This is a genomic window from Sorangium sp. So ce1014, assembly GCF_051521505.1.
Lineage (GTDB): Bacteria > Myxococcota_A > Polyangia > Polyangiales > Polyangiaceae > Sorangium.
In genome coordinates this window covers 9090306-9147976 of record NZ_CP150356.1, presented here as the reverse complement: position 1 = coordinate 9147976, position 57671 = coordinate 9090306, and the positions used below count along the sequence as shown (strand labels likewise).

Below are 57671 nucleotides of genomic sequence, written 5' to 3'. Positions count from 1 at the left end.
GGCCCGAGCCGCACGCCGGTGCAGCCGAGGCGCGGGCCCGCGCTGGCGCCCCGCGACGTCGGCGATCTCGGGCCGTCCAGTGTCGGCGAGCTGCCGCTCTTTCCGGTGCCCCGGCCCGAGGAGCGCGGCCCCGGCGCGGCCGGTCGCGCGGGCGACGAGGAGACCGCGCGCGCGGGCGACGAGGAGGGCGCGAGCACGCGCGACGAAAAGGGCGCGAGCACGCGCGATGAGGAGGGCGCGAGCACGCGCGACGAGGAGGGCGCGCCCCGCGAGCCGGCCGAGGCGCTGGACACCGAGTGCACCGACGCCGAGGCGCTGAAGGAGAGGGCGCGCGGCGCGTGCGAGGGCGCGTTGCGCGAGCTGGCCGAGGTCGACCTGCGCGACGCCTGCGGCGACGGGCTGTTCCGGCGCGTCGAGTACCGCTGCGTCGAGCCGGCCGAGTGCATCTCGGGGACGCTCGGCGACGGGGTGGCCTGCCAGGACCCGAACGCGCTGATCGCGCAGGGCACCCCGATCTGCGAGGAGGCCGGGCTGGTCCTGCGCGACCTCCAGTTCGACAAGGGAGATTATGAAGTGTGCGGCGGGGGCGTGCGCGAGGCGACGTACCTGTGCTGCCCGCCGTGGCCGGCGCCGCCGCCGCCGGAGGAGCCGCCGCCGCCTCCGCCGCCGTGGGACGGCCCCGGCTGCACCGCCGGCCTGGTGGGCGACGGGGTGACGTGCGAGGACCCGACCGCGCTGAAGGACGAGGCCTTCGCGATCTGCCAGGCGCTGGGGCTGCCGCTCCGCTACTTCGATGCTGCGAGCATGCCGTGCGGGGCGGGAGCGCTCCGGGCGGCCTATGCCTGCTGTCCGTAGCCGAGGTCCGCACGAAACGACGCGTGTCCAGGAAACTGGAGCTCGGCTCGCGGTTGGATCCTGGCGAATGACGACGCGGCGCCGCGCGATGCAGCGGGCCGCGCGTCACAGCCATCCTCGCGGCTCACGGCGAGGCCAGGGAGATCTCATGCGATTGGATCATCGGTCGATTGCCGTCCTCTCGGTCGCTGGCGCCGCGCTCCTCGCGGGTTGCTCGACCGGTACCCGGTCCGGCGATGGCCTCGACGCGACCACCGCCGGGCAGGGCGTTTCCCCCGACGGCAAGGACCTCGACACGAGCACCGCCGAGGCGGGCGCGACGCCCGGAGTCGAGGCGGGCGCGACGCCCGGAGTCGAGGCGGGCGCGGGCGCGACGCCCGGAGAGGAGGAGGCCTGCTCCGGCGGTCTCCTGTTCGACGGGGTGACCTGCGCGGACGACTGCACGAGCGGTGTCCTGGGCGACGGGGTGACGTGCCAGGACCCGAGCGCGCTGATCGCGCAGGGCACCCCGATCTGCGAGGAGGCCGGGCTGGTCCTGCGCGACCTCCAGTTCGACAAGGGAGATTACGAAGTGTGCGGCGGGGGCGTGCGCGAGGCGACGTACCTGTGTTGCCCGCCGTGGCCGGCGCCGCCGCCGGAGGAGCCGCCGCCGCTTCCGCCGCCGCTTCCGCCGCCGTGGGAAGGTCCCGGCTGCACCGCCGGCCTGGTGGGCGACGGGGTGACGTGCGAGGACCCGACCGCGCTGAAGGACGAGGCCTTCGCGATCTGCCAGGCGCTGGGGCTGCCGCTCCGCTACTTCGATGCTGCTGCGAGCGTGCCGTGCGGGGCGGGCTCGCTCCAGGCGGTCTATGCCTGCTGTCCGTAGCCGGACTCCCGATCTGGCTACGGCCCCGGGACGAGCTCCGTGGCGATGCGCTCCACGCTCCGCATCAGCGCCTTGATCTGATCGCCGACGACCGGATCGGCGTCCTCCACGAGCCCTTCGAGCTGCTTGAGCACGGGCGGCAACCCCTCCGCGGTGACCTCGTGGATGCGCTCGCCTCCGAGCTTCGCCTCGATACGGGCGAGCTCGTCCTTGAGCTCGCCGAGCGCCTGGGACACATGCTCCCTGTTCAGCACGTGCTCGTGGCGCGAGAGCTCATAGGCTATCGCGAGGGCGCTCCGGACATCCCGCTGAACTTCCATCCGCTCCATGCTTCTCCCCCCGTGTCGTCCCCGGCGATAGTGGATCTCGAACACGACCGGCCGCGGGCATCGCGCCGCCCCGGCCGCCGGTGGTGGCCTCATTGGCCCCGGAGTGATTCACAGGAAGGCGGGAAGGCAGGAAGTTCATTGATCTCTTCTTCCCGCCTCCCCGCCTTCCCGCCTTCATGTCCAAATCCGGCCACCACCCGGCCGCCAGCCCGTAGCAGCTTCCGTGCCCTCGCCGGCATGGGCGCCCTGCTCGGCCGAGCCCGGGCGAGTGCATTGCATGGGCGCGTGCGCTCGGCGCGGCCACGCGGACAAACCGCCTCCCTGTGAATTTTCCGAAAAATTCGAGGGGATTCCTCAGGGTTGCAACAGCTCGACGCCGCTGAACTCGATGGGAAAGGTGATGACGGTCGTCATCCCGCCTTGCGGCGGGGGGAACTCCATCTTCTCGAACGCATCGGCCACGCAGCGGTCGACCTGCTGGTTCTTCGCCGTCGACCTCACGACGTCTGCCTTGTTGACCTTGCCGCTCGGGCCGATCGTCGCCTTGACGGTCACCTTCCCGACGAACTTCGGCGAGCTCTTGACGCCGATCTTGTAGCACTCGTCGAACTGCTGGCCGTATTTCTCCACGACGTCGCGGACCTGCGCTTCCGAGAGGTTGCCCCCCAGCGTCCCGGTCGCGGTGGCCGCCCCGGGCTTCACGTTCCCGTCGCCCCTCGGGGCGGCCGGCTTCGGCGCGGCCGCCTCGACCGGCACGGCCGCCCCGGGGACCTGCGAGGCCGGCGGGGGCGTCTCGCTGCCAGCGGGCGTCGGGCCCGCCGTCGTCAGGGACGTCGTGCCGGTCGGCTCGGCGGATGTCGTGCCCGCCGGCTCCGGCGGTGCGGGCTGCGCCGGCGCCTGGGCGGGTGGCGGCGCGCAGCCCGCCGCGAGCGCGAGGACCAGAACCAGACCTGTTCGGCGAGAGCTCATGCCCGAAGGTAAAACCGGAATGCGGGGCCTTGTCCACGAGGATGGCGGCGCGTCCCCGCTCAGCGCAGTCGCAGCACCTCGACCTCCGGCGCGCCGCCGCTGTCGACGAGCCGCGGCGCGCGACCCCGGTCGCGGGCCCTCAGCGATGCCCAGAACACCTCCGTCCCCGGTCGCTTCCGGATCGGCACCGGATCGGCATAGAGGAAGCCCGCCCTCCAGCGCTGCGGCGAGATCGCCGTCGGGAGGCCGACCTCGCGGTCGACAGGGTCCGCCATCGTCGTGGACAGCGGGGCGCGCTCGACGACCCGGGAGCGCACCGTGAGCGCCACGTCGCTCGTCGCGGGCCCGCCCGCGCGCACGACGATCGTGAGCAGCGAGCGCGCGCCCTCGTGGAACGTCGTCCCGAGCAGCTCCGTGCCGTCGTCGAACCGCGCCCCGAGCGGCGCGAGCGCGGCGGTGATCTCGGTGAGGAGCGCCGCCGCGCGCGCGTCGTCGCCCGCTGCCAGCGCGATGTTGTGCGCGATCCGCTTCTGTTCCAGCGTCTCCGGCGGCCCGGCCGGCGGCTCCGCCGGCTGTCCGAAGTGCGTGCGGAGCTCCCACGTGAGGAACGGGTCCGGCACGATCTCGCGCTCGGGCTCGGTGCCCGAGACGAGGTACCAGGCGAGCAGCCCCGGCTCCCGCTCGCGGAAGGAGAACGCCTCGATGCCGCGCGCCCCCTGCGCCGGCGCGGGCGTCGGGGCGCCCGCGACGAGCGCCCAGAACGGGCCCACCGCCGTGATGTCGAAGCGCCGCGCGAGGCTCGCCTGCTCCCGGTCGAGCAGGAAGCGCGTGTCCGCGAGGTAGGCGCCGCGCGACGGCGTCTCCTTCGGCGCGGGCCGGGTCGGCTTCACGACGCGCCCGCCGAGCGCCCAGACCTGGGCCCAGGTGGCCTTCATGCCCTCGTGCATCTCGACGGGCGCGCCCTCGGGCAGCCTCGGCGCGAGCCACCGCAGGAACGCCGTCTTCGCCCCGTCGGAGTGGATGAGCTGCCCCCGCTCGTTGAAGCGCCCGCCCGTCTCGCGCGCGTACCGCAGCGCCGGGAGCCCGTCGCGCAGGACGGCGGCGAGCGGCGCGAGCCACAGCGCGAGCGCCACGAGCGCCGGCCCCGCGGGCGGCGGCGCAGCGCCGTGGGCCAGCGGCGCGGCGGCGGCGCGCTCGAGCAGCGCCGCGCCGGTCTCGACGAGGGCGGCGGCGGCGAGGGCGAAGTAGGCCCCGAAGTAGTGCGGCCAGAAGATGTGGACGTCGGCGCCCTGGCGGAAGACGACGTACTGCACCGTCGCCGTCGCGAGGTAGAGCAGCGGCAGCGCGTCGTGCTCGCGCCGGAGCAGGACGAGCCGCGCGGCGCAGACGATCGCGGCGAGCTTTCCTGCGGCGATGGCGATCGGCGTGAACGAGAGCTCGATCCAGTACCGCCGGCTCGCGAGCACCTTGGCGAGCGGCTCGGCGTTGCCCGAGGAGCGGAACCCGTAGCTCCCCAGGAGGTCGCCGAGCTTGCCGGCCTGGTGGAACAGGGCGAGGTAGAGCGCGGCGGTCAGCGCGGCGACGAAGGCGGTGAGCACCCACCACTGCGCGTAGCGCCGATCGTGGATCGGGCCGAAGAAGCGCTTCGGGAGCAGAAAGGCCCGGATCGCGCCGAACGTGAGCAGCCCGCTCGTGAGCACGAACGCGGGCCAGTCGGCGTGCATCCCGAGCGCGAGCCCGAGCGCGCTCACCGCGAGGTAGCGGCGCCGGGACGTCTGCGTCAGCCGGACGTATCCCCAGAGCCCGAGCAGCGTCCAGGCCATGACCGGGACCTCGAGCGCGTTGAGGTTCGCGAACGCCAGCGTGATCGGCAGGACGACGAACGACGCCGCCGCGGCCGCCCCCGCGGCGGGCCGGTAGACGCTCCGGCCGATGGCGTAGAGCAGGGGCGGCGTCGCGGCGCTCAGCAGGACGGCGGGCAGGCGGCAGATGACGTCGTGCCGCCCGAAGACCTCCATGAACGCGGCGGTCGTCCAGAAGATCCCCCAGGGGTGGTGGCAGTAGTACATCGCCGGCGCCGGCCGGCTCGCGGTGTACTCCCACACGGGCCCGAGGATCTCCCAGCGGAGCATGTTCTCCGCGATGATCCCGACGCCCGCCGACGACGCGTAGTGGCCGGCGAGCAGGGGCCCGAACATCTCCCACGCGGCCGCGAGCGCGAACCACGCCGTCGCGACGGCGGTGACGGCGAGCGCCGCTCGGGTCTCGAGGCGGGAGGCGGCGGGGAGGCCGCGCAGATCGGCTGGGCGGGGGGCGGGGCGCGGGGGGAGCAACTTGCGCGCAGCCTACCGTCGATGTGGCCTTCGGGAGAGGTGAGAAGCTCCCGCTGCGCCGCCCGTCGAGATCGATCCGCCCCCCTTCGGGAAGGCCGCGCCGGCAGGTCGCGACCTCTCCACCGTGGGATGCCCGCGCAGCGGGGCCGGCGGCGAGGCGCCAGCCTCCCGGGCGCCTCGTGGTAGCTTTGGATCATGCATCAGGGCGCAATCGACAATGTCCCGCCCGGCCGGCCCATGACCCTCGCCGAGTGGGAAATCATGCCGGAAGACGAGCCGGGAGAGCTTGTCGGCGGACGCCTCGTGGAGGAAGAGGTGCCTGACTTCGTGCACGAGCTGGTCGTCGGCTGGCTCATCGAGACCCTGCGACGCTGGCTCGCTCAGACCGGCGGGTTCGTGTTCGCCTCCGGGGCCAAGTTCGCGCTGCAGGGCACGCGCGGTCGCAAACCGGACCTCTCGGTGTTCCTCCCGGGCGAGCCCAGGCCTCCCCGCCGGGGTGCCGCGCGCACCCCGCCCGCCGTCATGGTCGAGGTCGTCTCTCCGGCGCCGCGGGACGTGCGGCGCGATCGCGTCGAGAAGGTGAAGGAGTACGCCTCCTTCGGCGTGCGGTTCTACTGGATCGTGGACCCGCAATTCAGGACCGTCGAGATCCTCGAGCTCGACGCGAGCGGCCGCTACACGCACGCGGCGAGCGCCGCGAGCGGGGTGCTCCGACCCGTGCCCGGGTGCGAGGGCCTGTCGCTCGATCTCGACGCGCTCTGGTCCGAGGTCGATGGCCTGCTCGGCGCGGAGGAGCCGCCCGTCTCCAGCACGGAGGACGAGGCCTCCGGCCCGGAGGGCGAAGAGGACCCCTGATCTGCAGATCCCCCCGGAGCGCGAGCGGCCGCCCCCGGGCGCATCCCGCGCGCCGCGCTCCCGGTGACGCGCGGCCGTCGCGGGCCCTGCGAGGCGAGCGGCCGAACGGAATCCCCGAGCGGTTCCGAGATGGTAGCTTCCCGCCACCTTGGGTACCCCCTCCCTCCCGGCGGAGCCTCCGGCCGCGCCCGGCCCCGCGCGTCGCGCGCGCTCCGGCCCGCTGCGCCGCGCCGCGGGCGCCGCGCGTCGCGCGCCCCTCGGCGCGGCGCTCGCGCTCGTCGTCGTCGCCGCGTCCGTCCTTGTGATCGCCGTCCCGCTCGCCGTCGTCCGCTATCCGCCGATGACCGATCTCCCGTTCCACGCGGCCCAGACGGCGGCGCTCGGGCACTACCTCGATCCGGCGTGGCACTTCCGCGAGCAGTTCACGCTCCAGCCGCTCGCGGTCCCGTACCTGTCGATGTACGCGCTTGGCGCCCTGCTCATGCTCGTCCTTCCTCCCGTGGCCGCGGTGAAGGTCGCGGCGGCGGCGATGCTCGCGCTCTTGCCTGCGGGCCTCGCCGTCCTCTTCCACGGCCTGAAGCGGAGCCCCCTGCTCGGCGTCCTCGGCCTCCTACTCGTCTGGTGCAACCTCACGCACTGGGGCTTCCTCAACCACATGGGCGCGCTCGGCCTCTTCGCGATGGTCGTCGGCCTGACGCTCCTGCTGCTCGATCGCCCCTCGCGCGGCCGCCAGATCGCGCTCGCGCTCGCGCTCGTCGCGCTGTTCTTCACCCACGTCTTCCGCTTCCCGTTCGCGATCGCCGCCGTGATCGGCACGGCGATCGTCGTGTTCCCGGCGACGCGGCGGCTCCGCCCCATCGCGCTGCCGCTCGCGCCCTCGCTGGTCCTCTTCGCCGTGTGGCTCGCGGTCCGGACCGACACCCTGCACGGCGCGCCCTTCGCGCCCGCGCTCCACTGGGAGCGGCTCGGCGAGATCCCCTCGCTCCTGTTCACGAGCTTCACCGATCCCGCCGAGGCGGCGGCGGCCCACCGGGCGGCGCGTCTCGTGCTCGCCGCGCTGCTCGTGTGCGCCGGCGGCGCCGCCGCGCAGCTCGCCGGCGCCTCCGCCGCGCCCTCGCCCGCGCTCGCCGCGGACGCGCGGCGGCGGGCCTTCGCGCGCCTCGCGGCCCTCGTCCCGGTCGCCTGCGCGGCGGTGTTCCTGGGCCTGTTCCTCAGCCTGCCGCTGCAGATCGGCCTCTGGTGGTACGTCTACCCGCGCGAGATCGTCGCGGCCCTGTTCCTCGGCCTCGGCGCCTTTCCGGACCTGCCGCGATCGCCCTGGCTCAAGGTGCCGGCCGTGCTCGCGCTGTCGGCCGCGGCGATCTCCCTCGGCGCCGTGGTGCGCGACAACTACCGCCGCTTCGACCACAGCACGCGGGACTTCGACGCCATCATCGCCCGCATCCCGCGCGCGCCCAGGCTGCTCTACCTCGTCTTCGATCACGGCGGCTCGACCCGGTCGACGACCCCGTTCATCCATCTCCCCGCCTGGGTCCAGGCCACGCGGGGCGGCTGGCTCAGCTTCCACTTCGCCGTCTGGGACGCCTCGCCGGTCGCCTACCGGCCTCGCTCGGAGCCGGGCGCCGTCGTCCCGCCGCCGACGCCGCTCCGGTGGGAGTGGACGCCGGAGAAGTTCGACGTGCGGCGCCACGGCGCCTTCTTCGACTGGTTCCTCGTCCGCCGCCGGGCGGGGGCCGATCACCTCTTCGCGAAGGACCCGAGCATCGTCCCCGTCGATCACGTCGGCGACTGGTGGCTCTACCGCCGCAGCGACGCGCCGTAGCGAGCGCCCCGGTCCGGGCTTCTGTTACGATGCCGCCCATGCGCTCCGCCTCAGCGTCCGCTCTCCTCGCCGCCGGCGTCGGCCTGCTCGCCCTGTGCGCCTGCGGCTCCGGCGACCCGCCGAGCTCGCCCGGCGCCGCCGGCGCCGGAGCAGGCCCCGGCGCCGCCGGTGCTGGAGCAGGCCCCGGCGCCGGAGCAGGCGGCGGCGCGAGCGCGGGGAGCGGCGGCACCACCACGGCGCCAGAGCCCGCGTGCTCGCAGCCGACGCCGGTGCCCTGCGAGGACGATGTCTTCCAGCAGATGAACCTCCAGTCCACCGTGGCGCCCGGGGAGCTCAGCAACGAGCAGGACGGCGAGGGGTACCGTTCCCTCGTCGACGCCACCGCGGGCGGCGCCTTCGCCGCCGAGCCCGACGCCTACGTCTATGCCCGGTTCACCGACGGCGGCCTCGAAAAGGTCGAGATCTCCGACGAGGCGTCGCTCGGATCGATGGACTGGGACGTCGCCTTCCGGCGCTACGTCGTGCGCATCAACAGCGGCCACTCCGGGCCGTCCTGCGTGATGGCGGCGCGGCTCCCGGGCACGCCGGACTACGACGCGCTCGCCGAGGCCCCCGGCGAGCTGAGGCTCCGCAGCGACGAGTACTTCACCGAGAGCTGCGAGCTCATCGCCGACGGCTCCGGGCTGGAGTCCCCGGCGACCGCGCTCTCCGGTTACTGGAAGTACCCCGGCTGCGTGGAGATGAGCGGCGTCGTCTACGTCGTCCGGCTCGCGGACGGCCGGAGGCTCAAGCTGACCGTCACGCACTTCTACAACGAAGAGGCCCAGGCGCAGTGCCAGGAGACCGGGATGGTCGAGATGGGGGACACCGGCGCCGCCAACCTCCGGCTCCGGTGGGCCTTCCTCCCGTGACCCGGCCCTCCGGCGCCGGGCGCTCCGCCTCCGCGCGGCGCCGCCGCGCCGGATGCGCCGCGGCCTCGTTGCGCCGCCGCGCCGGATGCGCCGCGGCCCGGCTCGCGCCGGCGCTCGCCGCCTTGCTGGCCCCGGCGCTCGCGGCCTGCGCCGGCGATGCGCCTGCGAGCGCGCTCGACGGGCCCGCCGCGGCGCCGCTCGAGCGGCCCGACACGCGCGGCACCGCCCTCCAGTTCCGGTTCGATCCGGACGACGTCGTCGAGACCTTCGCGTCGGCCTCCGGGAGCTTCCTTGTCCACTTCGCGCGCGAGGGGCGCTGCGCCGTGCCCGGCGAGGACGCCGACGCGACGGGCGTCCCCGACTTCGTCGAGGAGGTCGCTGCCATCTACGACGAGGTGATCGTCCACTACGGCGACGTCCTCGGCTTCCGGCCGCCGAGGAGCGACAAGGACCTCCCCGACAACGGCGGCGACGGCCGCTTCGACATCTACCTCGTCGACTTCGCCGGCGTCGGCGACGGGGCGTTCCGCGTCGACGCCTGCGACCCGGACGGCGAGGACCGCTGCGCCGGCTTCATGACCCAGGAGAACGACTACGCCGGCTACGACTATCCGTCGACGCGCACCGCGAACCGGATCCTCGGGAGCCACGAGCTCTTCCACGCCGTGCAGGCGGCCTACGATCACGGCCAGGACACGTTGATGATGGAGGGGAGCGCGGTCTGGGCGACCGAGTCGTTCGACCCCTCGCTGCAGGACTTCGAGGGCTTCGTCGGCGGCTACCTCTCGAACACGGATCGATCGCTCGACGTGCCCATCGCCGGCCCGGTCGACCCCTTCAGCTACGGGAGCGCGCTCTTCTTCCAGTTCCTCGAGGAGCGCTACGGAGACGGCACGGTCCGCGCGCTCTGGGAGCGCGTCGAGGACGACGCGTTCGGCGAGGCGGATCCCGTGTGGTTCGAGCAGCTCGACCCCTTGCTCTCCTCGAGCGCGCAGGCGACGTTCGCCGAGGCGTTCGTGGAGTTCGCCACCTGGAACCTGCTCACCGGGCTCCACGCGGATCCCGGGCGCTCCTACGCCTCCGGGGCCGGCTACAGGAGCCTCGCCCCGCAGCAGGTCGCGGCGCCCCACGCCGGCCGGCTCCGCGTCTTCCATGCGTCGGCGCAGTACTTCAGCGTCCGGCCCGACGGGCGCGCGACCATGACGGCCGCGCTCGCCGCGCCCGCGGAGGATCCGGCGCAGCGCGACGGCCTCACCCTGCTGCTCGCGGCGCGGCGCGGCCGCGCGTACGGCGAGGTCGTGCGCGCCGCCGACGTGGCCTCCGGCGCCGAGCTCGTCGACACGGCCGACGCCGACGGCCTCGCTGTGATCGTGGTGAACGACCTTCAGGACGGCGAATCGCGCAAGCCGACGCTGTGCATCGGCACGGCCGACGAGGTCGCGGCGTGCCGGGCCGCCGTGGAGGGCGGCGCCGGCGGCGGGGGTGGAGGCGGCGGCGGCGCGGGTGGCGCCGGCGCCGCCGGAGGGGAGGCGCCGGCGGAGGGCGGCGAAGGCGACGCCGACGGAGGGTGCGGCTGCCGTGTCGGGGCGCCGGCCACCGCGGCGGGGAGCTTCGCCGCGGCCGGGAGCTGGGCGCTCGGCGCTTCGCTGCTCGCGCTGGCCCTGCGCCGGCGCAGGTTCACGCCCATCCACCGGTGATCTCCGCCGGTCGCGCACCCGGCGAGGAGCGCCGTGATCGCGCGGAGGCGCCCGGCCGATCCGGCCCGTCCGCCGCGGCAGACGGGCTCCGGCGGCCGAGCGTCGACCGCGCTGACCGTCATGGAAAGCCCGTCCCGCGCGCCACGCGAGAAGCTACCATGGTCCGCATGAGCGACGCTGGTCCCGAGCACGCGAACCTCTCTCTCCGCGAGGATCCGGAGGGGTTCCTGTGCACCGTGGTCGAGGGCGACCTGTCGGATGAGATGGCGCGCGCGATCGCCGCCGAGTGCAAGCGCCTCTCGGACAGCGGCCGGGAGGTCCTCGTGCTCTGCGATACGCACCGCACTGGCACCATCTCACCGTCCGCGCGCAAGGTGATGGCGAACGAGATGCGCGCCGTGCGCTTCGACGCGATCGCGATCTTCGGCGCGAGCTTCGCCGTGCGCGTCATCTCCACGCTCGCGGCGAAGAGCGTGCAGATCCTCACGCAGCAATCCTATCCGGTGCACTTCTTCGATACGGAGGCCGAGGCGCGCGCGTGGCTCCTCGCGCAGCGGCACGCGGTCCGCGCCAGGCGGCGGCCGGTCGCATGACGTCACCCGCCGCGGCGCGCGCCTGCCGCGCGCCGCCGGCGCCCCGCCGCGGCGAGGCCGAGGAGCGCCGCGACCGCGAGGCCGCGCCGCTCGCCCGGGGGCGCGCCCGCCGCCGCGCACGCGCAGCCGGCCTGCTCGTCGTCGCCGGCGTCCTCGCCTCCTTCGTCCGGCGGCGGCGGTGGCGGCTCGTCCCCGAGCACCTCCCTGAGCGCCGCGACCGGGTCGATGATCCCGTGTCCGAAGATGGGATCGTGCCCGTTCTCGTCGGGGATGGCGTAGGGCGCCGGCCGCGCCGTGCGGATCAGGATGTCGTAGAGCTCGACCGAGGTCCGCTCGGGCGCGGCGCTGACGAGCAGCCCGGCGACGCCGGCCGCGACCGGGCACGCCGACGAGGTGCCCCCGAACAGCGACGTGTAGTCGTCCGGGCTGTCCCCCTCGCGCCCGGCGATATCGGTGCTCAGCGTCCCGGTGGGCGCGACGAGATCGAGAGAGCTCCCGCGGTTCGTGAACGACGTCTCCTCTTCCAGGTGGTTGACCGCGCCCACGTTGAGGACGCCCCGCACCGCCTGGATCTCGTCGTCGAGGATCTCCCGGTCGTCGTTGCCGGCGGCGAAGAGGACGAGCGCCCCCTTCCCGTCGCGCCCGGCGTCGAACAGGCGGTGGATCGCGTCCTCGACCACCCGGGGGACGGGCATCGGCTCGGCGTATCCCCAGCTGTTGGAGACGACGGCGGCGTTCACCTGCAGGGCGAACTCGAAGGCATCGACCGAGGTGGAGATCGGCTGCGCCTCGTCGTCGAGCAGCCGCACGCACCGCAGCCTGCATTCGGGGCAGCCGCCCGCGATGCCGACGCCGTTGTCGGTGTCGGCGGCGACGAGGCCCGCGCAGGCGGTCCCGTGGTTCACGCCCGCTGCGCCCGGCTTGTAGGTGGGGTCGTCGTCTCCATCGATGACGTCCAGGCCCGGATCCATCTTCGAGGCGAGGTCGGGGTGATCGAGGTCGCAGCCGGTGTCGATGACGACGATGGAGGTGGCCGCGTCTCCCCGCGTGCGCCCCCAGGCCTCTTCCATCCTGAGGTCGGCGAAGTACCACTGTCCTGGCAGGCGCGGGTCGTCCGGCGTGAACGGCGCGCCGCGCGCCTCGAGGCGCACGTGGAGGTCCGGGATCGCCTCGCGCAGGAACGCCGGCCGCGCCGCGCCCTGGAGGCGCTCGGCGAGATCGAGGCCGTCGCCGCCGCCGGTGTCCCTGACGAGCCATAGCCCGATCGAGGGCATCAGCGGCCTCACCACCTCGATCCCCGCGCCGGCGAGCTCGCCCTCGGCGCCCGGGTCGACCTTCACGATCGCGGTCGCGCCCACGCTCGCCTGGACCGTGCGGCCGCCGGGGTAGTGGAGCCGCACCGGCGAAAGCGCGCCGCCCGACGCGCCCAGCGCGGCCGGCCCGAGCCGCTCGACGGCGACGCGGCGCCCGCCGTCCAGGAACGAGGGAGTCCTCGCCGAGCCGCTCGCGGCCGGGCGCGGGCTGGCGAGGGCGTCGCCGGGCCCGGCGGCCCCGAGGAGGAGCGCCGCCGAGGAGAGCAGGATAGATGGCTTGCGTCGCATCGCTCTCCTGGATCTACCGGACCGCGCGACGGGAGACGAGCCTGGGCGGCGCGGTGCTACCCCTTCTTGGCGCCTCGGATCACCATCGACGCGAGCAGGTCCATCGTCCTCGAGAGGTCTTCCCGGACCGCTCCGTCGGGGAGCGCCGCGAGCCGCGTCGCGACGCGCTCCAGGAACTGCTGCCTTGCCCGCTCGAAGCCCGGCGCCAGCTGGTCGTGCAGCGCGCAGGTCACGAGCTCCTGATCGAGCTGCCGCCAGAAGAACTTGCCGTCGACGGTCGTGGCGCAGAGCCTGCCGGTGAAGCCGACCACCGTTCGCGCGCCCGCGTCGAGGAGCTGCTCAAACAGCGGGCCGCTCGCCGTCTCGCCACAGCAGAAATACAGAACGCGGCCCCGCGCCCAGAGCTCGATCTCCTGCGCCGGGCTCTCATGCGATATCAGGAGGCCATCGGGCGACTCGTCGTCCACAACGCAGCTCGTCCTGCCGTGGGACGACACGACGATCCCACGGAAGGGATTGCCCCCGCCCTCGGCCCGCGCGATCTGGCGGAGGATCCTCCTCCGCTCCGCGCTCGCGCGCCCGAAGGGTACGATGGAGAACTGCTCTCCCATGCGCCCATAGAGCTGCGTGCGTCCAGACGCGAACCAGGCGCTGTCCGGATCGAAGGACGTGTCAATCGAGAGTACAGGTCGAGGCGTCATCCTACCTCCTTCGAAGTTTCCCCGTCCGCGCCGTCCAGCGCGCGCCCGCACCGGCGAGCGCCAGCGCCGCTCGCGCGCGCTGCGCCGAGCCGCCGGCGCCTGGCATCAGGCCCTCTCCACCGGCTTCTTCGCAGCATGCATCGCACCCGCTGCCATCTCGGACCCCCTGCCGCAAGACTCGCGGCAGGGTACGATAACAACCGTACGGGAATCTCTTCTATAAAAATCGTGTGGCTCAGGCGAGGGGCGCCGCCTCGTCGGTCTGGTCCAGGACGAGCTTGCGGGGCTCCCCCTGCCGCAGCTCGCTCATCCTCGCCTGCATCGTCTGCCCTAGCTCCTCGCGCGCGCCGTCGTCGAGGAGCTTCTTGACCTTGGGAAACAGGTGCTCTTCCTCCTCCTTGTGGTGATGCTCGAGCTGCTCGGCCAGCACGTGGAGCTTGGGCCCGAACTTCTCGTCCGTCGTGTCGAGCGCCACGAGATCGGCCAGCACGCGCTTGAGGGACAGGTGCTCCTCCAGCGACTCGAGGAGGATATCCTCGGTGCGATGGGCCCGGACGGCGGGGTAGAAGTGCTGTTCCTCGATCGTGATGTGCGTGGCGAGGAGGTCGGCGGCCGCGGAAAACTGTTCAGAGGAGACGGAAGAGGCCTCCTTCAGGCCGGAGAACTGCTGTTCGAGCTCGCGGTGGTGGCGTTCGAGGAGATCGATGGCGTCCATAGGGGCTTCTATGTAGCGGCCGCCGCCCCGCGAGCAAGCTGGGCGGACGCACGGGAGCGGCGCCGGGCGATTGCAGATCTCTCCTGGCACGACGAGGGCCGTGGCCGCGATCTCCGCCAGGGCGAGCCCCGGTGAGATCTCGTGGGCCGAGGTGGCGAGCCCGGCCGTTCAGGCGAGGTCGAACAGCAGCACCTCGCCCGCGTCCTTCCCGACCAGGTGGAGCGCCCCGCCCGCGCCGATCGCGGCCGCGTCGCCGGCCTCGAGCCGCGTCCCGTTCAGCTCGACGCTCCCGCGCGCCACGTGGACCCAGGCGTTTCGCCCGGCCGCGAGCTCGTACCGCGCCTCTTCCCCCTGTCCGAAGGTGCCCGCGAACAGGCTCACGTCCTGGTGGACCGTCACCGATCCATCGCGCCCGTCCTGCGAGGCGACGAGCCGCAGCTTGCCCTGGCGCTCCTCGTCCGAGAACGCCTTCTGCTCGTAGCCCGGCGGATACCCGGGCCGGTCCGGCAGGATCCAGATCTGCAGCAGGTGCGTCACGCCCGTCTTCGAGGCGTTCATCTCGCTGTGGAACACGCCCGTGCCCGCCGACATGCGCTGGACCTCGCCAGGGCGGATGATCGACCCGTTCCCCATGCTGTCCCGGTGCGAGAGCTCCCCCTCGAGAACATAGGTGAGGATCTCCATGTTCTGGTGCGGGTGCGACCCGAACCCCCGCGCCGGCGCGACGCGATCGTCGTTGATCACCCGCAGCGCACGGAAGCCCATGTGGTCCGGGTCCTGGTAGTTGGCGAACGAGAACGTGTGGAATGACTGCAGCCACCCGTGATCGGCATAGCCGCGCTCGCCGGAACGGCGGAGTTGCATCGAAGAAGGGGTGTTTTCCATGCCCATCAGCATGCGTCCGCCGATCCATCTTGTGAATCGGCATTCCCCTCATGGATCCCATCTGGATCGCAGATGGGTCCCCGGCCGCGCCGGTGCGTCAGACGACCTCCAGGTTGGTCACCTCGGCGTCGAGCCACGGCCCGTCCCCCGGGTGCACGACGAAGGCATCGAAGCTCGCCTCCGTCGCGCGCGCGCCGGCCGGCCTGAGCTGGTCCTGGGGGACGATCGCCAGGTTGGGCGCGCTCACCACCGGCGTGGTGGCCTGCCCGGCGAAGGCCTCGGAGGCCGCGCGCAGCACCGCCGCGAGCCGGTCGGCGGTCGGCTCGGGCAGGAAGAGCGCGTCGAGCGTCGCCACGCGGTCGATCCCCCGGGCGGTCGCGATCTCGGACAGGAACACCGCCGCGGCGCCGACCGACCGGCCGGCCTCCTCGACGAGCAGCAGCCTGCGCGACCGCGGATCGCGCAGGCTGTGCTCGAGCTGCGCCGCGTTGGGCGCCGACCAGAGCACGCGCTCGTCGCCGCACGCCGCGATCGCCGCGAGCACGTCGTCCACGGCCCCCGCCGGCCTGGCCACGGCCCGCGTCGGCGCGGCGCTCGCCCGGGGGACGAAGCCGTGGTTCTGGCACGTGGCCAGCCGCTTCAGCCTGAGCTCGGCCGCCTCGACCGCCTTGAAGAGCACGCGCTGGGCGGGCGCGGATCGCGCCTCCACGAACACGACGATCGGCAAGCCGGACGCGCGGAGGCCGGCCAGGAGCTCGCTGTACAGCCGGCCGGCCAGCCCCTGCCGCTGGAACCTCGGGCGCACGCTCACGAACGAGAGGACGTACCCCGCCGACACGGCGCCGCCGAAGCGGAAGCGGCGCGGCGCGGCGCCGATGAAGCCCGCCGGCTCGCCGCCCTCGCGCGCGAGCACGGCCCGCGGCGCCGGGCCGGGAAAGCCGAGCTGCCACCGCAGGTAGTCGGCCGTGTAGTGAAGGGCCGGCGGCGGCCACGCCTCGCGCAGGACCAGGCTGGCCTCCTCCGCCGCGGCCATCGGGTCGACGTGCTCGAGCTGCATGGCAACGAGCCTCGCAGAATCACCCGGGAAACGGAACCCGAGCTCCGCGCTACAGGCCGCTCATCTCCGGGGCGCGCCGCACGACGTCGGGCCAGCCGGCCGGGTCGTTGCCGTGCTGGGCGAGGAACGCGTAGACCCACCGCTCCAGGCCGAACGCGATGCAGACGCTGTGCATCGGGCCCGCGCCCTCGACCTCGCAGCTGAACGCGCGGCCGAAGAAGTCGGTGTGGTAGTTCAGCGACCCGGCCGCCACCCGCTCGTCCTCCGGGAGCATCAGCGAGATCTCGTATTTCGTCTCGCTGCTGATCTGGAAGTAGGTCTTGGCGGCCGCGTCCGGGGCGATGAAGAACGGATCGCTCGCCGTCCGGATCTCGCCCGCGAGCCTGTGCTCGTCGAGGTAGCGCGCCACGAGCTCGTTCCCTTGCTCGCGCAGCCCGAGGACGTTCTCGCGCGACCCGAGGAAGACGATCTCGCGCATCGTGAACTCCCAGAGCCGCCGGAGGTCGACCATATTGCTCGACTCGTAGCGGAAGCAGCGGCCCACGAGGGCGTAGCGCGCGCCGCCCGCCGGCAGCACGCGGTCCCGGTTCGCCGCGTACACGTGGTAACAGACCGCCGGCGAGAGACACACCTCCGGCGGCGCCATGTCGCTCAGCGCGCGCTCGTCGAGCGTCTCCCGGTCCTGGTGCCGCGCCCGGAAATCCTCGATGCGCGGCATGTCCTCCGGCAGGTGGCACGTGAACGTGACGATGTGGGGAAACGAACGGAAATAATCGCACTTCGCCAGCGTCGCGGCCGGGATCAACGTCGGCACGAGGATCGGGCTCGGCGAGAACGGCGCGCCGAGCGCCTCCAGCGTGCGATCGAAGTAGCGGTAGAGCCGCAGCGGGATGCCCTCGAGGGCGACCTGGCCCTGTCCCATCTGCGTGACCCCGGCGGGGAGCGCGCCGCCGCGGAACTCCACCCGGTCGCACGCGGGGCTGCGGTACACGAGCTTCCGCGTGAGCGAGCGCAGGCTGCGTTGCATGGTGCGCGCGAGGCTCTCGGCCGCTCGCGCGAGATCGGCCGCGCTCTGCTCGGGGGCCTCGAACTCCAGCGCGGCGCCCTCGCGGACGAAGCGGATGTTCGAGATCTCCTTCGAGAGGAAGGCGATCTGCTTCGGGATCTCCTCCTGCGCCATCTCGGTCGCGGGCGTCGCGAGCTCGACGGTGACGGTCTTCCTCACGAGGCACGCTCCTGGATGAGATCGCTCAGCGCGCGCGGCGTGCGGGCGAGGCTGAACCGGTCGTCGGGGAGCGTCACGTTGAACGTGTCCTCCAGCTCGGTGAGCAGCTGGAGCGCGCGAATCGAGGAGAACCCCGCGTCGTAGATGTCGTCATCGGGCTTGATCGCAGCCGGCAGGCTGCCCACCGTGACGATGACATCGATCACCTTCTCCATCTCAATCGCCATGACAAGCTCCAGGGTTAAGAGGCGCGGCCTTCGAGCGAGCGTCTCCCCGCGTCGTCCGCGACGTTGCCCCTCGCACCGGCGCGGATCGCCTCGGGCTCGGCCGGCGGCGGCTCGGTCCGCAGGGATGCCACCCGCCGGGCCGGATTGCCAGCAACGACGGTGTACGGCGGGACATCGGCCATCACGATGGATCCCGCCGACACCACGCTGCCCTCGCCGATCGTGACCCCCGGGAAGATCATCGACCGGGCGCCGAGCCAGACGTTGTCCTCGATGACGACAGGCCGCACCTCGGTGTCCGCCGGAGGCAGGCCGTGCTTCCGGGCCTCCGGGTCGCTGGGGTGGCCGCTCGAGTCGAGGATGTAGACGCTCCCGGCGATCCGGCAGTGCTTGCCGATGGAGACCGACTTGCCGACGATGATCCTGCAGTCGTGACCGATGCCGGTGTTGTCGCCGATCCGCAAGGTCGGGCGGTCGGAGAACCGCGCGGCGAAGACGATGTTGATCTTGCCGTCGAGCACCACATCGTCGCCAAGGACGATGTCGCCCCGCCCCTGGATGTAGTGAATGAAGTTCCCCGTCCGGACGCCCTTGCCGTACCGGGCGCAGTGCGACTTGAAGTGGGGCTCGCAGACGAGCACACGAGCACCGAAGTAGTACACCTCGCGCGCCGCCTCGAACGCCATGCGCATCGGGACCACGATCGGCCGCGGCGCGGGCAGGGTGAAGCCGCGGACCTGCCGGCGCACGTCGCGCACGGCGCGGGCGACGCTGTGATCGGAGGAGGCAAGGAAACGATAAAGGTTCTTCATGGAGGGTCGCTCTGCGCAGCCTGGCTGGAGCAGCGATGTCCAGCGGGGCGCCCGGCAAGAAGGGCGAAAGGCACGGCGGGGAACCCGAGACTATACCTCGAAGCTGGCGCCGTCGATCGTCCTCCCGTTCTCCCAGCCGCTCTATTGGTGCTTCCCCGGGCTCCAGTCGCCCTCGGAGTACCCTCGGATTCCCATCGGATTGCAATTGAACCACAATTGGACGGCAAGCCGCGTGCCCGTCACGAGTATTCCACGAGCACTAGCAAATACCGTGACAACACCGGGGCAACAGGCCGCGTGAAGCCGCGTCAGGCCGGCTCTCGTTGCGCGCCCGTGGGGGCAGCGCCTGCTCGGGCGGCGGCGGTGGGGACCTTCGCCTCCATATGGGGCAAAACGCCCCGGAGCAGGACCAGGCCGAGCGCGGCCTCGACGAGGGTGAGCGCTACCGCCCAGGTCGTCGTGGTGGCGGCGATGGCGGCCAGGCGCTCTTCGCGCGTGACGCCGGCCGCGAAGCCCTCGAGGAGCGCGGCGGCGAGCACGTCGCGCGTGCCGAAGCCCTGCGGGGTGAGGGGGAGCGTCACCACCACCATCAGGATGGGGATGTACGTCAAGGCCGCCCCGAGGGGGATGCGCACGCCGAAGAACCAGAAGGGGAGCCAGGTGCCGGCGAACAGGACGAGGAGGTGCGGCATGCGCGCGGCGAGGGCGATAAGGTGGCCGCGCACGCCCGCCTCGAAGAGCGGGGCGAGGAGCTTCGTGCGGGCGAGCCGGGCGGGACGCAGCGCGAGGAGCGCGAGGTAGAGCACGCCCGCGCCGAGGAGCAGGGCGGACCCGGCGAGCGGCCCGCCGTTCGCGGGGACGGCCACCGCGCCGAGGAGGAGGAGGCAGCCGAGCCACGACGCATAGACGACGAGCGTCGCGCCGGCGGCGCGCGCGAGCGGCACGGCGTGCGCGCGCGCGAGGAAGACCGTGATGAACGCCTGGCCCACGTGGTGGTTGAGCAGCGACGGAAGGTAGGAGGCGCCGCGGAGCACGAAGAAGTCGCGGAAGGCGACGGGGGCGATCAGGCGGCGGTAGACGAGGACGGTCGCGAACGTGTCGGCGCCGAGGAGCGCGAGGATGAAGAGGGCGGCGAAGGCGCCGAAGAGCGGGGCGTCGACGCGCGCGAGGGCGGCGCGGAAGGCGTCGAAGTCGAGGCGGCCGAGGACGAAGGCGACGAGCGCGACCGCCAGCGCGAAGGGCAGGGCGCGGCGCGCGCGCCCCCAGAGGCCCGGCGCGCGCCGCTCAGGCAGGTCGCCGTCGCGCGGCGGCGGGGCGTCGCGCGGCGGCGGGGCGTCGCGCGGCGGCGGGGCGTCGCGCGGCGGCGGGGCGTCGCGCGGCGGCGGGGCGGCGGCGAAGGTTCCAGTGTGGGTCGAGGAGCGCAACGGCGGGACCGTAGCAGAATCCCCGCCGGGGTGGCCCAGAGGAGCGGCGCCCGGAAGCGCGCCGCCCCCGGCCTCTAGGCCACACGCCACCCCTGTCCCCCTGGGGGCGCGAACGCTGCGCGGCGACGGCGCCCCGCATGAGGCATAGTCGTCCGCCATGTCCAAGTACGATTACGATCTCTTCGTCATCGGCGCCGGCTCCGGCGGCGTGCGCGCAGCCCGCATGTCCGCTTCCTACGGCGCCCGGGTCGCCGTCGCCGAGTCGCATCACCTCGGCGGCACCTGCGTCAACCTGGGGTGCATCCCGAAGAAGCTGCTCGTCTACGCCTCGCACTACACCGAGGACTTCGAGGACGCCGCCGGCTACGGCTGGTCGGTGCCCGGCCACGGCGGGGACGGGCAGGCCGGCCCGACGTTCGATTGGCCGACGTTCCTCCGCAACAAGAACAAGGAGATCGAGCGCCTGAACGGCGTCTACGAGCGGCTCCTGAAGAACTCGGGCGCCGACATCCGCCGGGGCCAGGCCAGGGTCGTGGACCCGCACGCCGTCGAGATCGACGGCGCCAGGATCACCGCCGAGCGGATCCTCGTCGCGACAGGCAGCTATCCCTGGATCCCCGACCTGCCCGGGCGCGAGCTCGCGATCACCTCCGACGACGCGTTCCACTTCAAGACCATGCCGCGGCGGGTGGTCATCGTGGGGGGCGGCTACATCGCGGTCGAGCTCGCGGGGATCCTGCACGGGCTCGGGGCCAAGGTGTCGCTGATCCACCGCGGCATGCACCTGCTGCGCGGCTTCGACGACGACATCCGGGCGTTCCTCGCCACCGAGATCCAGAAGAAGGGCCTGGATCTCCGCCTGGGCGCGAGCGTCGAGAGCATCGAGCGGCGCGGCGACGCGCTGTGCGCGGCGCTCGCCGACGGCACCGAGCTCGCGGCCGACTGCGTGCTGTACGCGACAGGGCGCCTGCCGAAGACGAAGGGGCTCGGCCTCGAGGAGGTCGGGGTGGCGCTCGACGAGGACGGCGCGGTCGTGGTGGACGACGCATTCCAGACGGCGGTCCCGTCCATCTACGCGATCGGCGACGTGATCTCGCGCGTGCAGCTCACGCCGGTCGCCATCGCCGAGGCGATGGCGCTGGCGAAGCGGCTCTTCCGCGGCGAGAGCGCGCGCGTGGACTACGCCGGCATCCCGACCGCCGTGTTCAGCCAGCCGAACGTCGGCACCGTCGGCCTGAGCGAGGCGCAGGCGCGCGAGCACCACGACGTCGCCGTCTACCTCTCGATCTTCCGCGCGCTCAAGCACACCCTCTCCGGGCGCGAGGAGAAGACGATGATGAAGCTGGTCGTCGATCGCATGACCGACCGGGTGCTCGGCATCCACATGGTCGGGCCCGACGCCGGCGAGATCATCCAGGGGTTCGCCGTCGCGCTGAAGTGCGGCGCGACAAAGGCGCAGTTCGACGCGACGATCGGCGTCCACCCGACCGCGGCCGAGGAGTTCGTGACCATGCGCGAGCCGCTGCGGAACGCAGATCGCAGCCCGCCGATGGGGATCGCGCCGAGCTCCGCGTAGCCCGCGCGCGCGCTCGCCGGGCTGCTGGCTCCGCCCGGCGCCCGCGCGATCCTGCCCGTCTGCTTGCGACGGCATCGGTCGGCTGCAGCCGGCGTCCGTCCGCTTCCGCCGACCTTCATTCACCGCCGTCCGCTCGCTCCGGCTCGCCCGCTCGCGTTCGCGCTCGGCGCGCTCCTCTGGTATGGACCGCGCGATGTCGACACACGCCTCGACCCCCCTGAAGCCGGTCGGCCTGCTCGCCCGCACCAGCGATCGATCGTTCTACGTCTTCAATGCCGTGCTCTCCGCGGCCGCGCTGGCGTTCCTCGCCTACATCCTCATCATCCGGCGCGGCGCGGGCGGCGCGGATCTCCGCTTCATGCCCCCGCTGAACGCCGCGCTGAACGCGACGGCCGCCACGCTGCTCGTCGCGGGCTGGCTCGCGATCAAGCGCCGCGCGATCGTCGTGCACAAGTACCTGATGGTCTCGGCGTTCGTCGCCTCGTCGCTGTTCCTCGTCGGCTATCTCGCCTACCACTTCGTCCACGGGGACACGAAGTACCAGGGCACCGGGCCGCTGCGCGCCGTCTACTTCGCCGTCCTCATCTCGCACATCGTGCTCTCGGCCGGCATCGTGCCGCTCGCGCTGACGTCGTTCTACTTCGCCTACAAGGCGAACTTCGCGAAGCACGCCAGGGTCGCGCGGGTGACGCTGCCGCTCTGGCTCTACGTGTCGGTGACGGGCGTGCTCATCTATTTCATGCTGCGCGGGAGCCCGCCGGCGGTGCCGTGAGCTTCACGCCGCGCGGGAGCCCGCCGGGGCTCGGCGCGACGCCGCGCGTCTGCGCAGGGCGGCGCTCGCGATGCGCACGGCGAAGAGCAGGGCGAGCAGCGCCGCGTAGATCATCGGCTCCGTCGTGTCCTTCTTCACGCGGAGAAAGAAGTGCACGACCCCGAGGACGGCGGCGACATACGCGAGGCGGTGCAGGCGCTTCCAGCGCGCGGCGCCGAGGCGCTTCAGCATGCGCGCGGTCGACGTCGCCGCGAGCGGGGCGAGCAGAAGGAGCGCGACGAAGCCGGCGAGGATGAACGGGCGCTCGGTGATGTCCTCGATGACGGCGCGGGCGTCGAGCCCCTGATCGACGACCGCATACGTCAGGAAGTGCGCGCACGCGTAGAAGAAGGCGAGCAGCCCGAGCGCCTTGCGGATACGCAGCGGAAACGTCCAGCCCGAGACGAGCTTGAGCGGCGTCGCCGCCAGGGAGGCGACGAGCAGCACGAGCGCGAGGAGGCCGAGCTGGTTCAGCGCCTCGGCGACGGCGTTCGGGCCGAGCGCCCCGGCCCGGGCGCGCAGGCCGAGCACGGCCAGCGGGATCAGCCCGCCGGTGACGACCGCCGGCGCGAGCCAGGGCAGCTTCCGGCCAGCCGGCGAGAGGGCGCCCGGCGGCGACATCGGCCTCGCGGGGGAGCCCATCGTCAGAAGCTCTCCCGCAGGTCCATGCCGGCGTAAAGACCGGCGACCTCCTCCGCGTAGCCGTTGAACGGCAGCGTGGGGCGGCGGCGCAGCTCACCGATCCTCCGCTCGGTGGCCTGGCTCCAGCGCGGGTGAGCCACCGCGGGGTTCACGTTGGCATAGAACCCATACTCGTCCGGCGTGGCCTGGCTCCACGTCGTCCGCGGCTGACGCTCCGTGAGCTGGATGCGGACGATCGATTTGCCCCCCTTGAACCCGTATTTCCACGGGACCACCAGGCGAATCGGCGCTCCGTTCTGGCCGAGCAACGATTTGCCGTAGAGGCCCACGGCCAGCATCGTGAGCGGGTGCATCGCCTCGTCGAGCCGGAGCCCCTCGACGTAAGGCCAGTCGAGGACGTCGCTCCGCTGGCCGGGCAGCTGCTCCGGATCGAGCAGCGTGGTGAACTGGACGTACCGGGCGCGGGAGGTCGGCTCGAGGCGCCTGAGCAGCGGGGCGAGCGGGAACCCGAGCCAGGGGATCACCATCGACCACGCCTCGACGCAGCGCATGCGATAGACGCGCTCCTCCAGGGGAAACCACCTGAGCAGGGTGTCGAGGTCGATGACCTCGGGCTTCTTGAGCTCTCCCTCGCACGCGACGGCCCAGGGGCGCAGCCGGAGCCGGCCGGCGTTCCTGGCCGGCTCCGATTTGCTCAGGCCGAGCTCGTAGAAATTGTTGTACGAGACGATGGCCTCGTAGTCGGTCCGCGCCTCGTCGGTGACGAACGGGGTCCTCGCGCTCGTCCCGAGGAGCGGCGGCGCGGCGTCCGGCGGCGGGGGCGCGCTGGCGAGCGGCGCGGCCTCGCCGCCGGGGGCGCCGGGCCCGCCGGCGTCCGCCACGCCGGCCTCGCCGCCCGTGAGCCAGACGAGGCCGCCGCCGAGGGTCGACGCGGTGCCGGCGAAGAGCGCGGCGTTCTTCAGGAGCTCGCGCCGCCGCAGGTAGAGCGCTGGAGGGGTGATCTCGCTGGCGGGCGGCTCCTTGGGCAGCTTGCTCATGCCCCATTCTACGATCGGACGGGGCTCCGGTTGCGGACCGGCACGCGATCACGCGGCCCTTGACAGGAGGCGGAGCGCGACGCCGGGCGCCTGGTGGAGCGAGGGCAGCGCGAGCATCCGCCCGATGCGCGCGGAGCGCTGCTCCACGCCGCGGGCGACCGCCGCCCGCTCGACCGGGCCGTGCGCCGCGAGCAGGGCCAGCACGTCGGCCCAGACGCGCTCGCGCCAGCGCGAGAGCATCTCCATCGACACCCAGATCGCGAGCTCCGGGGCGGTGTCGCGGAAGATCGCGCTCAGGGGGCAGCCGTGCCGGGTGGCGAGGCGCTCGAGCGCCTCGGTGACCGCGCGGCGGAGGAGCGTATTGACCTCATCGTGATCGTGCTTGAGCCGCGCGAGCATCCTCGGATCGCCGCCGTGCCCGAACTCGACGATCGTCGCGTGGATCCCGAAGACCAGGTCGTAGTTGATGTGGGCGCTGAAGCCGAGCAGGGCGTTCTGCACGGGAGGCGTGAACCGCGACGCCGTGCTCGCGTACGCGATGTGCCAGGCGCCGCAGTCCTGCGCCGCGCCCCGCTCGTACCAGCGGAACGTCTCGAGGTACCGCTCGCAGAACCGGCCGGCGAGGCGGGAGATCCACGCCGGCTCGAGGAATATGCCATCGCGCCGCTCCACCTGCGCCGCGACAGCGCGCGTGACGATACCGTAGACGTCGGTGAACGCCGCCCGCCGATCGCCCGCGGCGATGAGGCGATCCGTCACGGTGTCGAGAACAACGGCAGCATCGTGGACGCTCGTTGGATGCAGATTAAGGCCGTCGATGCAGCTGCTCATGAAGTCCCCTCCTACTTCTTCGCTCGTCAAAGAGACCTGATCTGATGTTCGAACTTCCGCATCCGACCGCCTCGCTCGCGCCGGCCGCGCCGCCGGCACGCAGCACGAACGGCGCAGCAGAGGCGTCGTCCGGCGGTCCGCCCGGACCCGGTCGCGCTGGTCTGCGTCCCGATGCGCATAGTCCCCATGTCGAAAGCGGATCTCGAGACCCGCCGGGAGAAAGGTCGCCGCGGATGCTGCCCTTGCTTCTCCTACTGCCGGCCCTCCCCATGACCGGCCCCCCGCAGAAGAGCGATGACTCGATGCGATCTAGATGCGCTCGCGGCGGGATGCCCCCCCTCGCTGCGGCGCTCTAAGTTGAACCTAGTCTACGACATCGGGTGGGGTGACCACAATTGTCTTATGAGCCCTGATCCCGTTCGGGACAGCTTCGAAGTTATTCTAACTATCGAGCTCGAACAAGCGGCAGTTGACCCTGACACGTTTCTTTGTTGCGCGGGAGAGCGCCACGGCATCTTCCGGGTTGCGCTGCCACTGAAGCGGAGGCTCGTCGATCTCGGAAACCCCCCCACTCGCGTGGGCGCAAGTCGCGAGGAGATGTTCTCGAAACATGCCGAGTGTTTATCCGATGTTGGCTGTACGGCTTGCGCTGAAGATGTGAAGAATGTTTAGGAAGTCCCTGAGTCGCCGCTCAGGAAACTCCTGGTCCGCTTTCCACAGGGGAGGTGCATTCTTTGCGTTTCCCGTGAAAAATGGTGCGGAAATACCGGGTGCGGTCGCTTTTATGTCGCGGCGGTGGGGGGCGGTGTGGCCGCGCCGGCGTACACGGTGACGCCAGGGCTCGCCTGTCATGCCGCGGGGCGGTGCTCGGGTGATCCTCGCGCCGAAACCCTGCAGCCTGCGCCTCTCAGGCACCGGGGGCCCGCCGTACGGCGGCGATGACCCGGAGGGCTGCGCGCGTCACCGCCGGGAGGAGGGGGCGCAGCCGGGGCGCAGCCCCGCCTGTTGCGGGCGGGATGGCCGCGACGGAGAGCGCCGCCGTTCACGGCGCGCGCGGGGAGGGTCTTCGCTGTCGAGGAGGAGAAGGAGAGCGCCGGCCTTCGGTCCAGGCCGGCGGGGCGGCGCGGCGCGCCCGCGCCTCAGCCGGTGCCGGTCTTGGTCTGCACGTCGCGGTAGCCCAGCGTCGCGCGCAGGTAATCGCGGTTCATCTGCGCGATCACGTCGAGCGAGATCTCCTTCGGGCAGACCGCCTCGCACTCGCCGACGTTCGTGCAGTGGCCGAAGTTCTCGACGCGCATCTGGCCCACCATGTTGAGGCTCCGCTGATCGCGCTCCGGCTGGCCCTGCGGCAGGATGTTCAGGTGCGTGAGCTTCGCCGCGGTGAAGAGCGAGGCCGACGCGTTCGGACACGACGCGACACAGGCGCCGCAGCCGATGCACGCCGCCGCGTCCATGGAGCGCTCGGCGATCGGCTTCGGCACGGGGATGGCGTTCGCGTCCGGCGCGCTGCCGGTCGGCACCGAGACGTAGCCGCCCGCCGCGATGATGCGGTCGAACGCGCTGCGGTCCACCGCGAGGTCGCTCACGACGGGGAAGGCCTGGGCCCGCCACGGCTCGAGCCACAGCACATCGCCGTCCTTATAGTGACGCATGTGCAGCTGACACACGGTCGTCCCACGGAGGGGGCCGTGCGCCTGGCCGTTGATCATGAAGCCACACATGCCGCAGATGCCCTCGCGACAGTCGTGATCGAACGCGATCGGCTCCTCACCCTTGAGGATGAGCCGTTGATTGAGCACGTCGAGCATCTCGAGGAAGGACATGTGCTCGCTGACGTCAGGCACATCGTACGTGACGAACCGGCCCGCTTCGTACTTGCCCTTCTGACGCCAGACATGGAGGGTGAGGCGCATTATTTGTAACTCCGCTGCGTTAGGTGAACCTCGTTGAACTGGAGCGGCTCCTTGTGGAGCTCCTGGGCCTGACCTTCGCCTCGCCATCCCCAGGCGGCGACATAGCTGAAGGCGTCGTCGTCGCGCTTCGCCTCGCCCTCGGGGGTCTGGTGCTCCTCGCGGAAGTGCCCGCCGCACGACTCTTCACGCTGGAGGGCGTCGCGACACATGAGCTCCGCCAGCTCGAAGAAGTCGGCGACGCGCGCCGCCTTCTCGAGCTCCTGGTTCAGGCCGGTGCTCGTGCCCGAGACGCGGACGTCGCGGTGGAACTGCTCCCGGAGCTCCGGGATCCGCGCGAGCGCGCCCTTCAGCCCGGCCGCGTTGCGCGCCATCCCGCACTGCTCCCACATGATCTTGCCGAGCTCGCGGTGGAATGAGTCGGCCGTGCGCGAGCCGTTCGCGGCGAGCAGCTTGTTCAGCCGGGCGCCCGCGTCGCGCTCGGCGTCCCTCACGGCGGGGTGGAGGTCGTCGACCCGCTCGAGCTTCGTCGACGCGAGGTAGTCGCCGATGGTGTAGGGGATGACGAAGTAGCCGTCGGCCAGGCCCTGCATCAGCGCGCTCGCCCCGAGGCGGTTCGCGCCGTGGTCGGAGAAGTTCGCCTCGCCGAGCACGTACATGCCGGGGATCGTGCTCATGAGGTTGTAGTCGACCCAGAGCCCGCCCATCGTGTAGTGGATGGCCGGGTAGATGCGCATGGGGACGGCGTACGGGTCGTCGCCGGTGATGCGCTCGTACATGTCGAAGAGGTTGCCGTAGCGCTCGGCGATGGCCGGCTTGCCGAGGCGCCGGATGGCGTCCGAGAAGTCGAGGTACACGCCGAGCCGCGTCGGCCCCACGCCGCGGCCCTCGTCGCAGACCGCCTTCGCCGCGCGCGACGCGACGTCGCGCGGCACGAGGTTGCCGAAGCTCGGATAGCGGCGCTCGAGGTAGTAGTCGCGCTCGCCTTCGGGGATGAGCTCCGGCGCGCGGGTGTCGCCCGGGTTCGTGGGCACCCAGATGCGGCCGTCGTTCCGGAGCGACTCGCTCATGAGCGTCAGCTTCGACTGGTACTCGCCCGAGACGGGGATGCACGTCGGGTGGATCTGGGTGAAGCAGGGGTTGGCGAAGAGCGCGCCCCGCTTGTGCGCCCGCCAGATGGCGGTGGCGTTCGACCCCTTCGCGTTCGTCGAGAGGAAGAACACGTTGCCGTAGCCGCCCGAGGCGAGGACGACCGCGTCGCCGAGGTGCGTCTCGAGCGCCCCCGTGATCAGGTCGCGGGTGACGAGGCCGCGCGCCTTGCCGTCGACCACGATGAGGTCGAGCATCTCGGTGCGCGGGTACATCTTCACCTTGCCGAGGCCGATCTGCCGCTCGAGCGCCTGGTAGGCGCCGAGGAGGAGCTGCTGCCCCGTCTGCCCGCGCGCGTAGAACGTCCGCGACACCTGCGCGCCGCCGAAGGAGCGGTTCGCGAGCACGCCGCCGTACTCGCGCGCGAACGGCACGCCCTGCGCGGCGCACTGGTCGATGATGTTCACGCTGATCTGCGCGAGCCGGTACACGTTGGCCTCGCGCGCGCGGTAGTCGCCGCCCTTCACGGTGTCGTAGAAGAGGCGGTAGATGCTGTCGCCGTCGTTCTGGTAGTTCTTCGCGGCGTTGATGCCGCCCTGCGCGGCGATGCTGTGGGCGCGGCGCGGAGAGTCCTGGAAGCAGAAGCTCTTCACGTTGTAGCCGAGCTCGGCCAGCGTCGCGCTCGCCGCGCCGCCGGCGAGGCCGGTGCCGACGACGAGGATCGTGTACTTGCGCTTGTTCGCCGGGTTGACGAGCTTCAGGTTGAAGCGGTGCTGGTCCCACATCTTTTCGATGGGACCTTCGGGGATCTTCGCATTGAGCTGCATGGTGACGGACGCTCCGGGCTCAGCGGACGAGGCCGAACAGGACGGCCAGCGGGATGGACGAGAAGCCGACGGCGAGCAGGATCGACGACGCGGCCGCGAACTTCTTGAGCGCCGGCGTGTAGCGCGGGTGGCTGAGGCCCATCGACTGGAACATGCTCCACGCGCCGTGGTAGAGGTGCAGCGCGAGCAGGCCCATCGCCACCATGTAGGCAATCGCCACGGGCGCCGAGCTGAAGCCCTTCACGACGTTGTCGTAGGCGTCGAGCGGCACGAAGTCGGGGTGCACGGTGCCCGTCGTCAGGTGCAGCAGATGATAGAGGATGAAGGCGGCGAGGACGCCGCCGCTCAGCAGCATCGTGCGCGCGGCGAGGTTCGGGTGCCTCTGCCCCTTCACCTGATAGCGGACCGGCCGGGCGGCGCGGCTGTGCTGCGCGAGCGATACGCCCGTGTAGACGTGGACGACGAGGGCGGCGAGGAGGACCAGCCGCGTCCCCCAGAGCAGCGAGGGGGTTCCGTGGAGGAAGGCTGCATAGTCATTGAACTTCTGCCGGCCGAGGAAGACCTGCAGGTTGCCGGCCATGTGGCCGATCACGAAGCCGAAGAAGACGACGCCGCTCAGCGCCATCGCGAACTTCTTGCCGACGAGATCCCGGTAGAAGAGCGCGACGCGCTGGGCCCTGGTGGGGAGAGTCGATGGGGCAGCAGTGGGGCTCATCGCTCCCCTCCTTTAGTGGGGCGCGAACGCGTTAGCCAGAGGGAATCTCGAGCCCGCTCACCGCAGAATTTGCGGGCGTCGGCCGCAGATCTCGGCCGAGCGAAGCGCGCTGCCCGCGCCGTCGCGGCGCGGGGGGCGAGCGTCAGCGTCAGGCGGCGCGGGGGCCGGCGCGCCGTACCTTGTGCCCGTAAAACGCGAGCGCGAGCGCGATCGCGAAGATGCCGATGGCCTGCTCTTCCTGGCTGGTGAACTCCGGCAGGTGCTCGTCGCGGAGCACCACGAGGCCGCCGAACGAGCTCTCGCCCAGGCGGAGCGGCGCCACGATGGCGGCGCCGAAGCGATCGCCCTCCGCGGTGCAGAGCAGATCGGGCGCGTCGTCCGCGGACAGGCGGACGGGGGCGAGCGCGCCCTCGATCTGGCCAACGAGCCGCGCGATGAACGCTGCAGGGACCTCGGCGCCGGACGCCGCCTGGTAGAGCGCGGCCCCGTGATCGAGCGCGAGGGAGAGCGCGGCGCCGGTCGTATAGACCACCTTCGCCGCTAGATCCACGGCGCGCTCGGGGAAGTCGTCGCGCGAGAGGGAGGCGACAAGGGCGGCGCTCGCCTGGTGGACGGCCGCCACGGCGTCGAGGTGGGTGCGCAGCATCGCCGCCCCGAGCAGCCGCTTCATGTCCTCGATGTCGTACGGCTTCTCGAGGATGTCGTACGCGCCGCTCTTCATGCACTCCACGGCGGCCTGCGCGCTCGAGCACGGGGCGCCGACGATGATCTCGAGGTCCGGGCTGATCGCCTTGAGCGCGGCGATGGTCCCGGCGCCCTCCATGCCGGGCGCCCTCACGTCGGCGACCGCGAGGTCGAACCGGCGCGCCTTGACGAGCTCGAGCGCGGCGAGCCCGCTCTCGGCGCACGTGACGTCGAAGCCGCCGTCGCTGAGCTCGACCGCTAGCCTGTCGAGGATCCTCTTCTCGGCGTCTACCACCAGCACATGGGGTCGGGCCTGGCTCACTGATGCCTCCTCCTCGGGTCTACAGGGGGTGCGCCGCGCCGCCTCGCCGTCAGGCGCCGCGGTGATCGCGCGACGACCGCGTCGGTCGCGGCGGATGTCGATCCACCCGGCGGAGCCCCCTCCGAATCTCTACCAGCTGTCCAATGTTCGCCTACAGTCCAATAGAACCGGTATTCCAGCGAAACGGAAGCCGAAGCGGCGTTGACACAGTCCTCCTTTGACAGGACGCGGCGCCGCGCGCCCGGCGCGGATGTGCTCCGGTATGCCGACTCCAGTGGGCCGTGTGAGCGCTCCTCGCAGGGCGAGAGCGCGGGGGGCGCGCGTCGGAAGGCCTGTTTCACGGAGGCGCCGTGGTGTGGTCGCGCGCCGCACGGCGGAGAGGATGTGGTCGATGCTCTGCGGGTGGCCGCCGGCGACGTCGGTCCTGTGGATCGTTGTGTCAACGCGCTCCCGGCCGTGCTGGGCAGCGAGGGCGTCGCTGCCGCTCTCCACAAGGAGGAGCTCGAGCGCTGCGCGGTCCGTGAGCTCGTCGAGCGCGACGTGGTCCGTGAGCTCGTCGAGCGCGACGAGGTCGCGGCGGATGTCCTCGCGGCTCGCTGTGTGCGCGCAGCCGCCCGACGGGCCGTCGATCCCGATCGTGAACGCGCGCGCCGAGACGTCGCGATCGCGGCGGCGGATGCCCGCGGAGCAGACGACCGGATCGGGGAGCGGACCGGCGACGGCGACGGGTCGCGACCCGAAGTAGATAAGGAGAAACTGGAATCCTCTTCCCGGTTTCTTCCCTTCTCCTGAAACATGAAACCTCCCCGACACGAAACTGTTGTCGGGAGTCCCCCGAACCCCGCTGTGATGCGGATCGCGCCCGGCGATACGTTCCTCCTCTCCCCGACGACAGCGCGTGTCCGGGTGGTTCGCCGGCCGTTGTGGGCGTTACGAGACTCGTTTCGTGGTGTTGACGAAGATGACATGTCGCTTGACGGGAAAGCGCAGCTCGGTTCAGCTCGTCGGGCGGCCGGGGGGTCGCGGAGGGGGTCCGATGTTCATCGTCAGGAAGGGCGAAGTTCCGCTGTTGTCCCGTTGGGTGATGGAGGCGGCCTCGCGCCTGCTGGAGCGCCATGACGGGACCCCGTTCGAGCTGCGCTTGTGGGGCGGCGAGCGGCTGCGCTTCGGCGCGGGCGCGCCGGCGTTCGCCGTGACGTTCAGGACGCGCCGGGCGCTCTGCGAGGCGGCGCTCCGGGGCACCCTGGGTCTCGGTGAGGCGTATATCCGGCGCGAGGTCACGTTCGACGGAGATCTCGAGGACTCGCTCGCCGGCCTGTTCCAGCTCGCGCGGCCTCTGCGGTCCGTCGAGGCGCGCCTGCCGCGCCTCGCGCTCGCGCTGCCGTCGTGCGAGGGCGGCCTCTCGGGCGTGCTCGACGCGCTCCGGCTCGGGCTGCTCTCCGGCTCGGCGAGGCGCGAGAAGCTCGCCGTCGAGCGCCACTATGGGCTCGGCAACGACTTCTATCCACTTTACCTCGACAGGCGCCTCCAGACCTCGTGCGGCTACTTCCGGTCTCCGGGCGAGGCGCTCGACGACGCGCAGGCGCACAAGATCTCCCTCGTCGCGCGGAAGCTCGCGCTCCGGCGGGGGCACCGGCTCCTCGACCTCGGCTGCGGGTGGGGCCACCTCATGTTTCACGCCGCGGAGACCTACGGCGTGCAGTGCCTCGGGATCACCCTCTGCGAGAACCAGGCGAGGTACATCCGCGAGCAGGCGGCGGCGCGGCGGCTCCCGGTCGAGGTCCGCGTGATGAGCTGCGAGGAGCTCGAGGGCGAGCCGCGGTGGGATCGGCTCGTCTCCCTGGGCTCGATGTGCCACGCCGGCGCGCGCCGGATCGGCGTGTTCTACGACAAGGTGAAGGCGCTGCTCGCCGAGGGCGGCGTCTGCCTGCTCGAGAGCGTCACCCGGGAGCAGGAGTCGCCGCGGACTGACCCCTTCGTGCAAAAGCACATCTTCCCTGGGTACTGGCCTCCATCGATCCAGGGGATGGCGGCGCGCGCCGCCGCGCGCGGCCTCGACGTGCTCGACGCGGAGAACCTGCGGCGCCACTCCGCGCTCACGGCGCGCTGCTGGCGCCGCAACTTCCTGGACAACCGGGAGAAGATCGAGCGGGTCACCGGCTTTGACGCCGTCTTCCTGAGGACATGGGAGTTCTACCTGGCCTGCGCCGCCGCCGCGTTCCGCAGCGGGTACCTGGGCGCCGTGCAGATGGTGCTGTCGAACGGGGCCCCGCGCGATTACCCGCTCGCGCGTGAGCCCCTGTACGCCGCGGAGGAGCCCTCGCCGCGGGAGCGCGCGCCGATCGTCCCGGCCGTGCAGTTCAGCTCGTGGGGGGCGGCCGCGCCGTCCTGATCTGCCGGGCGGCGCTGTCCCGCCGGCACGCGCGCCCTCCGCGCGGAAGATCTTGTGAAGCCCGCGCGGCCAGCTATCAGCTAGAGTATGAGCGAACGGCTACCGGCCAGCGCCCGTCCCGGCGCCGTGCCCTCGTGGTCTGCGTCGCGCCCTCGCCGCCTGGCGCGCGCGGGCAAGGCGGCCTCCGTGCTCTTCGCGGTCGCGCTCTGCTCCCTGCTCTCCTCGTGTACCCAGATCCGCTACATCGCGCAGGCGGGCCTCGGTCAGCTCTCGATGGCGTGGAGCGCCGAGTCGCTCGAGGACGCCGTCGGCGACGCCCGCAGGCCGTGGCGGACGCGCGCGCTGCTGCGCGAGGTCCCGCATATCAAGCGCTTCGGAGAGCGCCATGGGCTCACCCCGACCGGCAATTACAGGACGTATGTCGAGCTCGATCGCCCGGCCGCGGTGTGGGTGGTGAGCGCGTGCGAGCCGCTCCGGTTCCGCTCCAAGACGTGGAGCTTCCCCATCGTCGGCAACGTTCCCTATGTGGGCTGGTTCGATCTCAAGGAGGCCAGGGCCTTCGCGGCGCCGCTCAAGGCGGATGGCTGGGACGTCGACGTGCGCCCGGCGGGCGCGTACTCGACGCTCGGCTGGCTGGAGGATCCGGTCCTGTCCACGATGATCTCGAGCGGGGACGAGGCGCTCGGCGAGCTCGCCAACGTGGTGCTGCACGAGTCGCTGCACGCGACGCTGTACGTGAAGGGCCAGACGAGGCTGAACGAGAGCCTCGCGAGCTTCGTCGGGGACGAGCTCGCCAAGGTCTACCTGGATGAGCGGCTGGGCCCGTTCTCCGCGGAGAAGACGGCCTACATGAGGGAGCAGGAGAGGAGTGAGGCCCGGGCGCGCGCGCTGCACGACGCCTACGTCCACCTCAACCGGCTGTACGCGTCCCCGGCGTCAGACGCCGAGAAGCGGGCCGAGAAGAAGGCGGTGCTGGCCCGGCTCAAGGAGGACATCGGGGCGCGCCGCCCGCTCAACAACGCCTCGCTCGTGCAGTTCCGCGTCTACAACTCGGGGACCCCGGAGCTCGAGGCGCTGCTCGCGACCTGCGGCGGCAGCTGGCCAAGGTTCCTTGGCGCGCTGAGGAAGCTCGAGGGCCACAGGTTCTCTGCGCCCCAGGAGAACATCGGCCGGGTGGTCGAGCCGCTGATCCGGGCCGGGTGCAGGTAGCGCCGTGCCTGCGTAGGCATGTGTGCCGCGCTGCGCGCTTGCCGGCCGCCGCGCGCCGCGTGCCGGGGTGCGCTGCGCGCGCGTGCCGCGGTGCGCGCCGCGTACCGTGCTGCGCGCTGGAACCCGTATGCAGCGTCAAAATACGCTGCGGTGCGTCGCGCGGTGCGTGCCGCATCATTGCAATCGTCCGCTCTCACGACGCAATGCAGGGTGACCGGCCCCCGGTGAGTGAACGTTTTCATGTCCAGGTGAGAATTCAGTTCTGGATCTGAACCCATCCGTGGATCGGACCAGTCCCTGCGGAAATGTATGACGGGCATCGCACCTCCGGGCGGCGCGGTCCGCTGCTGAAGGCCGGGTTCTGCGGGTTTTTTGGCCTCCGGGGCCCGTTCGTGCGGGGGGATCGAGGTTGGCCCGCCGGTTGCTGAGTGTATCCCCCAGATGTCGCTCCCGCTCGCCGCTCGGTTTCATGGGGATTCGAAGAGAGCGGCCCCTCTGGCACATCGTTCGCAGTGCAAGCCCCCGTCGTTGGGGGGCGCCGAGCGAGGGGATCGACGGCAGCCCACGCCGAGCGATCGGGACCCCGCCGCCACCTGGATGCGATGGACCTTGCTGTCGGCTGCTTGATTGACTTGTCGCCGTGCGCCGGCGGAGAGAGCTTCGGTTTGCGTGACGATAACCGCCTTGCGAGGCGATTAAGGAGGGATGAGCGAGGCACGCGCGATGCGCGTCGCCGAACGAGATGGCTTATCGTGATCGGCCTGTCGACCTTGGTCTGAGCTTCTCTTACCTCTTGCGGCTCTCGAGTTCGACTCTGCTTCGCGCTTCGCTTCAGCTTGCCCTCTGCTTCGCTTGAGCTTGCCCCTACGATTCCGGTCTGCGCTTCATCCTTTGCTTTCGCTTCTTCTTTTGCTTTGACTCACTTCTTGGATTGTATTACTCTTCGCCTCCGCTTCGACTTCTTCTTTGCTCGTTCTTTCGTTCTTGATTGCGCTTTCTATTGCTTTCTGTCGCTTTTCTGGCTTTCCTGACTTGTTTCTTGTGACCGCGGGTCTTTCAGGTCTCTCCGGTGGATCCTCATTCCACCGGCGCTCCTGAGCGGCTCCGGTGGGGCCGCAGCAGCGGACCTCAGGCCGGCGGGCTCTCCCGACCGGCCTTTCTTTTTTTTGCGCTACTGGCGCGAACACGCGCCGACGTCCGTGTTGCCGGGAGCGGCCCACCGGGGAGCGACCGCGCGCCGGTCGACCGGGGCGGCAGCGGCCGAACGGCTCGACTCGGCCACAGAAATACAGTAACGACGAGCCCTTCGAACGAGCCGCGCGCCCTCCTCGCCGTCGCGAGGTCCTGTCGAGGGGGCGTGGTCCAGCGGAGGGCGGGACATGATGCAGGGGCGCGGTGACCCGGGACAGGGCGTTGACCTCTCGAATTGCGCGGTCGAGCCCATCCATATCCCCGGGAGGATCCAGCCGCACGGAGCGCTTGTCGCGCTCTCTCCCCGCGACCTCGCCGTCCGGCATGTCAGCCTCAATGTCGGCGCCGTGCTCGGGAGCGGGCCCGAAGACCTCCTCGGGCGCTCTCTCCTCGATTTCATCGCTCCGGCGGCGGGAGGAGATCTCGAGTCCATCCTCCGGTCTCCGGCGCCCGGCGCGCTGAACCCGCTGAAGGTGAGCCCCAGGAAGCAGGGCGCGACGGCGTGGCTCGACGCGATCGCGCACCGGGCGGGCGAGCTGCTAATCGTGGAGCTCGAGCCGCAAGGCGCGCCGGGCGACGTGTCGTTCTCGAGCGTGTACCGGGTGATTCACGCGGCGATCGAGCGGATCCAGTCGGCGGCGGGGCTCTTCGACGCGTGCGAGGCGACGGCCGAGGAGATCAAGCGCCTCACCGGCTACGACCGGGTGATGATCTACAGGTTCGATCGCGCCTGGAACGGCGAGGTCATCGCCGAGGCCAGGGAGCCGGACATCGAGCCTTACCTCGGGCTGCGCTATCCGGCCTCCGACATCCCGCCGCAGGCGCGGGAGCTCTATCTCCGGAGCTGGCTCCGCATCATCCCGGACGTCGACTACCGGCCGTCGGACATCGTCCCTCCGCCGGACGAGCCCATCGATCTCAGCTTCTCCGTGCTGAGGAGCGTCTCGCCGATGCACATCCAGTACCTCAAGAACATGGGGGTCGGCGCCTCGATGAGCGTCTCGCTCATCCGCGAGGGGGTCCTCTGGGGGCTCATCGCCTGCCACCACCGCACGGCAAGGCCGCTGTCGTTCGAGATCCGGCAGGGCTGCGAGCTCTGCGGCAGGTTCCTGTCGATCCAGCTCACGGCCAAGGAGAAGCTCGAGGACGGGGGGCAGAAGCAGGCGCTCAAGGCCCTGACGGACGAGATCGTCGCGACGGTCTCGCGCCGGGAAGATCTCAGGGTCGGGCTCGCCGAGAGCGCCGGAGCGCTCATGGAGCTCGCGGACGCGCCGGGCGTCGCCGTGCTCCATGGCGAGGCGGCGACCCCGCTCGGCGCCGCGCCCGGGCCGGAGGAGCTCAGGCGCCTGCACGCGTGGCTCCGGCGCACCGTCGCGGATCAGCCGGTGTTTCACGCCGAGTCCCTGTCGAGGGTCGAGCCCGACTTCGCCCGCATCAAGGACGTGGCGAGCGGCGTGCTCTGCCTCTCCATCCCCGAGCCGGATCCCTGGTACGTTGTCTGGTTCCGGCCCGAGGTGATCCAGACGGTGAGCTGGGGCGGCAACCCCGAGAAGCCGGTCGAGAGCTCGGCCGAGGGGGCGGTGCTCGGTCCCAGGCGCTCCTTCGCGCTGTGGAAGCAGGTCGTGGAGCAGACCGCCGTCGCCTGGAAGCCCGCCGAGATCGAGGCGGTCGAGCTGCTCCGGCGCGCGCTCATCGAGCTCGACCTCACGCGGCAGGTCGTCCGGGAGAGGAGCGCGCGCGCCGCGGCCGAGCGGAGCAACGCCGAGCTCGAGCAGTTCGGGTACATCGTGGCGCACGACCTCAAGGAGCCGCTCCGCGGGATCGGGTCGTTCGCGACCTTCGTGATGGAGGACGACGGGGCCGCCCTCTCGGCCGAGTCGCAGGGCTACATGCGGCGCATCGGCGACCTCGCCGTGAGCACGATGAAGCTCCTCAGCTCTCTTTACGAATACTCCCGCATCGGCAACGTGGACTTCTCCTTCGGGGAGGTCGACCTGAGCGAGGTGCTGGCGGATGTCGAGCGGCGGCTGGCCGGCTCGCTCCTGCAGCGCGGCGCCGAGATCCGCGCGCCGCGGAGGCTCCCCAGGGTGGTCTGCGACCGCATCCGGATCGCCGAGGTGCTGGCCAACCTCATCTCGAACGGCATCAAGTACAACGCGAGCCCCGCGCCCTGGGTGGAGGTGGGCTTCGACGAGACCTCGATTCCCACCGTCTTCCACGTCAAGGACAACGGCGTGGGCATCCCCGCGGATGAGCGGCACCGGCTCTTCACGATGTTCGAGCGGCTCTCGACAGCGGCGCAGTACGGCGAGGGGACCGGCTCGGGGCTCGCCATCACCCAGCGGATCATCGAGCGTCACAAGGGGCGGATCTGGGCGGATTCACCCCCGACCGGGGGCACGGCGTTCTACTTCACCCTCGCCGAGGCGCCCCTCACGGACCCGTGACCCGCCAGCGCACCAGCGTGTCGGCCGGGGGCCCCGGCGTCGCGGTCAGAGGCCGTCGTCGTCGGGAGCGCGCCGGGGGTGGACGGTGGCGGAGACGATCTTCCAGTCTCCGTCGACCTTCTCGAGCCGGAGCGCCACGGGCAGGTCGTCGCGCCGGGCCGGCTGTCCATGCCGGGCGCCGGTGACGGTCGCGGTGGCGGTCACCTCGGCGGTCATGCCGGCCGGATCGACCTGGATCTCCGTGTCGCCGAAGCTCACGTCCGCGGTCTGATAGACGACCGCGGCCTGGGTCGCGGCCGCCGCGAGGTCGTCACGGCCGCTGAGCCGATCGCCGATCTCGACGACGCGGGCGCTCGCCTCCTTCGTGAAGATCTCGGCGAACTCCTTGCGAAGGCGGCCGTGGCGCACAAGCGGGTTCCGCTCGCCGTCATCGATGCGCACCGCGGCCTCGAGCTGGGCGAGCCGGTCGCGGATCCGGTCCTCCTCGGAGGGCGAGAACAGCAGCGCCACCACGGCGAGGACGGCGCCGAGGGCGATGAGCCCGAGCGGGAGCCAGCGTTTCATCAGGAAAGTATAGGCGACCGGCGCCGCGCGGGCGCGCGAATCCCCCCGGGCGGAGCGCAGCCGCGCGTCAGGTTCCGGCGCTTCCGGCGCGGGGCGCGGAGCCGGTCCGCGCAGGAGCGGCGAGCGCGTCCGCTCGGGCGCTGGTCGTCACCACGGCGAGGACGCCCACCCTGAGGGCGGTCAGGACGGCCTCGCGGAGCCGGGCGGAGCCGGCCACCTCTTTCCAGAGATAGCCCGCGATGCCGAGCGACTGGGCCCGCGTCAGCATCATCGGTGCCGGCTGGCCAGTGATGAGGATCACCGGGGCATCGGTGACGCGCTTGAGCTTCTCGAGCAGCTCCAGGCCATCCATGTCGGGGAGGCGGTAGTCGAGAAGGATGCAATCGGGCGGGCTCTTCCGGCACTCCTCGAGGGCAGCCTTGGCCGTCGGCGCCTCGATCAGCGTGACATCGATGTCCGCCCAGTCCCTCAGATAGCGCCCGTAGAGGCTGCGATCGATCTCGCTGTCCTCGATGAGGAGGATCACGGCTTTGCGGAGCGCCATGGGCACCAATCTCCTTTGTCCCGGCGCAGGACGCAAGTTGGACGGTGCACGCAGCGCGTGGGGAACCGCCCGGAACATCGATGGGCAGACCCCGAGTCGCCTGCTCGTTAGCTCCCGACGATCGGCTCGAGGCACCGGTCGCGCGCGTCGCGCAGCGCGCCGAGCTCGACGTCGATCGTCAGCGCGCCGCCGGCGGCCGCGAGCGTGAGCCGGTCGCCGCCGGTGGTGCCGAGCTCGGTGCAGGGCACGCCGGCCTCCCTGGCCCTCCGCGCGACCTCGGGCGCGTCCTCGGGCCGGACGCTGACGACGATGCGGCTCGGCGCCTCGCCGAACAACGCCTCGGCGAGCTCCTCGCGCGCTCCATCGCTCGGCGCCTCCGGCAGCCGCACGCGGGCGCCCACCATCGCCGCCGGGTCGTCGGCGGCGGCGCAGCACTCGCCGAGGGCGATCGCGAGCCCGCCGTCCGAGATGTCGTGCGCGCTCTGGAGGAGCCGCGGACGCGAGCGGGCGAGCGCGAGGCAGAGCCCCTGGAGCCGCACCTCGCGATCGAGATCGATCGCGGGGCTCGGCCCCTTCACCTCGCCGGTGTGGCGCGCGACGTACTCCGAGCCGCCGAGCGGGCCGCCGCGCGGGTCGCCGAGCAGCAGCACCGAGAGGCCGGCGGCCGGGAACGAGGCGCGCAGCACGTCGCCCGCGTCCGCGACGAGCCCCACGACGGCGACCGTCGGCGTCGGCAGGATCGCGCGGCCGTCGGTCTCGTTGTAGAGCGACACGTTGCCGCTCACGACGGGCACCGAGAGCGCGCGGCACGCCGCCGCCATGCCGTCGATCGCGAGCGCGAACTGCCGCATGATCTCCGGCCGCTCCGGGTTGCCGAAGTTGAGGCAGTCGGTCAGGCCGATCGGCTCGGCGCCCGAGCACACGACGTTGCGGCACGCCTCCGCCACGGCCATCGCCGCGCCCTGGAACGGGTCGAGCTCGCAGAGGCGCCCGTTGCAGTCGCTCGAGAACGCGAGGAGCTTCTCGTACCGCTGGTCGTCCTTGTCGCAGGGGACGCGCACCACCGCCGCGTCGCTGCCGGCGCGGACCTCGGTGCCGCCCCGCACGATCTGGTCGTACTGCCGCCACACCCACGCGCGCGAGCCGAGGTTCGGCGAGCCCGCCATCGCGAGGAAGAGCTCGGACCACGAGGACGGCGCCGGGAGGGTGCGCGGGTCGAACGCCCGGCGCGCCGGCAGCGCGGCGTCGTCGCGCTGCGGGCGATCGTACTTCGGCGCCGCGTCGGTCAGGAAGTCGACAGGGAGGTCGCAGACGACGACCGGGCTGCGAGCGACGCCGGCGGCCGCGCCGCCGAGCGGGTCGTAGCCGGGCGTGGCGCGCACGACCCAGCGGCCCGTGTCGGTCACCTGGCCGATGATCGCCGCGTCGAGCTCCCACTTCGTGCAGATCTCGATGACGCGCGCCTCGCACCCGGGCTTCGCGACGAGGAGCATGCGCTCCTGCGACTCGCTGAGGAGCATCTCGTACGGCGTGAGCCGGGCGGCGCGCCGCGGGACGAGGTCGAGGTCGAGGTCGAGGCCGCTGCCGCTCCTGCCCGCCATCTCGACCGACGACGAGGTGAGCCCCGCGGCGCCCATGTCCTGGACGCCGACGAGCAGGTCCTCGGCGAAGATCTCGAGGCACGCCTCGAGCAGGAGCTTCTCCATGAAGGGGTCGCCGACCTGCACCGTGGGCCGCTGGCTCGGGCCGCCCTCGGAGAACTCGTCCGAGGCCATGGTGGCGCCGTGGATGCCGTCGCGCCCCGTCTTGGCGCCGACGTAGAGCACGTTGTTGCCGATGCCGCTCGCGCGCCCGTAGAAGATGCGGTCTGTGCGGACCACGCCGCAGGTGAAGGCGTTGACGAGGATGTTGCCGTCGTAGGCGCGGTCGAAGAAGAGCTCGCCGCCCACGGTCGGCACGCCGATGCAGTTGCCGTAGCCGCCGACGCCCGCGACGACGCCGCGGAGCAGCTGCGGCGTGCGCGGGTGGTCCGGCCGGCCGAAGCGGAGCGAGTCGAGGTTGGCGATGGGGCGCGCGCCCATCGTGAAGACGTCGCGCAGGATGCCGCCGACGCCGGTGGCGGCGCCCTGGTACGGCTCGATGTACGACGGGTGGTTGTGCGACTCCATCTTGAAGACGGCCGCGAACCCGTCGCCGATGTCGACGACGCCCGCGTTCTCGCCGGGCCCCTGGATGACGCGCGGGCCGGTCGTGGGCAGCCGGGCGAGGTGCACGCGGGAGCTCTTGTACGAGCAGTGCTCGCTCCACATCACGCTGAGCACCCCGAGCTCGGTGAAACTCGGCTGCCGTCCGAGGTGCTCGCGCGCGCGCTCCCACTCGCTCGCCGAGAGCTTGTGCGCCTGCGCGAGCGCGATGTCGACCGGCGGATCGCCGGGGAAGGGGGAGGGGGAGCCAGGAGGAGGGGCAGCAACGACAGCGCTCATCGCGGGCCTAGCTAGCGCAAGGACGGGGGGAGGGGAAGCAGGGGAGCGGCCCCCTCGGAACAGAGCGGGGCTCGCCCGCACAGGAGGCGGGTCCAGATCGGCGCTTTCGGCGCGGAGGCGTACTCCGGTACGCCGAGCACCGAAAACGTCGAGATGGGCCCGCATCCGAAGCGGGCGAGCTCCGCTCTACGCGTCGCGCTTGACGAGGAGGGCGGTGAGGTCGTCGATCTGCTTCGCCGAGCCGGCGAAGCGGCGCACCTCGGCGAGGAGGGCGCCGAGGATGTCGGAGGTGGGACGCGCGTGCAGGCGGTGGATGAGGTCGCCGACGCGCTCCTTGCCGAACACCTGGCCGGCGGCGTCCTGGTACTCGTAAAAGCCGTCGGTGAGCAGCACGAGGAGGTCGCCCGGCGCCATCACGAGGGGAGGCGGCGGAGGCAGGTCGAGGTCCTTGAACATGCCGAGCGGGACCGTCGTCGGGTCGCGCCACGCGAGCTGACCCTCGGCCGCCCGGTAATGGAGGAGCGGCCCCTGCCCGGCCGCGTGGTAGCGGAGCTGGTGGGTGACCGGGTCGAGGATCCCGAGGAACGCCGTGATGAAGCGGTCGTTCGGCAGGTCCTCGATGAGCTGCTGGTTGATATGGTGAATGAGCGCGTCCATGTCGGCCGAGAGGCGCAGGCCGATGCGGAGCATCGCGCGGAACTGCGTCACGCTGAGCGCGGGGCCGATGCCGTGGCCGGCCGCGTCCGCGAGCAGGAGGAGGATCGGGGACATGTCCGCGCGCTCGTCGAGCCGGATGACGTCGTAGATGTCGCCGCCGGTGTCGTCCGCCGGCTTGCTGAACGCCGACAGCGAGTATCCGGGGCAGCGCGGGAGCCGGCGCAGGAGGATGTTCTGCTGGATGTCGCGCGCGATGGTGAGGTCGTGCTCGAGCTTGATCTTGATCATGCGCTCCTCGAGCAGGAGCGTGCGCTGCACGGCGACGGCCGCCTGCGCCGCGAGCAGCTCGGCGACGTCGCTCTCGTCCGGGCCGAAGTGGCCCGCCGCCGAATTCAGCATCTGCAGCACGCCGACGAGCTTGTCGTCGAGCCCGATGAGCGGCACCGTGATCACGGATTTCGTGTGATATCCCGTCCGGCGGTCGATCTCCGGATTGAACCGCGGGTCGGTATAGCAATCGTCGACGACGACGGTCCGGCGCTTGCGCGCGCACTCGCCGGCGATGCCCTTGTCGATGCTGACGCGGATCTGCGCCTCGCCCGTGGCGACACGCGAGTAGAGCTCTTTGGCCTCCTCGTCGTAGAGGAAGACGCTCCCGCGGTCGGCGCCTATCACCTCCCGCCCCGTCTTGATGATGAGCTCGAGCAGCTCCGTGAGGTCGCACGGCGCCGCGAGCTTGCGCGAGACGTCCAGGATCAGGATGAGCGACGACGCATCGATCAGGGAAGGAGTGCCCACGCGCATGCGGTCGGAGAGTTTGGGCTACGTGGAAATAGGGGTCAAGACATGGTCTCGCCCGGGATGCTCGAGGCGAGCTCGTCGACCAGGGCGTGTCGCGTCCGCCGTCGCTCCCGCGGCCGTTTTCATCGTGATTCCATCGTGATTTCCCTCGCGGTTCCGTGGTCGGGCCGGCGTCCTTCGCAGCGCGCCATCCATTATTTTTCGAGCGGCGCTGGTCGAGCGCGCCCCGGCGACGACGCGAGAGCGCCCTCGAGGTCAGCGCGGCGGCGCGCGGGCAGCGGCGTCGTCGGCGCTACCACCTCGGCCCTACCTGTCCTAGAACACGCGACGCACACTCCCTTGAAAGCGAGCTCTTCGATGATCCGCCTCCGCCTCGCCGCCCTCGCCCTGCCCGCTGCCCTGGCCGCGGCGGCCTGCGACGCGCCGCCCGCTCCGGCCGGCGCGGCGGCCGACGCCGCGCCGTCGGCCGCCGCGCCGCCGGAGCCGCCGCCCCCTGCCGTCGCGCCGCCGGCGAGCGCCCCCGCGGCGCCCGCGGGCGCGGAGGGCGCGGCCGACGCGGCGGCGCCGGCGGACGCGGGCGCGCCAGGGGAAGACGCGGGCCGGAAGCCGCCCGTGGACGCGGGGGGCGCGACGGCAGCGCGCGACGCGGGGGGCGCGACGGCAGCGGGCGACGCGGGGGGTGCGCGTGCCGAGGCGCCGGCGGCGACCACCGCGCCGGCGCCGGGCGCGGGGGCGCCGCCCCCTGTGCCGCCCGCCGAGGCCGGATCCGCGGACGCCGTGGCGGCGGAGGTCGACGCGATCTTCGTCGGCAAGAAGACGTACTTCGCCCGCTTCAAGCAGGAGCACACGCAGAAGATCTCCGGCGCCGTCAAGAAGCAGAGCGGCACGCTCTCGGTCGCGAAGCCGGACAGGATCTCGTTTCGCTACGACCCGCCGAACCAGAACCGCATCGTCTCCGACGGCGTGTCGCTCAAGGTCTACGTCGCCGAGGACCGGCAGATGTTCGTGACGCGGGTGCAGAACTCGGAGTATCCGGGCGCCCTCTCGTTCCTCATGGGCCACGGGCTCCGCCCGTCGTTCACGTTCACCTTCAACGAGAAGGCGAGCTTCGCGGGCGGCCCCGTGCTCGTCGGCAAGCCGCGGGCGCCGACTCCTCACTACGAGTTCGTGATGTTCTATATCGACAGGGCGCTCCTCGCGAAGAAGGACCCGGGCGTCGTGCGCCGCGTCCTCATCGTCGACGCGCAGGGCAACCGGAACCGGTTCGACTTCGAGGACGCGTCGCAGCCCGCGTCGATCGATCCCGCGGAGTTCCAGTTCACCGCGCCGCCCGGCACCGACGTCAAGCAGAATTGATGACCCCGCCCCTCTCGCTCTCAGAGCTCTTTCCCGACTTCCATCCGGAGTGGATCCTCGCCGAGGACGCGGATCTCATCGTTGTCGACAAGCCGGCTGGCCTGTCGACGCACGCGCCGGAGGCGGACCGGATCGACGATGTGGTGACGCGCCTCCGCGCCTTCCTCCGCGGCCGGGGCGACGCCGAGGCGTACCTCGGGATCCACCAGCGGCTCGATCGCGACACCTCGGGGGTCCTCCTGTTCACGCGCCGGCGCGAGGCGAACGCCGCCGTCGCGCGGCAGTTCGAGGGGCGCACCGTGCAGAAGACGTACGTCGCCGCCGTCTCCGGCTTCGGCGATCGCGCGCCGCGCGGCACGCTGCGGCACCGCCTCGTCCCGGCGCCGGGCGGCGCGATGCGCGCGATCGCCGAGGCCGGCGCAGGGCGGGAGGATCGGGGCGCGGGGCGGGAGGATCGGGGCGCGGGGCGGAAGGATCGGGGCGCGGGGCGGGAGGATCGGGGCGCGGGCGGCCAGCAGAAAGCCGCCGGCGGCGTGCTGGCGATCACCCGCTACCGGCTCCTCGAGCGCCGCGGCGACCGCGCCCTGCTCGAGCTCCGGCCCGAGACCGGCCGCACCCACCAGCTCAGGGTGCAGCTCGCCGCGATCGGCTTGCCCATCACCGGCGATCCGCTCTACGGCGGCGCCGAGGCCCCGCGCCTGCTCCTGCACGCCGCCGAGCTCCGCCTCGAGCACCCGGCCACGGGCGCGGCCGCGACCTTCCGATCGCAGCTGCCAGCGGCCTTCGAGGCGTGGCTCGCGGCCTCGGCCGTGGACCCGTACGCGGGGGGCGTCGCGGTCGTCGAGCGCGCCATGCGCGAGGCCGCCGAGCGGCGCTACGGCGTCGCGCGCGCCGGCGACACCACGGCGTTCCGGCTCGTCCACGGCGCGGGCGACGGCCTGCCCTTCGTCTCGGTCGACCTCTACGGCGAGCACCTCGTCGTGTCGCTGTTCGGCGCGGGCGAGGGCGAGCCGGGCGCGCCGCCGCGCGACGTCGTGCTCGACGCGGCCCACCGGCTCGGGGCGAGGGGCGTCTACCTCAAGGTGCGCCCGAAGCACGCGAGCGTCATCGTGGACGCGCGGCGCGAGGAGTTCTCCCCGCGGCACGCCGTCCGCGGGGAGAGCGCCCCGGAGGAGCTCACCGTCCTCGAGCACGGGCTGCCGTTCAAGGTGCGGCTCGGCGACGGGCTCTCGACCGGCATCTTCCTCGACCAGCGCGAGAACCGGCGGCGGGTGCGCGAGCTCGCCCGGGGCGCGCGGGTGCTGAACCTGTTCGCCTACACGGGCGGCTTCTCCGTCGCGGCCGTGGCGGGCGGCGCGCGCGAGAGCGTCACGGTCGACGTGTCCCGGGGCGCTGTTGCCTGGGCGCGCGAGAACCTCGACGCGATCGGCGCGGATGCGGCGGCGCACGTCGTGGTCGAGGCCGACGTGTTCCCGTGGCTGAAGACCGCCGCCCAGGCCGGCCAGCGCTTCGACCTCATCGTGATCGATCCGCCGAGCTTCGCGACCACGAAGAAGAGTCGCTTCAGCGCGGCGAGCGATTTCGGCGCGCTCGCCGCGCTCGCCTTCCGCCTGCTCGCCCCGGGCGGCCGGTTGCTCGCGTGCACAAACCACCGCGGCATCGTGCGCGCCAAGTTCCGGCGCCATTTGCACGAGGCCGCGCGTGAAGCAGGATGCGACGTCGTGCAGATGAAAGATCTCCCCGATCCCATCGACTTCCCGAGCGAGCCGGGCATGGAGCCCCACCTGAAGAGCGTCCTCGCCAGCGTGGGCGCGCCTCCCGCGAAGGCCGGGCTGCCCACGAAGGGCGCGCCTCCTGCGAAGGCCGCGCCGCCCGCGAAGGGCGCGCCTCGTGCGAAGGCCGCGCCGCCCGCGAAGGGCGCGCCGGCCCGCGGCGCTCGTCGAGGGCCCGCCGCGCCGGGCCGGGCGCCCCGACGGGGGGCGCGATGAGCCAGCGCCGTCTCCTCATCACGATCCGCTCGTACGCGTACCTCGAGCCCGCCTTCCTGGCCGCAGGCGACTTCGAGCGCGGCCTCGTCGAGCGCAAGAGCTTCCCGGACGGCGAGCGCTACCTGCGCGTCGCGGTCGAGTGCTGGGGGCGCGACGTGGTCCTGCTCGGCGGCGCCCCGCAGGACCTCGACTGGCTCGAGATCTACGACCTCGGCTGCGCCATCTCGCGCGCCGGCGCCCGGTCGCTCTCCATCGTGATGCCCTATTTCGGCTACGCGACCATGGAGCGGGCCGTGAAGCCGGGCGAGGTGGTGACCGCGAAGACGCGGGCGCGGCTCATCTCGGCGATCCCGGCGTGCGACGCGGGCACGCGCGTCTTCCTCTTCGATCTGCACACCGACGGCATCGAGTTCTACTTCAGCGACTCGCACGTGACGCGCCACCTGTACGGCGCTCCGCTCATCACGCAGGCGGTCCGCGAGCTGATGGGCGATCGCCCGTACGTGCTCGCGGCGACGGACGCCGGCCGGGCCAAGTGGGTGCAGAGCCTCGCCCGCGGCCTCGGCGTCGAGCCGGCGTTCGTCTACAAGGAGCGGCGGGGCGACGGGCTCGGCGTGACCGGCGTCAACGCCGATGTCTCGGGCCGCGAGGTCGTCATCTACGACGACATGGTCCGCACCGGCTCGTCGCTCGTCCAGGCGGGGCGCGCCTACCTCGCCGCCGGGGCCTCCAAGGTCCACGCCGTCGCGAGCCACCTCGTCCTGCCGGGCGACTCGCTCGAGAAGATCAGGAAGGCCGGCGTGTTCACGACGCTGCTCGGCACCGACTCGCACCCTGGCAGCCAGCAGCTCGCCGAACCGCCCGGCGCCCTGCGCTCGGTGGCGCCGCTCCTGGTGCGCGCGCTAGAGCGGGAGACCTAGCGCACCTCCGGCGAGGGGCGATTCAGGCACCGTGTCGCCAGGCTCGTCCACGGTTTCATGAGAGAGGGAACCTCAGCGCCACAGAGCACACAGAGGGCTCTCCGCGAGCGCGCCCTCCATCATCTCTCGACGGGCATGCTCCGGGAGGCGCGCTCGGACGCCGGCGAGGCGCTCGCGCTCATCGAGCGGGAGCTCGGGCCTGACCACCCGGAGTCGGCCGGCGCGCTCCTCCTGCTCTCGCAGATCGCGGCGACGTCCGGCGACCCTCGGGCCGCTGAAGCGCACGCGCGCCGCGCTGTCCGCGTCCTCGCGCCGGCCCGAGGACGCGGCGAGTTGGCGCGGCTCCGCGTCCAGGCGTGGCGCGCCCTCGCCGCGAGCGCTCGACTCCAGGGCCGCTACGTGGACGCCGCGGGGCGCGCCCGCCGCGCGCTCCGGCTTGTCGAGGCGGCCTTCGGCGCCCGCGACGTCGAGGTCGCCGCCTGCCTCAACGAGCTCGCGATGAGCTGCAAGTACCGCGGACGCTTCGCCGAGGGGGCGCGGCTCTACCGCCGGGCGCTCCGCATCCTCGAGCGGGTCCACGGGCCGGACCACCCCGAGCTCTCGCCCGTGCTTCACAACCTCGGTGGGCTCGAGCACGCCCGCGGCCGCGCCGCCCGCGGAGAGCCGTTCGCGCGCCGCTCGGTGGCGCTGCGCGAGGCCGCGCTCGGACCGGAGCACCCGCTCGTCGCGGAGGACGCCGCCGCGCTCGCCGCGATCCTCGATGCCCAGGGGAAGCGCGGCGAGGCGGAGGCGCTCTACAGGCGCGCGCTCGCCATCTTCGAGCGTGCGCACGGCCCCGCGCATCACGAGGTCGCGTTCACCACGAGCAACCTCGCCGCCCTGCTCTACGCGAACGGGGAGCTCGACGCCGCAGCACGCCTGTTCCGCAAGGCGATCCGGATCCTGGACGAGCTCCTCGGCCCGGCCCACCCCGACCTGGCGATGGCGCTCAACAACCTCGGCGTGTTGCGCCTGGGGCAGGGCAAGCGCGCGTCGGCTCGGCCGCTGCTGGAGAGGGCGCTCGCCATCTACGAGGCGACGCTCGGCCCAGGTCACCCGACGCTCGCGGCCTGCCGGGAGAACCTCGCGGCGGCGGGCCGCGCCGCCCCGCCGCTGGCCTGACGAGCCGCCGCGCATCGCGTCGCGGCGGCTTCAGGCGCGGCGCTGGCTCCCGTCAGCGGCGTCACGCGCGTCACGCGCCGCGGGTCACCGCGGGCGGCGGCTCGAGGGCGCAGCGCCCGCTGCTGTCCGTGCCCGCCGCCCGGCCTTGCCCCCGGCCTTCTTCGCGCCACCGACCCGGAGGAGCGTGCCGTTGTGGTTGGCGCCGATGGGGACCACGGCCTTCACGTAGCTGGATCCGGAGACCGAGCCGCTGCACATGATGCTGAGCGTCCCGATATACGCCCCCGGCGTCGAAGGCGGCGCGAAGCTCACGTTGACGGTCCGCGTGCCCTGGAAGGAGGTCGGGCAGTTCGAGAAGCCGAAATACTGGCTCGACATGCTGCACTGGCAGCCCGACAGGCTCGCCCCCTGGCTATCGACGACGACCGAGCTCCAGACCGTCGACTGCCCCGAGACCGTTCCGAAGTTACGAACCTCCGGGTCGGCGGTCAGCGCCTGGGCTGCCTCGCCGAGGGCGTCCTCTTCCCCCGCGCCATCGACGCTGTCCGCCACGCAGCTCGATGCACCCAAGCTCGCCAGCAACAGTGTTCCGACCATCACACACGATTTCTTCACGAAGACCTCCTCCAGTGCATTTCTTACGTGACATGCGACTGCCCGACGCGAGGACGCGCGTGGTCATCGCATCGGGACCGCCTCAACCTGCGCAGTTCGTCGCTGGAACCAGGAGAGATCTCCCCATTCCACGAGCCCCAGGATCGTGACCTCTACCTATGCGGGCCTATGCGCCCAGACAGGCTCGGGAATCGGCATGCTGGATGTTCGTACTTCCTCGACGCGAGGGCTCGCTTCCTGCGAGGCGCTGCCGGCATGCCGGCAACACGACTCCGGTACCGATCTCCGCGCCCACGCTCGGCGCCAGCGGCAGCGCGAGACTACTCCTGCACAGCACACGTTGTCCAGCATACAGACGTAATCGCGGCAGATCGGATCGTGCTATCCAATTCCTCTGTCAGAACCCTTGAAGCAATTTGTGTGCCATCATACATATGCGTGCACGCCTGTCGGCCCCGGTCAGGGCGGAGTCTGGCTCGTCCCCGTGCGCGGGATGCGGGCAGCAGCCGTTCTGCAGCGCCTCGCGCAACCTGGACGCTGGCATGAGCTCATGTAGGATCGCGAGCATGCGTGAAAGATGCGTATTTGCAGCGGTCCTCGCGTGTGCCCTGGCCGCCTGTTCGGAGTCGCCGCCCGACCCCGGCGCCGGCGGCGGTGGCACAGGTCCAGTCGGCAGCGGCGGCGCCGGTGGCGCCGCGGAGACCAGCTCGAGCGCGGCGGAGGGCGCGAGCTCCAGCACCGCGACAGGCGCCGGGACCGGGGGAGGCGGAGGAGCACCCGAGGGCGCGTGCGCGAGCGTCTCGGAGGTGCCGGCCGAGCTGGGGCTCGACCCTTTCTACAAGAAGTACATCGACGCCTCGGGAATTCCCGTCGTCAGCTCCGAGGTGCCGCCGGACGCGGCGCTGCTGCGCGCGTGCTCGGTCGTCGTCCGCATGCTCGGCCTGCGCGACGACGTGCGTCAGGCGATGATCGCGAACCACACACGCGTCGCGGTGATGGCGGAGACGGAGGTGACGACCGACATCCCCGAGCACAGCGATCTTGACGAGGCGTTCCCGGGAACGGACTGGGACACACGGGCCCGCGGCCTCGGCGCGACCCCCGCCCGTCCGGCGAGCTCCTGCGCCGAGGAGAACGTCCTGTGTTATCCGAGCGATCGGTACACGGGCGAGGACATTCTTGTGCACGAGTTCTCGCACGCCATCGCGATCATGGGCATCGCCTTCGCCGAGCCGACCTTCGACCAGGAGCTCGCGGATGTGTTCGAGGGCGCGCTCCAGGCTGGAAAATGGGCGGACACCTACGCCGCGACGAACAAGGACGAATACTGGGCCGAGGGGGTCCAGGACTGGTTCGACACCAACATCGAATCGATCCCGGGGAACGGGATCCACAACGAGATCAACACCCGCGTGGAGCTGCGCGAGTACGATCGTCCGCTCCACGATCTCATCGCCAGGTACTTCGCCGACGACGCGTGGCGACCGAGCTGCCCCTGAGAGGCGCTCTGAGCCCCTGGTCCTTCCTCCACGCCGCCGTCGACCCGGCCACGTCGCCGACGAACGCGCCGACGAACGCGCCGACGAACACGCGGACTTCCGCCGCATCACGAGCGGACCCCACGGAAATCTCCGCCTGGTGACCAGCGCCTCGCTGGACGACAGCAACAAGCAGGCGTCCCGACACACGATCGTCACAATCTCCGTCTACGCTACATGGCGCGTGTCCTTTCTTCCTGCGACGGCTCTCCACCACAAGGCTCCTTATGCCCGACAAGTTCGTCGTCCACTCGAGCGTCCTGCCCTCTTCCACCCAGATCGCAGCTTTTCATGGCACCGAGGGTATCTCGAAGCTCTACCGCTTCGAGCTCTACCTGATGATGACGAACGACGCCGGCCATGATTTTGATATGGCCGCGGCCGTGGGGCAGCCGGTGACCCTCTCCCTGGAGCGGAGCGACGGCGGCGAGCGCTTCCTTCGAAGTGGCGTCCTAGGCAGCATCGAGCTTATCAACGACTTTGCCGGTCGGAGCGTCTTCCGGGCCATCATGGTTCCGCGGCTCGCGTTGCTCACCATGTCGCTTCACAGCCGTGTCTTCAGCCAGAAGACCATCCCGGCGATCATTCAAGACGTCCTTCAAAAGGGCGGCGTCACGGACTGCGCCTTCCAGCTCCGGGGCGCCTACGGCGCCGAGGAGCATGTCTGCCAGTACCGCGAGAGTGACTATGCCTTCATCGCCCGGTGGATGGAGCGCGAAGGCATCTACTATCACTTCGAGCACGGGGAGGGCGGCGAGACGCTGGTGCTGGTCGACGAGCGCTCGGCCCATCAGCCCCATGGCGACAAGCCCGTTCGCTATTACCCGCAAAGCGGCGGCGCCAACACGGCGAAGAACACCATCCACGCCTTCACCTGCCGGCATGGCGTCATGCCCGGCACGGTCCGCCTCAAGGACTATGACTACGCCAATCCGGCCGTGGCGGTCGCCGGGCAGGCGTCCGTCAGCGCCAATGGCATCGGCGAGGTCAGCCTGTACGGTGCGCGGTTCTTCTCAGCGGGCGAAGGGGAGCGGCTGGCGCGGATCAAGGCCGAGAGCCTGTCCGCGGCCGGCGTCGTCTACCAGGCGACGGGCGGGGCGGCGACGCTGATTCCTGGGTTCACCTTCGAGGTCGAGGACCATCCGCGGGCCGCGTTCAACACAGAGTATCTGACCACCGAGGTCGAGCACTGGTCCAACCAGTCCCCAGGCGCGCCCGAGCTCCGGGAGCTCGCGCCGTGGGCGGAAATTTATCGTATCGAGGCCAAGGCCATCGCCGCGACGGCGCAGTTCCGCGCGCCGCAGGTCACCGAGTGGCCGCGGATCTACGGCACCGAGACAGCCATCATCGATGGCGCGGCCGTCAGCGACTACGCCCAGATCGACAGCCATGGTCGCTACCGGGTCAAGTTCAACTTCGACGAGAGCGACCTGAGCGGGGGGAAGGCGTCGACCTGGGTCCGGATGCTTCAGCCCCATGGCGGTGGCATCGAGGGCTTTCACTTCCCGCTGCGAGCCGGCGTCGAGGTCATGTGCGCCTTTGCGGGAGGCGACCCCGACCGACCGTCCATCGTCGGGGTCGCGCCCAACGCGCTGACGCCGAGCCCGGTCACGGCGGGAAACAGCACGCGGAACGTGATCCAGACGGGCGGGCGAAACCGGCTCGAGCTGGAAGACCAGGCCGGGCAAGAGCGGATCACGCTGTCGACGCCCCATTCGAACACCTACCTCCGGATGGGGGCGCCCAACGCCGGCGCGACGTATGAAGTCAAGACGGAGGGCCACGCTTTCACGTTCATCGGAGGCTCCTCCGAGAACGTCGTGTGTGGCAACCGAACGGCGCTCACCGTGGGCATCTCCGAGAACGTGGTGGGCGGCTTCCGCTTGAGCGTCACCGGGGGATACTCGGGGAGCTTCATCGCCGGATACTCGCAGAACGTGATCTTGGGCTATCGCAGGACGAGCATCTTCGGCTCTGAAAAGACGACCGTCCATGGGAACCGAGACACCTTCATCAAGGGCAAGCGGACCACGAGGATCAAGGGTGACGACGAGGCCTTGCTCCTGGCCGATCGCGACGTACGGATCATGGGCAGCAGCGTGTTGAATATCCTCGGGAGGCGCACCACCCGTATCACGGGCCGTGACGAGAGCACCTTCGTCGCCGGTCGAGAGACGACGGTCAACGTACTGAACAAAACGACGATCAACGGACGTAGCGAGACCGACGTTACAGGTGCGCGAAAGACGGACATCCGCGGCCCCGCCACCAACAACTATTACGCAGGGCGAAAGACCACTGTCGTAGGGGCGAGCGAGACAACGATCAGAGGTAGCAGCACCACCAAGGTCATTGGTCCAAGAAAGTCCACGATCGTCGGGCCGAGCCAGAAGACTGTCAGGGGCCCCGCCGAAGCCGTCGTGACGGGGCTTTACACGACCAAGATCGGATCGCGCGTCGAGATCATCCACGGAACAAAATACGAGAACATCAAGGGGCTGGCATTCAAGCGCGCCCCCTTGGAAATAAAGAAATTGAACGCGGCGGAGATCGCGACGAAGGGCTACAAAGCTTCGTCCGAGATCCATCTGATCAAGACCCGCCTCGGCCTCTCGAACGCGGATCTGCACATCCTGAAGTGATCCGCCTGCTGCGTGTGGAGCAGGCTCGCGTCCAGCGCTGAGCCGTACGATCCCATCGAGCCCGCTACCCTGGATTCCGCCGGATGAAAATCGTCAAACCCATGCGTCTCGGGGTGCTGCCGAGGGTCTTCATGAACCAGCGCACCCCGCACCTGCTGGTCACCACCTTCGTCGGCTTCTCCTATGATCGGCCGGCCGGGCTGCTCTATGAGCCGACGGTCTGGACCATGGCCGCGGAGGAGCTCGGCGAAGATGGCCTCCTCGACGAGTTCAATCCCAAGACCCGGGGCGAGCTCCTCGTCACGGGCCGCTGCTATCCGCCGGGCCGCATCGCTCGCCCCGCGAGCTCGGTCCGCGTCCAGCTCGGGCCCATCAACAAGAGCCTCTACGTGATCGGCGACCGGACGTGGGGTCTGCTGGGCATGTCGGATCCGACGCCTTTTACCGAGATGCCCGTCACCTGGCGAAATGCCTTCGGCGGAAAGGATTTCGCCAGGAACCCGCTGGGCAAGGGCCACGGCGACAAGAGCGCACCGCTCCCCAACATCGAGTCGCCCAGGCACCTGATCCACGCGCGCAACGACTGCCCGACGCCCGCCGGTCTCGACGGCTATGACCTGACCTGGCCCCAGAGGTTCTCCAAGATCGGCACCCACGACAAAGCGTGGCTCGACGAGTGCTTCCCCGGTTTTGCGCGGGATCTGGACCCGACGCTGTTCAACATGGCCCCGGACGACCAGCAGATCGACGGGTTCTTCCGGGGCGACGAGACCTTCTTGGTCGAGAACATGCACCCCGACAAGCCTCGGATTGAAGGCGCGCTCCCCGGGGTCGCGAGCCGATGCTTCGTCTGCCTCAAGACGCGCGACGGCGTGGCGATCCGCGAGCTTGCCATGAAGCTCGACACGGTGCGCCTGTTCCCGCACCGCGAGCGGGGAGTCGTCCTCTTTCGCGGCGGCATCGAGATCACCTCGGACGACGCGAAGGACGTGGTGGCCGTGCTGGTCGCCTGCGAAGCCATGGGCGCCCCCAGGCCGGTCGCGTATTACCATGACTACCTGACCCCCCGGCTTGGCCCCCCGAACAACGCCCTCCCGGATGACGAAGACGACATGCTCATGCCGGAGCCCGAGGATCCGGAGGCGCCGCCGCTGCCCGATGACAAGCTCTCCGGGCTCGCGTCAAGGCTGAGGCGGGAGGGGTTCCTGGGAGGTACTCCGGCTCGATCCGTCAAGGGCGCGGCCGCGGCTCGGGCCGGTGTCGTCGCCACCGGTGTCCACCCGGCCGGAGCAGAGGAGGACCCCGACGTCCAGGCGATGGAGGCCGAGCTCGCCGAGATGGGGATCGACCCCGAGCACCTCGCCGCCGCAGCCGGCGAGGACGAGGCGGAGCCGGCCATGGACTTGCCGGAGGACACGGAGGAAGACGAGAGCCTCGCGTGGTCCGAGGCGGACGCCGGGGTAAATCACGAGGAGGACGCGGAGCCGATCGCGTCCACGGCCCCGACGACAACCCCCGTCGCGGCAGACGACGACGAGGACGGCGAGGCGCTTCGAGAGCGCGATGCGCTCGTGGAACGGGCCAGGAAGCACCTGCGGGACCATGGCATCGATCCGGAGGCGCATTTCGCGCAAGAGGGCCCCTCCGACGACCTGGCGCCCCTCGATGAATCCGAGGAGGCCCTGGTCAGCTTGGTCGATAGCAAGACCCGCACTGGGTTGAAGGTGCACGGGGTCGACGTCGATGCGTTGTTCGCGAAAGCGCGTCAGAGCGCCGCCGAGCCTCCGAGCGACGTCGCGGTGTCGCAGATCCGCGAGCGCTTGCGGCAGGCGCTGGAGCGCGAGGGCGTCACGCCAGAGAAGACCGAAGAGCTCGTGTCGACGGTGGATTGGCGAGCGTTCGAGGACGAAACCCAGGCCGCCGATGACGCCGACCTCCACGGCACCTACGGCCTCCCCGACGAGGCGCCCGAGGTCGCCCACGCCCTGCCCGAGGAGCCAGCCGGCGACCCCCTGCCAGAGGACGAGGGCCTGGGCGGTGAGCCCACGGGGGACGAGGACGTTGCGTTTGCGGAGGGACTGGACGAGAGGTCTTCGTTCTTCGCTGATCGGGGCGAAGGGGGGCCGCTGCTCGCGCACCTCTTGCCGGCGTCCGCGCCCCTCGACAGCGAGGAGGCTCTGCGACTTCGCCACGAAGTGGAGGCCGGTCACAAGGAGGGGCGGAGCTTTGCGGGGTGCGACCTCACGGGCGCCGACCTCTCTCATCTCGACCTCGAGGGGATCGACCTCTCGGGGGCCATCCTCGAGTCGGCCTTCCTCACCGGGAGCAACCTGCGAAGGGCGACGCTCACAGGGGCCATCCTGGCGCACGCAACCCTGGTGGGCGCGGATCTCTCGGAGGCCAAGCTCGATGGGGTGAACCTCGGCTCGGCGTGCCTGCGGGACGTGAAGGCCGTTGGAGGCGTCGATCTCGGCGAGTCCGTGCTCGCCAAGGCCGACCTCTGGGGAGCGGACTTGTCCGGCGCCAGTCTCTCGGGTGCTGACCTCTCCGAGGCCAATCTCTGCGATACAAACCTGGAGCACGTCGTCGCGGAGAAGGCCAATTTCCAGAACGTGGACCTCACGGGAGCGCGCCTCGTGGGCGCGCGGCTCTCGGGGTGCACGTTCAACGAGGTGAACGTGACCGATGTCGACTTCACGGGGGTCGACCTGAGCTCCGCGACCTTCATCGCCGTCGAGGGCGACGGCGCCATCTTCCGGAACGTCATGGCGAAGGACCTCGCGAGCGTCAAGGGCTCGTCCTTCGCGGGCGCAGACTTCGGCGGCGCGACGCTCACCGGCGCGAACCTGATGGGGACGCGCCTTTGCGGCTGCGACTTCTCTGACGCCGACCTGCGCGGCGCGCTGCTCAACGAGGCTGACTTGACCGAGGCGGCCCTGGATCGCGCGAACCTCGCCGACGCCATGCTGACCGGAGCCAACCTCACCGGCGCGTCCCTCTACGCCGCCGACCTGAGGCAGAGCGTCATGAACGACGCCTGCGTCCGTGGGGCCAACTTCGAGAAAGCCAACCTGTTTGGTGTGTGCGCCGACCGGATGGTTGGAGATAGCGACACGAGCTTCGCGGGAGCCAACCTCAAGCGACTTCGGTTGATACAGGCCTAGAGGCAACATGGACAGGGAAGCGCTGCGCGAGCTGATTGAACAGGGCGAGGTCGTCTCGGAGCTGGACCTGTCGGGCCGCGACCTCTCGGGTCTCGACCTCTCCGGCGGGATCTTCGAGGATGTCCGCTTCACGGGCGCCAACCTCGCGGGCGTCAAGGTGCGCGAGGCGATCTTTCACCGCTGTGACCTCACCGGCGCCAACCTGAAGGGGCTGGATTTTCACCTTGGCAGCGCGGTGAACTGTACGCTCGCGGGGGGGGTGCTCGCCGGCGCCTCTCTGGTGGGAGCGGGCTTATCGGATGTGGATCTTGAATCGGCCGATCTGACCGGAGCTGACCTCTCGCTGGCCGACATCTCGCGAGCGAACCTCAAGAACGCCCGACTGGTCCGTGTCAACCTGACCGACGCCAACCTGTTTCAGGCCGAGGTCGGAGGCGCGGACTTCTCGCAGGCCAACCTGACCAAGGCCGTCCTGTTCCGTCAGGACCTGTCCCAGGCCACCCTCACGGGCGCCACCTTCGTGGAGGCGATCCTTGTCGAGGTGCGGCTGGGGCCCAAGGACTTCCGTCGGATGGACCTCAGCAGGACGCAATTCACCAACGCCGACCTGCACGGCTGCGACTTCTCCGGGGCCACGCTGACGCAATGCAACTTCACGGGCGCCAACCTGACCGCGGCTCGATTGGATGGAGCCACCGCCCGCATGGCCGTCTTTGTCGAGGCGACCTTGATGAACGCGAGCCTCGCCGAGGCCGACCTGAGCCAGGCGCTCCTCGTCGATGCGCGCGCGGACGTCGCGGACTTCTCGGGCGCGCGGCTCGATGCGAGCGTCTGGCACCGGGCGAGCTGCCCGGGGGCCCGCTTCTGCCGGGCAGACCTGAGCTATGCAGACCTCTCCCACGCCGACGTGTCCTTCGCTGACCTCTCCGGTGCGACGCTCTCGCGCGCGCGGCTGCATCGTGTGAACGACAAGGGCACGATCTGGCCACCGAGCAAGGCGCTGGCGCACGGCGACGACCAGGATATCAAAGAAGCAGAAGACTGGCAGGCCAACGTTCTCGGGAGGCCCGCCGGGGGTCAAAGCACCCCTCACTCATGAGGAAACCATGCAGAGCGTAGCAAGGGCGAGACACTACGAGCGGGCATCCTACGGCGAGCACGGCGCCGTGGTCCGCGTCGATGACTCCGCGTACATCGTCGAGACCGAGGAGGGCGAGGTCCGCGCGAGGCGGGCGACGAGCTGTCTCTTGGAGCCCGCCGCCGGAGACCTGGTGCTCCTCGCCACCGTGAGCGGCGCGCGCTACATCCTGGCCGTCCTCGAGCGGGAGGAAGGCGCGCCCTCACGCCTCGTCTCCGACGGGGATCTCCAGATTCGGCTGCAGAGCGGCTCGCTGAGCCTCGCAGCGCCGGACGGGGTACACCTGCGCTCCGGCAAGGACCTCTCCATGGTCGCGTCGACCTTCCGTGTCCAGGCCAAGGAGGGGCACGTCGCGCTGGAGCTGTTCTCGTTCGTCAGCAAGATGGCTCGCGGGGAGATCGACCGGGCCAAGCTGATTGGCCGGAGCCTCGACTCGCAGCTCGAACGGCTGTTGCAGAGGGTGAAGCGCTCGTACCGCATCGTGGAAGAGGCCGACCATGTGCGCGCCGAGCGCATCGACTATGCGGCGAAGGGCAACGTC

At 71.2% G+C, this 57671-nt stretch carries 46 protein-coding genes (2 of these 46 cut by a window edge); 22 read left to right on the top strand and 24 right to left on the bottom strand.

The annotated features are described in order from the left end of the window. Both WME75_RS34645 and WME75_RS34640 read left to right on the top strand, forming a co-directional pair. Positions 1 to 855: the 3' portion of a hypothetical protein gene (locus WME75_RS34645; protein WP_437479880.1), read on the top strand. Its footprint begins 492 nt before the window's first position; 855 of the gene's 1347 nt are visible here — the last part of the coding sequence; the start codon falls outside the window, past its left edge; its stop codon occupies positions 853 to 855. A gap of 148 nt (positions 856 to 1003) precedes the next feature. Beyond that, positions 1004 to 1720: a hypothetical protein gene (locus tag WME75_RS34640; RefSeq protein ID WP_437479877.1), complete on the top strand. Its 717-nt coding sequence runs from the start codon at positions 1004 to 1006 to the stop codon at positions 1718 to 1720. A 17-nt stretch (positions 1721 to 1737) separates the two neighbouring features. Here WME75_RS34640 and WME75_RS34635 read toward each other — a convergent pair whose 3' ends face one another. The 3 genes from WME75_RS34635 to WME75_RS34625 all read right to left on the bottom strand — a co-directional run bounded on the left by WME75_RS34635 (position 1738) and on the right by WME75_RS34625 (position 5351). Continuing rightward, positions 1738 to 2040: a hypothetical protein gene (locus WME75_RS34635; RefSeq protein WP_437479874.1), complete on the bottom strand. Its 303-nt coding sequence runs from the start codon at positions 2038 to 2040 to the stop codon at positions 1738 to 1740. 363 nt (positions 2041 to 2403) lie between these two features. After that, positions 2404 to 3018, bottom strand: coding sequence for a TonB family protein (locus WME75_RS34630; RefSeq protein WP_437479872.1), 615 nt, complete (start codon positions 3016 to 3018; stop codon positions 2404 to 2406). A 59-nt stretch (positions 3019 to 3077) separates the two neighbouring features. Further along, on the bottom strand, positions 3078 to 5351 hold the full coding sequence (locus WME75_RS34625) for an ArnT family glycosyltransferase (protein ID WP_437479869.1): 2274 nt from the start codon (positions 5349 to 5351) through the stop codon (positions 3078 to 3080). A 195-nt stretch (positions 5352 to 5546) separates the two neighbouring features. Here WME75_RS34625 and WME75_RS34620 point away from each other — a divergent pair, with 195 nt between their 5' ends. From WME75_RS34620 to WME75_RS34600, 5 genes are all read left to right on the top strand, one after another. Beyond that, positions 5547 to 6206 (top strand): Uma2 family endonuclease, encoded by a 660-nt coding sequence (locus WME75_RS34620; protein WP_437479866.1) that lies wholly within the window; start codon positions 5547 to 5549, stop codon positions 6204 to 6206. Between the two features lie 148 nt (positions 6207 to 6354). Next, on the top strand, positions 6355 to 8028 hold the full coding sequence (locus WME75_RS34615; protein ID WP_437479863.1) for a hypothetical protein: 1674 nt from the start codon (positions 6355 to 6357) through the stop codon (positions 8026 to 8028). Between the two features lie 38 nt (positions 8029 to 8066). Further along, positions 8067 to 8939 carry an HmuY family protein gene (locus tag WME75_RS34610; RefSeq protein WP_437479861.1) on the top strand — a complete coding sequence of 291 codons (873 nt, stop codon included), beginning with the start codon at positions 8067 to 8069 and terminating at the stop codon, positions 8937 to 8939. After that, on the top strand, positions 8936 to 10636 hold the full coding sequence (locus WME75_RS34605; protein WP_437479858.1) for an MXAN_6640 family putative metalloprotease: 1701 nt from the start codon (positions 8936 to 8938) through the stop codon (positions 10634 to 10636). The genes WME75_RS34610 and WME75_RS34605 overlap by 4 nt, the downstream gene beginning before the upstream one ends. 167 nt (positions 10637 to 10803) lie before the next feature. Then, positions 10804 to 11229, top strand: a complete 426-nt coding sequence (locus WME75_RS34600) for an STAS/SEC14 domain-containing protein (RefSeq protein ID WP_437479856.1) — start codon at positions 10804 to 10806, stop codon at positions 11227 to 11229. A 2-nt stretch (positions 11230 to 11231) separates the two neighbouring features. Here the strand turns inward: WME75_RS34600 and WME75_RS34595 are convergent, their stop codons facing one another. The 9 genes from WME75_RS34595 to WME75_RS34555 form a co-directional block, all read right to left on the bottom strand. After that, positions 11232 to 12830 (bottom strand): S8 family peptidase, encoded by a 1599-nt coding sequence (locus WME75_RS34595; protein ID WP_437479855.1) that lies wholly within the window; start codon positions 12828 to 12830, stop codon positions 11232 to 11234. Positions 12831 to 12886: 56 nt separating this feature from the next. Further along, positions 12887 to 13531, bottom strand: coding sequence for a hypothetical protein (locus WME75_RS34590; RefSeq protein ID WP_437479853.1), 645 nt, complete (start codon positions 13529 to 13531; stop codon positions 12887 to 12889). A gap of 235 nt (positions 13532 to 13766) precedes the next feature. After that, positions 13767 to 14246 (bottom strand): hemerythrin domain-containing protein, encoded by a 480-nt coding sequence (locus WME75_RS34585; RefSeq protein WP_437479852.1) that lies wholly within the window; start codon positions 14244 to 14246, stop codon positions 13767 to 13769. 168 nt (positions 14247 to 14414) lie between these two features. Continuing rightward, the gene (locus WME75_RS34580) at positions 14415 to 15110 is read right to left on the bottom strand and encodes a pirin family protein (RefSeq protein WP_437479850.1); all 696 of its coding nucleotides are present in this window, start codon (positions 15108 to 15110) and stop codon (positions 14415 to 14417) included. Between the two features lie 118 nt (positions 15111 to 15228). Then, positions 15229 to 16188: a GNAT family N-acetyltransferase gene (locus WME75_RS34575; RefSeq protein WP_437479849.1), complete on the bottom strand. Its 960-nt coding sequence runs from the start codon at positions 16186 to 16188 to the stop codon at positions 15229 to 15231. Between the two features lie 49 nt (positions 16189 to 16237). Beyond that, entirely contained in the window at positions 16238 to 17413 is a 1176-nt protein-coding gene (locus WME75_RS34570; protein WP_437479847.1) for a hypothetical protein, read from the bottom strand. Then, positions 17410 to 17640: an acyl carrier protein gene (locus WME75_RS34565; RefSeq protein WP_437479844.1), complete on the bottom strand. Its 231-nt coding sequence runs from the start codon at positions 17638 to 17640 to the stop codon at positions 17410 to 17412. Before WME75_RS34565 ends, WME75_RS34570 begins: the two co-directional genes overlap by 4 nt. 14 nt (positions 17641 to 17654) lie before the next feature. After that, complete coding sequence (locus WME75_RS34560) at positions 17655 to 18452, bottom strand: acyltransferase (RefSeq protein WP_437479842.1); 798 nt, start codon at positions 18450 to 18452, stop codon at positions 17655 to 17657. Positions 18453 to 18760: 308 nt separating this feature from the next. Beyond that, positions 18761 to 19876: a lysylphosphatidylglycerol synthase domain-containing protein gene (locus WME75_RS34555; RefSeq protein WP_437479839.1), complete on the bottom strand. Its 1116-nt coding sequence runs from the start codon at positions 19874 to 19876 to the stop codon at positions 18761 to 18763. 157 nt (positions 19877 to 20033) lie between these two features. Here WME75_RS34555 and gor point away from each other — a divergent pair, with 157 nt between their 5' ends. Together gor and WME75_RS34545 are read left to right on the top strand one after the other, a co-directional pair. Further along, positions 20034 to 21452 carry a glutathione-disulfide reductase gene (gor, locus tag WME75_RS34550; protein ID WP_437479836.1) on the top strand — a complete coding sequence of 473 codons (1419 nt, stop codon included), beginning with the start codon at positions 20034 to 20036 and terminating at the stop codon, positions 21450 to 21452. Positions 21453 to 21633: 181 nt separating this feature from the next. Continuing rightward, positions 21634 to 22224, top strand: a complete 591-nt coding sequence (locus tag WME75_RS34545; protein WP_437479834.1) for a DUF420 domain-containing protein — start codon at positions 21634 to 21636, stop codon at positions 22222 to 22224. 3 nt (positions 22225 to 22227) lie between these two features. Here the strand turns inward: WME75_RS34545 and WME75_RS34540 are convergent, their stop codons facing one another. The 7 genes from WME75_RS34540 to WME75_RS34510 all read right to left on the bottom strand — a co-directional run bounded on the left by WME75_RS34540 (position 22228) and on the right by WME75_RS34510 (position 30320). Beyond that, positions 22228 to 22905, bottom strand: coding sequence for a sulfite oxidase heme-binding subunit YedZ (locus tag WME75_RS34540; protein WP_437479832.1), 678 nt, complete (start codon positions 22903 to 22905; stop codon positions 22228 to 22230). Between the two features lie 2 nt (positions 22906 to 22907). Next, entirely contained in the window at positions 22908 to 23942 is a 1035-nt protein-coding gene (msrP, locus tag WME75_RS34535) for a protein-methionine-sulfoxide reductase catalytic subunit MsrP (RefSeq protein WP_437479830.1), read from the bottom strand. Between the two features lie 48 nt (positions 23943 to 23990). Next, a complete protein-coding gene (locus WME75_RS34530; RefSeq protein ID WP_437479827.1) occupies positions 23991 to 24773 on the bottom strand; it encodes a DUF5995 family protein in 783 nt (260 codons plus the stop codon). A gap of 1139 nt (positions 24774 to 25912) precedes the next feature. Further along, the gene (locus WME75_RS34525; protein ID WP_437479824.1) at positions 25913 to 26686 is read right to left on the bottom strand and encodes a succinate dehydrogenase/fumarate reductase iron-sulfur subunit; all 774 of its coding nucleotides are present in this window, start codon (positions 26684 to 26686) and stop codon (positions 25913 to 25915) included. Beyond that, positions 26686 to 28599 (bottom strand): fumarate reductase/succinate dehydrogenase flavoprotein subunit, encoded by a 1914-nt coding sequence (locus tag WME75_RS34520; protein ID WP_437479822.1) that lies wholly within the window; start codon positions 28597 to 28599, stop codon positions 26686 to 26688. Before WME75_RS34520 ends, WME75_RS34525 begins: the two co-directional genes overlap by 1 nt. Positions 28600 to 28618: 19 nt before the next feature. Beyond that, on the bottom strand, positions 28619 to 29314 hold the full coding sequence (locus WME75_RS34515) for a succinate dehydrogenase cytochrome b subunit (protein ID WP_437479819.1): 696 nt from the start codon (positions 29312 to 29314) through the stop codon (positions 28619 to 28621). Positions 29315 to 29462: 148 nt separating this feature from the next. Further along, entirely contained in the window at positions 29463 to 30320 is an 858-nt protein-coding gene (locus WME75_RS34510) for a response regulator (protein WP_437479817.1), read from the bottom strand. A 402-nt stretch (positions 30321 to 30722) separates the two neighbouring features. On the opposite strand from WME75_RS34510, the gene WME75_RS34505 reads away from it, so the two are divergent. From WME75_RS34505 to WME75_RS34490, 4 genes are all read left to right on the top strand, one after another. Then, positions 30723 to 31112 (top strand): hypothetical protein, encoded by a 390-nt coding sequence (locus WME75_RS34505; RefSeq protein ID WP_437479815.1) that lies wholly within the window; start codon positions 30723 to 30725, stop codon positions 31110 to 31112. 244 nt (positions 31113 to 31356) lie between these two features. Further along, positions 31357 to 32712: a class I SAM-dependent methyltransferase gene (locus WME75_RS34500; RefSeq protein WP_437479812.1), complete on the top strand. Its 1356-nt coding sequence runs from the start codon at positions 31357 to 31359 to the stop codon at positions 32710 to 32712. 87 nt (positions 32713 to 32799) lie between these two features. Then, positions 32800 to 33921, top strand: a complete 1122-nt coding sequence (locus tag WME75_RS34495; RefSeq protein ID WP_437479809.1) for an aminopeptidase — start codon at positions 32800 to 32802, stop codon at positions 33919 to 33921. Between the two features lie 1379 nt (positions 33922 to 35300). After that, a complete protein-coding gene (locus WME75_RS34490) occupies positions 35301 to 37559 on the top strand; it encodes an ATP-binding protein (RefSeq protein ID WP_437479807.1) in 2259 nt (752 codons plus the stop codon). A gap of 45 nt (positions 37560 to 37604) precedes the next feature. Here the strand turns inward: WME75_RS34490 and WME75_RS34485 are convergent, their stop codons facing one another. The 4 genes from WME75_RS34485 to WME75_RS34470 all read right to left on the bottom strand — a co-directional run bounded on the left by WME75_RS34485 (position 37605) and on the right by WME75_RS34470 (position 42611). Continuing rightward, a complete protein-coding gene (locus tag WME75_RS34485) occupies positions 37605 to 38123 on the bottom strand; it encodes a nuclear transport factor 2 family protein (protein ID WP_437479806.1) in 519 nt (172 codons plus the stop codon). Between the two features lie 67 nt (positions 38124 to 38190). Next, positions 38191 to 38667, bottom strand: coding sequence for a response regulator (locus WME75_RS34480; RefSeq protein WP_437479803.1), 477 nt, complete (start codon positions 38665 to 38667; stop codon positions 38191 to 38193). A gap of 107 nt (positions 38668 to 38774) precedes the next feature. Next, positions 38775 to 41150: a phosphoribosylformylglycinamidine synthase subunit PurL gene (gene purL, locus WME75_RS34475; RefSeq protein WP_437479798.1), complete on the bottom strand. Its 2376-nt coding sequence runs from the start codon at positions 41148 to 41150 to the stop codon at positions 38775 to 38777. Positions 41151 to 41336: 186 nt separating this feature from the next. Next, the gene (locus tag WME75_RS34470; RefSeq protein ID WP_437479795.1) at positions 41337 to 42611 is read right to left on the bottom strand and encodes a SpoIIE family protein phosphatase; all 1275 of its coding nucleotides are present in this window, start codon (positions 42609 to 42611) and stop codon (positions 41337 to 41339) included. Positions 42612 to 42965: 354 nt separating this feature from the next. On the opposite strand from WME75_RS34470, the gene WME75_RS34465 reads away from it, so the two are divergent. Genes WME75_RS34465 through WME75_RS34450 form a run of 4 tightly spaced genes read left to right on the top strand, consistent with a single transcriptional unit; the run spans position 42966 to position 48033 of the window. Beyond that, on the top strand, positions 42966 to 43964 hold the full coding sequence (locus tag WME75_RS34465; protein WP_437479793.1) for a LolA family protein: 999 nt from the start codon (positions 42966 to 42968) through the stop codon (positions 43962 to 43964). Further along, positions 43964 to 45952 carry a class I SAM-dependent methyltransferase gene (locus WME75_RS34460; protein ID WP_437479790.1) on the top strand — a complete coding sequence of 663 codons (1989 nt, stop codon included), beginning with the start codon at positions 43964 to 43966 and terminating at the stop codon, positions 45950 to 45952. The genes WME75_RS34465 and WME75_RS34460 overlap by 1 nt, the downstream gene beginning before the upstream one ends. Beyond that, a complete protein-coding gene (gene prs / locus WME75_RS34455; RefSeq protein ID WP_437479788.1) occupies positions 45949 to 46872 on the top strand; it encodes a ribose-phosphate diphosphokinase in 924 nt (307 codons plus the stop codon). The genes WME75_RS34460 and prs overlap by 4 nt, the downstream gene beginning before the upstream one ends. A gap of 57 nt (positions 46873 to 46929) precedes the next feature. Then, the gene (locus tag WME75_RS34450; protein WP_437479785.1) at positions 46930 to 48033 is read left to right on the top strand and encodes a tetratricopeptide repeat protein; all 1104 of its coding nucleotides are present in this window, start codon (positions 46930 to 46932) and stop codon (positions 48031 to 48033) included. Between the two features lie 84 nt (positions 48034 to 48117). Here the strand turns inward: WME75_RS34450 and WME75_RS34445 are convergent, their stop codons facing one another. Further along, complete coding sequence (locus WME75_RS34445) at positions 48118 to 48648, bottom strand: hypothetical protein (RefSeq protein ID WP_437479782.1); 531 nt, start codon at positions 48646 to 48648, stop codon at positions 48118 to 48120. Between the two features lie 566 nt (positions 48649 to 49214). Here WME75_RS34445 and WME75_RS34440 point away from each other — a divergent pair. The 5 genes from WME75_RS34440 to WME75_RS34420 form a co-directional block, all read left to right on the top strand. Beyond that, positions 49215 to 50147 carry a hypothetical protein gene (locus tag WME75_RS34440; protein WP_437479779.1) on the top strand — a complete coding sequence of 311 codons (933 nt, stop codon included), beginning with the start codon at positions 49215 to 49217 and terminating at the stop codon, positions 50145 to 50147. 266 nt (positions 50148 to 50413) lie between these two features. Next, positions 50414 to 52828, top strand: coding sequence for a type VI secretion system Vgr family protein (locus WME75_RS34435; protein ID WP_437479776.1), 2415 nt, complete (start codon positions 50414 to 50416; stop codon positions 52826 to 52828). An 83-nt stretch (positions 52829 to 52911) separates the two neighbouring features. Continuing rightward, entirely contained in the window at positions 52912 to 55992 is a 3081-nt protein-coding gene (locus WME75_RS34430) for a DUF2169 family type VI secretion system accessory protein (RefSeq protein ID WP_437479773.1), read from the top strand. Positions 55993 to 55999: 7 nt separating this feature from the next. After that, the gene (locus tag WME75_RS34425) at positions 56000 to 57091 is read left to right on the top strand and encodes a pentapeptide repeat-containing protein (RefSeq protein WP_437479770.1); all 1092 of its coding nucleotides are present in this window, start codon (positions 56000 to 56002) and stop codon (positions 57089 to 57091) included. Positions 57092 to 57098: 7 nt separating this feature from the next. After that, positions 57099 to 57671, top strand: partial view of a DUF3540 domain-containing protein gene (locus WME75_RS34420; RefSeq protein WP_437479767.1) — the 5' portion only. 78 nt of this gene lie beyond the right edge of the window; 573 of the gene's 651 nt are visible here — the first part of the coding sequence; the start codon lies at positions 57099 to 57101; the stop codon falls past the right edge of the window.

Coding starts and splice junctions, on each gene's coding strand:
- WME75_RS34640 (WP_437479877.1), top strand. CDS start 1,004: ATGCGATTGGATCATCGGTCGATTGCCGTCCTCTCGGTCGCTGGCGCC.
- WME75_RS34635 (WP_437479874.1), bottom strand. CDS start 2,040: ATGGAAGTTCAGCGGGATGTCCGGAGCGCCCTCGCGATAGCCTATGAG.
- WME75_RS34630 (WP_437479872.1), bottom strand. CDS start 3,018: ATGAGCTCTCGCCGAACAGGTCTGGTTCTGGTCCTCGCGCTCGCGGCG.
- WME75_RS34620 (WP_437479866.1), top strand. CDS start 5,547: ATGCATCAGGGCGCAATCGACAATGTCCCGCCCGGCCGGCCCATGACC.
- WME75_RS34610 (WP_437479861.1), top strand. CDS start 8,067: ATGCGCTCCGCCTCAGCGTCCGCTCTCCTCGCCGCCGGCGTCGGCCTG.
- WME75_RS34600 (WP_437479856.1), top strand. CDS start 10,804: ATGAGCGACGCTGGTCCCGAGCACGCGAACCTCTCTCTCCGCGAGGAT.
- WME75_RS34595 (WP_437479855.1), bottom strand. CDS start 12,830: ATGCGACGCAAGCCATCTATCCTGCTCTCCTCGGCGGCGCTCCTCCTC.
- WME75_RS34590 (WP_437479853.1), bottom strand. CDS start 13,531: ATGACGCCTCGACCTGTACTCTCGATTGACACGTCCTTCGATCCGGAC.
- WME75_RS34585 (WP_437479852.1), bottom strand. CDS start 14,246: ATGGACGCCATCGATCTCCTCGAACGCCACCACCGCGAGCTCGAACAG.
- WME75_RS34580 (WP_437479850.1), bottom strand. CDS start 15,110: ATGCAACTCCGCCGTTCCGGCGAGCGCGGCTATGCCGATCACGGGTGG.
- WME75_RS34575 (WP_437479849.1), bottom strand. CDS start 16,188: ATGCAGCTCGAGCACGTCGACCCGATGGCCGCGGCGGAGGAGGCCAGC.
- WME75_RS34565 (WP_437479844.1), bottom strand. CDS start 17,640: ATGGCGATTGAGATGGAGAAGGTGATCGATGTCATCGTCACGGTGGGC.
- WME75_RS34560 (WP_437479842.1), bottom strand. CDS start 18,452: ATGAAGAACCTTTATCGTTTCCTTGCCTCCTCCGATCACAGCGTCGCC.
- gor (WP_437479836.1), top strand. CDS start 20,034: ATGTCCAAGTACGATTACGATCTCTTCGTCATCGGCGCCGGCTCCGGC.
- WME75_RS34545 (WP_437479834.1), top strand. CDS start 21,634: ATGGACCGCGCGATGTCGACACACGCCTCGACCCCCCTGAAGCCGGTC.
- WME75_RS34540 (WP_437479832.1), bottom strand. CDS start 22,905: ATGGGCTCCCCCGCGAGGCCGATGTCGCCGCCGGGCGCCCTCTCGCCG.
- msrP (WP_437479830.1), bottom strand. CDS start 23,942: ATGAGCAAGCTGCCCAAGGAGCCGCCCGCCAGCGAGATCACCCCTCCA.
- WME75_RS34530 (WP_437479827.1), bottom strand. CDS start 24,773: ATGAGCAGCTGCATCGACGGCCTTAATCTGCATCCAACGAGCGTCCAC.
- WME75_RS34525 (WP_437479824.1), bottom strand. CDS start 26,686: ATGCGCCTCACCCTCCATGTCTGGCGTCAGAAGGGCAAGTACGAAGCG.
- WME75_RS34520 (WP_437479822.1), bottom strand. CDS start 28,599: ATGCAGCTCAATGCGAAGATCCCCGAAGGTCCCATCGAAAAGATGTGG.
- WME75_RS34515 (WP_437479819.1), bottom strand. CDS start 29,314: ATGAGCCCCACTGCTGCCCCATCGACTCTCCCCACCAGGGCCCAGCGC.
- WME75_RS34500 (WP_437479812.1), top strand. CDS start 31,357: ATGTTCATCGTCAGGAAGGGCGAAGTTCCGCTGTTGTCCCGTTGGGTG.
- WME75_RS34495 (WP_437479809.1), top strand. CDS start 32,800: ATGAGCGAACGGCTACCGGCCAGCGCCCGTCCCGGCGCCGTGCCCTCG.
- WME75_RS34490 (WP_437479807.1), top strand. CDS start 35,301: ATGATGCAGGGGCGCGGTGACCCGGGACAGGGCGTTGACCTCTCGAAT.
- WME75_RS34485 (WP_437479806.1), bottom strand. CDS start 38,123: ATGAAACGCTGGCTCCCGCTCGGGCTCATCGCCCTCGGCGCCGTCCTC.
- WME75_RS34480 (WP_437479803.1), bottom strand. CDS start 38,667: ATGGCGCTCCGCAAAGCCGTGATCCTCCTCATCGAGGACAGCGAGATC.
- purL (WP_437479798.1), bottom strand. CDS start 41,150: ATGAGCGCTGTCGTTGCTGCCCCTCCTCCTGGCTCCCCCTCCCCCTTC.
- WME75_RS34470 (WP_437479795.1), bottom strand. CDS start 42,611: ATGCGCGTGGGCACTCCTTCCCTGATCGATGCGTCGTCGCTCATCCTG.
- WME75_RS34465 (WP_437479793.1), top strand. CDS start 42,966: ATGATCCGCCTCCGCCTCGCCGCCCTCGCCCTGCCCGCTGCCCTGGCC.
- WME75_RS34460 (WP_437479790.1), top strand. CDS start 43,964: ATGACCCCGCCCCTCTCGCTCTCAGAGCTCTTTCCCGACTTCCATCCG.
- prs (WP_437479788.1), top strand. CDS start 45,949: ATGAGCCAGCGCCGTCTCCTCATCACGATCCGCTCGTACGCGTACCTC.
- WME75_RS34450 (WP_437479785.1), top strand. CDS start 46,930: ATGAGAGAGGGAACCTCAGCGCCACAGAGCACACAGAGGGCTCTCCGC.
- WME75_RS34440 (WP_437479779.1), top strand. CDS start 49,215: ATGCGTGAAAGATGCGTATTTGCAGCGGTCCTCGCGTGTGCCCTGGCC.
- WME75_RS34435 (WP_437479776.1), top strand. CDS start 50,414: ATGCCCGACAAGTTCGTCGTCCACTCGAGCGTCCTGCCCTCTTCCACC.
- WME75_RS34430 (WP_437479773.1), top strand. CDS start 52,912: ATGAAAATCGTCAAACCCATGCGTCTCGGGGTGCTGCCGAGGGTCTTC.
- WME75_RS34425 (WP_437479770.1), top strand. CDS start 56,000: ATGGACAGGGAAGCGCTGCGCGAGCTGATTGAACAGGGCGAGGTCGTC.